Source organism: Marivita sp. (assembly GCF_051859345.1).
Taxonomy (GTDB): Bacteria; Pseudomonadota; Alphaproteobacteria; order Rhodobacterales; family Rhodobacteraceae; genus Marivita.
The window spans coordinates 1-57224 of sequence record NZ_JBHYFV010000008.1; the positions used below are offsets into that span (position 1 = coordinate 1).

Annotated in this window: 57 protein-coding genes; 29 read left to right on the top strand and 28 right to left on the bottom strand. The window is 58.9% G+C overall.

The annotated features are described in order from the left end of the window. A partial coding sequence (dnaK, locus tag ACTIEN_RS07355; protein ID WP_439522473.1) for a molecular chaperone DnaK occupies positions 1-1356 on the bottom strand: 1356 nt, incomplete at its 3' end. Between the two features lie 676 nt (positions 1357-2032). On the opposite strand from dnaK, the gene ACTIEN_RS07360 reads away from it, so the two are divergent. From ACTIEN_RS07360 to ACTIEN_RS07380, 5 genes are all read left to right on the top strand, one after another. Further along, positions 2033-3784, top strand: coding sequence for a pyrroloquinoline quinone-dependent dehydrogenase (locus ACTIEN_RS07360; protein WP_439522474.1), 1752 nt, complete (start codon positions 2033-2035; stop codon positions 3782-3784). 84 nt (positions 3785-3868) lie between these two features. Then, positions 3869-4729 carry a substrate-binding periplasmic protein gene (locus ACTIEN_RS07365; protein WP_439522475.1) on the top strand — a complete coding sequence of 287 codons (861 nt, stop codon included), beginning with the start codon at positions 3869-3871 and terminating at the stop codon, positions 4727-4729. A 35-nt stretch (positions 4730-4764) separates the two neighbouring features. Continuing rightward, positions 4765-5715, top strand: coding sequence for an ATP-binding cassette domain-containing protein (locus tag ACTIEN_RS07370; RefSeq protein WP_439522476.1), 951 nt, complete (start codon positions 4765-4767; stop codon positions 5713-5715). Further along, positions 5712-6545, top strand: a complete 834-nt coding sequence (locus ACTIEN_RS07375) for an ABC transporter permease (protein ID WP_439522477.1) — start codon at positions 5712-5714, stop codon at positions 6543-6545. Before ACTIEN_RS07370 ends, ACTIEN_RS07375 begins: the two co-directional genes overlap by 4 nt. Before the next feature lie 2 nt (positions 6546-6547). Further along, the gene (locus tag ACTIEN_RS07380; protein ID WP_439522478.1) at positions 6548-7357 is read left to right on the top strand and encodes a substrate-binding periplasmic protein; all 810 of its coding nucleotides are present in this window, start codon (positions 6548-6550) and stop codon (positions 7355-7357) included. A 6-nt stretch (positions 7358-7363) separates the two neighbouring features. Here ACTIEN_RS07380 and ACTIEN_RS07385 read toward each other — a convergent pair whose 3' ends face one another. The 7 genes from ACTIEN_RS07385 to ACTIEN_RS07415 all read right to left on the bottom strand — a co-directional run bounded on the left by ACTIEN_RS07385 (position 7364) and on the right by ACTIEN_RS07415 (position 13422). Then, the gene (locus ACTIEN_RS07385; protein ID WP_439522479.1) at positions 7364-7972 is read right to left on the bottom strand and encodes a hypothetical protein; all 609 of its coding nucleotides are present in this window, start codon (positions 7970-7972) and stop codon (positions 7364-7366) included. A 13-nt stretch (positions 7973-7985) separates the two neighbouring features. After that, complete coding sequence (locus ACTIEN_RS07390; protein WP_439522480.1) at positions 7986-8876, bottom strand: c-type cytochrome; 891 nt, start codon at positions 8874-8876, stop codon at positions 7986-7988. A 59-nt stretch (positions 8877-8935) separates the two neighbouring features. Next, entirely contained in the window at positions 8936-9760 is an 825-nt protein-coding gene (locus ACTIEN_RS07395; RefSeq protein WP_439522481.1) for an ABC transporter ATP-binding protein, read from the bottom strand. 28 nt (positions 9761-9788) lie between these two features. Further along, a complete protein-coding gene (locus ACTIEN_RS07400) occupies positions 9789-10805 on the bottom strand; it encodes an ABC transporter substrate-binding protein (RefSeq protein WP_439522482.1) in 1017 nt (338 codons plus the stop codon). A 57-nt stretch (positions 10806-10862) separates the two neighbouring features. Then, positions 10863-11603 (bottom strand): ABC transporter permease, encoded by a 741-nt coding sequence (locus ACTIEN_RS07405; RefSeq protein WP_439522483.1) that lies wholly within the window; start codon positions 11601-11603, stop codon positions 10863-10865. Positions 11604-11928: 325 nt separating this feature from the next. Next, positions 11929-12894, bottom strand: coding sequence for a LysR family transcriptional regulator (locus ACTIEN_RS07410; protein WP_439522484.1), 966 nt, complete (start codon positions 12892-12894; stop codon positions 11929-11931). A gap of 396 nt (positions 12895-13290) precedes the next feature. Beyond that, on the bottom strand, positions 13291-13422 hold the full coding sequence (locus ACTIEN_RS07415) for a hypothetical protein (RefSeq protein ID WP_439522485.1): 132 nt from the start codon (positions 13420-13422) through the stop codon (positions 13291-13293). Positions 13423-13522: 100 nt separating this feature from the next. On the opposite strand from ACTIEN_RS07415, the gene ACTIEN_RS07420 reads away from it, so the two are divergent. Beyond that, the gene (locus tag ACTIEN_RS07420; RefSeq protein WP_439522486.1) at positions 13523-14410 is read left to right on the top strand and encodes a formate/nitrite transporter family protein; all 888 of its coding nucleotides are present in this window, start codon (positions 13523-13525) and stop codon (positions 14408-14410) included. Positions 14411-14606: 196 nt separating this feature from the next. Here ACTIEN_RS07420 and ACTIEN_RS07425 read toward each other — a convergent pair whose 3' ends face one another. Continuing rightward, entirely contained in the window at positions 14607-14828 is a 222-nt protein-coding gene (locus ACTIEN_RS07425) for an SDR family NAD(P)-dependent oxidoreductase (RefSeq protein ID WP_439522487.1), read from the bottom strand. A gap of 57 nt (positions 14829-14885) precedes the next feature. Next, complete coding sequence (locus tag ACTIEN_RS07430) at positions 14886-15479, bottom strand: exopolysaccharide biosynthesis protein (protein WP_439522488.1); 594 nt, start codon at positions 15477-15479, stop codon at positions 14886-14888. 119 nt (positions 15480-15598) lie between these two features. Between ACTIEN_RS07430 and ACTIEN_RS07435 the strand changes: the two genes are divergently transcribed. The 10 genes from ACTIEN_RS07435 (at position 15599) to ACTIEN_RS07480 (ending at position 26128) form a co-directional block, all read left to right on the top strand. Further along, on the top strand, positions 15599-17050 hold the full coding sequence (locus tag ACTIEN_RS07435; protein ID WP_439522489.1) for a TrkH family potassium uptake protein: 1452 nt from the start codon (positions 15599-15601) through the stop codon (positions 17048-17050). A gap of 3 nt (positions 17051-17053) precedes the next feature. Next, positions 17054-17725, top strand: a complete 672-nt coding sequence (locus tag ACTIEN_RS07440) for a potassium channel family protein (protein ID WP_439522490.1) — start codon at positions 17054-17056, stop codon at positions 17723-17725. A gap of 100 nt (positions 17726-17825) precedes the next feature. Beyond that, the gene (locus ACTIEN_RS07445) at positions 17826-18539 is read left to right on the top strand and encodes a gluconate 2-dehydrogenase subunit 3 family protein (protein ID WP_439522491.1); all 714 of its coding nucleotides are present in this window, start codon (positions 17826-17828) and stop codon (positions 18537-18539) included. A 1-nt stretch (position 18540) separates the two neighbouring features. After that, complete coding sequence (locus ACTIEN_RS07450; protein WP_439522492.1) at positions 18541-20319, top strand: GMC family oxidoreductase; 1779 nt, start codon at positions 18541-18543, stop codon at positions 20317-20319. 12 nt (positions 20320-20331) lie between these two features. Beyond that, the gene (locus tag ACTIEN_RS07455; protein WP_439522493.1) at positions 20332-21126 is read left to right on the top strand and encodes a c-type cytochrome; all 795 of its coding nucleotides are present in this window, start codon (positions 20332-20334) and stop codon (positions 21124-21126) included. A 6-nt stretch (positions 21127-21132) separates the two neighbouring features. Continuing rightward, positions 21133-21654, top strand: a complete 522-nt coding sequence (locus tag ACTIEN_RS07460; protein WP_439522494.1) for a c-type cytochrome — start codon at positions 21133-21135, stop codon at positions 21652-21654. Further along, positions 21651-22583, top strand: a complete 933-nt coding sequence (locus ACTIEN_RS07465; RefSeq protein WP_439522495.1) for a cytochrome c oxidase subunit II — start codon at positions 21651-21653, stop codon at positions 22581-22583. Before ACTIEN_RS07460 ends, ACTIEN_RS07465 begins: the two co-directional genes overlap by 4 nt. Further along, on the top strand, positions 22580-25099 hold the full coding sequence (gene ctaD / locus ACTIEN_RS07470; protein ID WP_439522496.1) for a cytochrome c oxidase subunit I: 2520 nt from the start codon (positions 22580-22582) through the stop codon (positions 25097-25099). The genes ACTIEN_RS07465 and ctaD overlap by 4 nt, the downstream gene beginning before the upstream one ends. Next, positions 25096-25404, top strand: coding sequence for a hypothetical protein (locus tag ACTIEN_RS07475; protein ID WP_439522497.1), 309 nt, complete (start codon positions 25096-25098; stop codon positions 25402-25404). The genes ctaD and ACTIEN_RS07475 overlap by 4 nt, the downstream gene beginning before the upstream one ends. A gap of 1 nt (position 25405) precedes the next feature. Next, on the top strand, positions 25406-26128 hold the full coding sequence (locus ACTIEN_RS07480) for a cytochrome c oxidase assembly protein (protein ID WP_439522498.1): 723 nt from the start codon (positions 25406-25408) through the stop codon (positions 26126-26128). A 59-nt stretch (positions 26129-26187) separates the two neighbouring features. Here ACTIEN_RS07480 and ACTIEN_RS07485 read toward each other — a convergent pair whose 3' ends face one another. Beyond that, complete coding sequence (locus ACTIEN_RS07485; RefSeq protein ID WP_439522499.1) at positions 26188-27198, bottom strand: sodium:calcium antiporter; 1011 nt, start codon at positions 27196-27198, stop codon at positions 26188-26190. 177 nt (positions 27199-27375) lie between these two features. Between ACTIEN_RS07485 and ACTIEN_RS07490 the strand changes: the two genes are divergently transcribed. Continuing rightward, a complete protein-coding gene (locus ACTIEN_RS07490; protein WP_439522500.1) occupies positions 27376-28497 on the top strand; it encodes an AI-2E family transporter in 1122 nt (373 codons plus the stop codon). A gap of 17 nt (positions 28498-28514) precedes the next feature. Here the strand turns inward: ACTIEN_RS07490 and ACTIEN_RS07495 are convergent, their stop codons facing one another. Continuing rightward, positions 28515-29345 carry an ABC transporter permease gene (locus ACTIEN_RS07495; protein ID WP_439522501.1) on the bottom strand — a complete coding sequence of 277 codons (831 nt, stop codon included), beginning with the start codon at positions 29343-29345 and terminating at the stop codon, positions 28515-28517. Positions 29346-29470: 125 nt separating this feature from the next. Between ACTIEN_RS07495 and cysQ the strand changes: the two genes are divergently transcribed. From cysQ to ACTIEN_RS07535, 8 genes are all read left to right on the top strand, one after another. Continuing rightward, on the top strand, positions 29471-30268 hold the full coding sequence (gene cysQ, locus ACTIEN_RS07500) for a 3'(2'),5'-bisphosphate nucleotidase CysQ (protein WP_439522591.1): 798 nt from the start codon (positions 29471-29473) through the stop codon (positions 30266-30268). An 8-nt stretch (positions 30269-30276) separates the two neighbouring features. Then, positions 30277-31515 (top strand): glycosyltransferase family 2 protein, encoded by a 1239-nt coding sequence (locus tag ACTIEN_RS07505; RefSeq protein ID WP_439522502.1) that lies wholly within the window; start codon positions 30277-30279, stop codon positions 31513-31515. Between the two features lie 113 nt (positions 31516-31628). Continuing rightward, a complete protein-coding gene (galU, locus tag ACTIEN_RS07510) occupies positions 31629-32519 on the top strand; it encodes a UTP--glucose-1-phosphate uridylyltransferase GalU (protein WP_439522503.1) in 891 nt (296 codons plus the stop codon). Further along, on the top strand, positions 32520-33503 hold the full coding sequence (galE, locus tag ACTIEN_RS07515) for a UDP-glucose 4-epimerase GalE (protein WP_439522592.1): 984 nt from the start codon (positions 32520-32522) through the stop codon (positions 33501-33503). It abuts the gene before it with no gap. Next, on the top strand, positions 33484-34701 hold the full coding sequence (locus ACTIEN_RS07520) for a glycosyltransferase (protein ID WP_439522504.1): 1218 nt from the start codon (positions 33484-33486) through the stop codon (positions 34699-34701). The genes galE and ACTIEN_RS07520 overlap by 20 nt, the downstream gene beginning before the upstream one ends. Before the next feature lie 43 nt (positions 34702-34744). Next, positions 34745-35755, top strand: coding sequence for a glycosyltransferase family 2 protein (locus tag ACTIEN_RS07525; RefSeq protein WP_439522505.1), 1011 nt, complete (start codon positions 34745-34747; stop codon positions 35753-35755). Then, positions 35752-37458 carry a DUF5927 domain-containing protein gene (locus tag ACTIEN_RS07530; protein WP_439522506.1) on the top strand — a complete coding sequence of 569 codons (1707 nt, stop codon included), beginning with the start codon at positions 35752-35754 and terminating at the stop codon, positions 37456-37458. The genes ACTIEN_RS07525 and ACTIEN_RS07530 overlap by 4 nt, the downstream gene beginning before the upstream one ends. Before the next feature lie 3 nt (positions 37459-37461). After that, on the top strand, positions 37462-38901 hold the full coding sequence (locus ACTIEN_RS07535) for a sulfotransferase family 2 domain-containing protein (protein WP_439522507.1): 1440 nt from the start codon (positions 37462-37464) through the stop codon (positions 38899-38901). Positions 38902-38912: 11 nt separating this feature from the next. Here ACTIEN_RS07535 and ACTIEN_RS07540 read toward each other — a convergent pair whose 3' ends face one another. The 6 genes from ACTIEN_RS07540 to ACTIEN_RS07565 form a co-directional block, all read right to left on the bottom strand. Further along, on the bottom strand, positions 38913-39377 hold the full coding sequence (locus tag ACTIEN_RS07540) for a PTS sugar transporter subunit IIA (protein WP_439522508.1): 465 nt from the start codon (positions 39375-39377) through the stop codon (positions 38913-38915). Positions 39378-39419: 42 nt separating this feature from the next. Continuing rightward, positions 39420-39983, bottom strand: coding sequence for a ribosome hibernation-promoting factor, HPF/YfiA family (hpf, locus tag ACTIEN_RS07545; RefSeq protein WP_439522509.1), 564 nt, complete (start codon positions 39981-39983; stop codon positions 39420-39422). A 224-nt stretch (positions 39984-40207) separates the two neighbouring features. After that, positions 40208-40966 (bottom strand): LPS export ABC transporter ATP-binding protein, encoded by a 759-nt coding sequence (gene lptB, locus ACTIEN_RS07550; RefSeq protein ID WP_439522510.1) that lies wholly within the window; start codon positions 40964-40966, stop codon positions 40208-40210. Continuing rightward, positions 40966-41448 (bottom strand): LptA/OstA family protein, encoded by a 483-nt coding sequence (locus tag ACTIEN_RS07555; RefSeq protein ID WP_439522511.1) that lies wholly within the window; start codon positions 41446-41448, stop codon positions 40966-40968. Before ACTIEN_RS07555 ends, lptB begins: the two co-directional genes overlap by 1 nt. Further along, positions 41448-42041 carry an LPS export ABC transporter periplasmic protein LptC gene (lptC, locus tag ACTIEN_RS07560; protein WP_439522512.1) on the bottom strand — a complete coding sequence of 198 codons (594 nt, stop codon included), beginning with the start codon at positions 42039-42041 and terminating at the stop codon, positions 41448-41450. The genes ACTIEN_RS07555 and lptC overlap by 1 nt, the downstream gene beginning before the upstream one ends. A gap of 14 nt (positions 42042-42055) precedes the next feature. After that, a complete protein-coding gene (locus ACTIEN_RS07565; RefSeq protein ID WP_439522513.1) occupies positions 42056-42670 on the bottom strand; it encodes a ribonuclease D in 615 nt (204 codons plus the stop codon). A gap of 910 nt (positions 42671-43580) precedes the next feature. Here ACTIEN_RS07565 and ACTIEN_RS07570 point away from each other — a divergent pair. After that, on the top strand, positions 43581-44270 hold the full coding sequence (locus ACTIEN_RS07570) for a sugar transferase (RefSeq protein WP_439522514.1): 690 nt from the start codon (positions 43581-43583) through the stop codon (positions 44268-44270). Here ACTIEN_RS07570 and ACTIEN_RS07575 read toward each other — a convergent pair whose 3' ends face one another. From ACTIEN_RS07575 to ACTIEN_RS07585, 3 genes are all read right to left on the bottom strand, one after another. Further along, positions 44271-44825 carry an NADPH-dependent FMN reductase gene (locus ACTIEN_RS07575; RefSeq protein WP_439522515.1) on the bottom strand — a complete coding sequence of 185 codons (555 nt, stop codon included), beginning with the start codon at positions 44823-44825 and terminating at the stop codon, positions 44271-44273. Positions 44826-44955: 130 nt separating this feature from the next. Further along, a complete protein-coding gene (locus ACTIEN_RS07580) occupies positions 44956-45609 on the bottom strand; it encodes an OmpA family protein (RefSeq protein ID WP_439522516.1) in 654 nt (217 codons plus the stop codon). A gap of 115 nt (positions 45610-45724) precedes the next feature. After that, positions 45725-46570 carry a methylated-DNA--[protein]-cysteine S-methyltransferase gene (locus tag ACTIEN_RS07585; RefSeq protein ID WP_439522517.1) on the bottom strand — a complete coding sequence of 282 codons (846 nt, stop codon included), beginning with the start codon at positions 46568-46570 and terminating at the stop codon, positions 45725-45727. A 120-nt stretch (positions 46571-46690) separates the two neighbouring features. Here ACTIEN_RS07585 and nth point away from each other — a divergent pair, with 120 nt between their 5' ends. Together nth and ACTIEN_RS07595 are read left to right on the top strand one after the other, a co-directional pair. Then, on the top strand, positions 46691-47335 hold the full coding sequence (gene nth, locus ACTIEN_RS07590) for an endonuclease III (RefSeq protein ID WP_439522518.1): 645 nt from the start codon (positions 46691-46693) through the stop codon (positions 47333-47335). After that, positions 47332-48324 carry an adenosine kinase gene (locus tag ACTIEN_RS07595; protein ID WP_439522519.1) on the top strand — a complete coding sequence of 331 codons (993 nt, stop codon included), beginning with the start codon at positions 47332-47334 and terminating at the stop codon, positions 48322-48324. The genes nth and ACTIEN_RS07595 overlap by 4 nt, the downstream gene beginning before the upstream one ends. Before the next feature lie 71 nt (positions 48325-48395). Here the strand turns inward: ACTIEN_RS07595 and ACTIEN_RS07600 are convergent, their stop codons facing one another. The 5 genes from ACTIEN_RS07600 to ACTIEN_RS07620 form a co-directional block, all read right to left on the bottom strand. Then, positions 48396-49565, bottom strand: coding sequence for a winged helix-turn-helix domain-containing protein (locus ACTIEN_RS07600; protein ID WP_439522520.1), 1170 nt, complete (start codon positions 49563-49565; stop codon positions 48396-48398). Between the two features lie 97 nt (positions 49566-49662). Further along, on the bottom strand, positions 49663-50121 hold the full coding sequence (locus tag ACTIEN_RS07605) for a DUF305 domain-containing protein (protein WP_439522521.1): 459 nt from the start codon (positions 50119-50121) through the stop codon (positions 49663-49665). 248 nt (positions 50122-50369) lie between these two features. After that, positions 50370-53174, bottom strand: coding sequence for a DNA polymerase I (gene polA, locus ACTIEN_RS07610; protein WP_439522522.1), 2805 nt, complete (start codon positions 53172-53174; stop codon positions 50370-50372). Positions 53175-53297: 123 nt separating this feature from the next. Beyond that, a complete protein-coding gene (locus ACTIEN_RS07615) occupies positions 53298-53918 on the bottom strand; it encodes a Pr6Pr family membrane protein (protein ID WP_439522523.1) in 621 nt (206 codons plus the stop codon). After that, positions 53915-54100 (bottom strand): zinc-finger domain-containing protein, encoded by a 186-nt coding sequence (locus ACTIEN_RS07620; protein WP_439522524.1) that lies wholly within the window; start codon positions 54098-54100, stop codon positions 53915-53917. Before ACTIEN_RS07620 ends, ACTIEN_RS07615 begins: the two co-directional genes overlap by 4 nt. 76 nt (positions 54101-54176) lie before the next feature. Here ACTIEN_RS07620 and ACTIEN_RS07625 point away from each other — a divergent pair, with 76 nt between their 5' ends. Next, positions 54177-55097: an ABC transporter ATP-binding protein gene (locus tag ACTIEN_RS07625; RefSeq protein WP_439522525.1), complete on the top strand. Its 921-nt coding sequence runs from the start codon at positions 54177-54179 to the stop codon at positions 55095-55097. An 86-nt stretch (positions 55098-55183) separates the two neighbouring features. Here the strand turns inward: ACTIEN_RS07625 and ACTIEN_RS07630 are convergent, their stop codons facing one another. Together ACTIEN_RS07630 and ACTIEN_RS07635 are read right to left on the bottom strand one after the other, a co-directional pair. Next, a complete protein-coding gene (locus tag ACTIEN_RS07630) occupies positions 55184-55555 on the bottom strand; it encodes a histidine triad nucleotide-binding protein (protein WP_439522526.1) in 372 nt (123 codons plus the stop codon). An 11-nt stretch (positions 55556-55566) separates the two neighbouring features. After that, on the bottom strand, positions 55567-57144 hold the full coding sequence (locus ACTIEN_RS07635; protein WP_439522527.1) for a DUF5928 domain-containing protein: 1578 nt from the start codon (positions 57142-57144) through the stop codon (positions 55567-55569). Between the last annotated feature and the right edge of the window lie 80 nt (positions 57145-57224).

The following is a 57224-nucleotide window of genomic DNA, read 5'->3' on the forward strand; positions in this document are numbered from 1 at the left end:
CTGGCCAAGCATCTTGTTGTCGGCAGCCATCTCGCGTTCACCTTGGAACACACGGATCGTCACGGCGTTCTGGTTGTCTTCGGCGGTCGAGAAGATTTGCGACTTCTTGGTCGGGATCGTGGTGTTGCGGTCGATCAGGCGAGTGAACACACCACCCAGCGTTTCGATGCCCAGCGACAGCGGGGTCACGTCGAGAAGGACAACGTCCTTTACATCACCTTGCAGAACGCCGGCCTGAATGGCGGCGCCCAGCGCCACAACCTCGTCCGGGTTCACACCCTTGTGCGGCTCCTTGCCGAAGAACTTAGTCACTTCCTCGACGACGCGGGGCATGCGGGTCATACCACCTACGAGCACAACCTCATCGATGTCGGAGGTCGAGAGACCGGCATCTTTCAGAGCGGCCTGACACGGCTTCATCGACGCCTTGATCAGGTCGCCAACAAGGCTTTCCAGCTTGGCGCGTGTCAGCTTCATCACAAGGTGAAGCGGTTGACCGCTTTTTCCGTCCATCGAGATGAACGGCTGGTTGATTTCGGTCTGGCTGGACGAGGACAGTTCGATCTTGGCTTTCTCGGCCGCCTCTTTCAGACGCTGAAGCGCCATCTTGTCCTTGGTCAGATCGACGCCGTTCTCTTTCTTGAACTCGTCAGCAAGGTAGTTGACGATCCGCATGTCGAAATCTTCACCACCAAGGAACGTGTCGCCGTTGGTGGATTTCACTTCGAACAGGCCATCGTCGATTTCAAGGATGGTCACGTCGAACGTACCACCGCCAAGGTCATAGACCGCGATGGTGCGGGCTTCTTTCTTGTCGAGACCATAGGCCAGCGCGGCGGCTGTCGGCTCGTTGATGATGCGCAGCACTTCAAGGCCGGCGATCTTACCTGCGTCCTTGGTCGCCTGACGCTGAGCGTCGTTGAAATAGGCGGGAACGGTGATGACGGCTTGCGTCACTTCTTCGCCAAGATACGATTCGGCGGTTTCCTTCATTTTTTGCAGGATGAAGGCGGAAATCTGGGACGGGGAATACTTGTCACCCTTGGCGCGCACCCATGCGTCGCCATTGCCGCCGTCGATCACTTCGAACGGCATGTTCTTGCGGTCCTTGGCAAGATCCGGATCATCATTGCGGCGACCGATCAGACGCTTCACACCAAAGACGGTGTTTTCCGGGTTGGTCACTGCCTGACGCTTGGCCGGTTGGCCAACGAGGCGTTCGTCGTCGGTGAACGCGACGATAGACGGGGTGGTGCGTGCACCTTCGGCGTTTTCAATCACACGCGGCTGCGATCCATCCATGATCGCGACGCAGCTGTTTGTTGTACCGAGGTCAATACCAATCACTTTGGCCATGTTTTCGATCCCTTCATATCTTAAGGCGATGTCACGAGACGATGACCCATTCCGGCATCCCGCCCCGCATTTCATTCCACTGACGTTACCGTTCAGCGGGTCCGATGGGTATATAAGGAGGCATCTAGACGCCTGCAAGCGCCGCAGCTACCGGGAATTTCTGAAAATTCGGTATGTGTTTCGGGTTTGAGCGATTTATTCTTGGCGCAGGGCTGATCTGATTCCCGATGGGCCCGCCATTGCCGGGGACTCGTCAGGACGTTGATCCCGTGTCCAAGCCAACAGATCGTATTGCCGATCATTCACGCGCCCAACCATGTCGAGACCCGTCACCAACGCAAGACGCGCGATTGCCAGCGCTTGCCCCATTGCCGGATCAACGGGCAGGAAAAAGGGCGGCAACCGCACCCATCCCGATCCGAGGTGTCGAAACAGAAACTGCCTATGGGTCCAATCGTAATTATCTTGGATCGGCAGAGCGCCGGATGAAAGGTTGTCAGAGAAGCACATCCGGCTGTGATCACCTTGTGGCACTCGGATGCGCTTGACTGACCGGTACGCGCAAATCTTGTCACAAGACCCGTCGTTACCGATCAAGCAACGCTGTTTCGATTAGAAACAAGGCGGCAGATGCAGCCAGCCGCCTTGTCATTTACCAGTTTGGGAGGACACAAAAATGCAACCGAAATCAAAGCTCAAATACACTTTGATGGCATCCGTGATGGCCATCAGCACACTTGCGGGATCTGCCTTTGCCCAAGACAGCCGGATCGACAAGGTAACACCGGTCACAGACGAGATGCTTCTGAGCCCGGCCGATGGCGACTGGTTGATGTGGCGGCGGACATATGACGGCTGGGGGTACAGCCCGCTTGACCAGATCAACAAAGAGAATGTCGGCGATCTGGAGCTGGCATGGGCCTGGGGCATGTCGCCGGGAGGGCGGACACAAGAAACGCCGCTTGTTCATGACGGTGTTATTTATATCCAGAACTCAACCCATTTGATTCAGGCACTTGATGGGTCCACCGGCAATCTGATTTGGGAGTACCAGCACGAACTGCCCGACGATGTGAACCCCAATGGGGTGCGATCCAAGTCGATCTATGAAGACATGCTGATCGTCTCGACCCGTGACGGTCACCTGATCGCGCTTGACACCAAGACCGGGCAATTGATCTGGGATCAGCAGGTCGTCAACTACAACCAGGGATTTGCTTTCTCGAGCGGATCAATCATCACCAATGGCGTGATCATTCAGGGCACGACCGGGTGCAGCAATGCGCAACCGGGTGGTTGCTTCTTCACCGGGCATGATGTGCACACCGGCGCGGAAATTTGGCGCGTTCACACGATCGCGCGCGGCGACACACCCGAAGGCAACAGCTGGAACGGAATCCCGCTGGAAAGCCGCCACGGTGGCTCTGCATGGATCGCCGGATCGTATGATCCCGATCAGAATCTGTTCTTTGCTGGTGTCGGACAACCCTATCCATGGATCGCGGAAATCAACGGCCTGTTGCCTGAAAGCGCAGACCCAAGCGTGACGAACAACGCGCTTTACACCAATGCGACCCTCGCCATCGACGTCAATACCGGCGAACTGCAATGGTATCACCAGTACCTGCCAAACGATTCTCTTGATCTGGACTATGTCTATGAACGGATCCTTGTCGAATTGCCGTTCAAGGGCGAAGACCGCCAGATGGTCATTACCAGCGGCAAGATCGGGATTGTCGAGGCATTGGACCGGGTCACAGGTGAATGGCTGTGGGCACACGAGACCGTGCCGCAAAACGTGGTTCTGGAAATTGATCCAGACACCGGTGCCAAGACCATCAACCCCGATATTGTCCCGCATATCGGCGAAACCACCTATAACTGTCCGGCGGATCCGGGCGGTCGGGCCTGGCAGGCGACGTCTTATAGCCCCCGGACCCAGACACTTTATATGCCGACGGTCGAGTTCTGTTCGAACACCACGCCACAGCCTCTTGATCCGGGCGAAATCTATGTAAGCGGTGGACGGGCGACCTTTGCCCGCGTTCCCACAGCGGACAGCGATGGCAATATCGGTCAGGTTCGGGCGATCAATCTGGCCGATCAGTCGGATTCCTGGATGTACCGGCAATATGCGCCTGTCACCAGTTCCACCCTGCCAACTGGTGGCGGGTTGGTGTTTGTCGGCACGCTTGACCGCAGACTCATCGCTTTTGATGATGCAACCGGTGATGTCTTGTGGAGAAGTGGCGCGCTTAGCAATGCGCTTGAATCCTTCCCGATCAGCTATTCGGTGGATGGCAAGCAGTACATTGCGATCGTTGCGAACTGGGCGTCCGGTCTTGGCCGATTGGCCTCGCTGACACCTGACATTCAACTGCCGCCCAGCAACCCTGCAACGCTGTATGTGTTTGCGCTTCCTGACTGATCGAACAGGCGCAATTTGAAACGTGGTCCGCGCGCAGATGATGCTATCCCTACGCGCGGACACTTTGACGAATGAGGTCTGACCTTGACCATTACCAACTTGCGCCGGATGTTTTCCTTTTGGGCGCTGGCGCAAGCGGTTGTGTTTACCACGTTGCCCGCCGCGCAGGGCGCTGCACAAGAACCGGAATTCTATGACATCCCCTATGCTGACCGCCAATGGACCTTTGGCCGGCGAATGGATCTGTCGCAGTTGCGTTACTGCATCGACCCGCGAGAGTCTGACTGGGAGGTTGCCGGCGACGTGGCCGATGCCATTGCAGCGGCGCTCTTGCTTGAGCCGCAGCGATACGTTGTCGAAAGCACGATGGTCATGGAAGACATCACCATGGTCTATGGTCTTTTGCTGGAGCATTGCGACATTCACATGGGCTTCAAGCTTATCCCCGGTGGATACGGCGAATGGGCGTCTTTGACACGGGCCTACTACAGCACCGAATATGCCTTTGTCACAGCCGACCCCGATCTTGGCGCGCTGGCCGATCTGTCACCACCCCGCCCGATCGGCGCGACAATCGGAACGTCGGCCCACCTGCGGCTGGTGTCCTATCTCACTGCATCGGCCCCGCAAGACCGTTGGCCGACCTACCCGATGGGAACAAACCAACTCGCGCTCCAGTCGCTTCTGAAGGGCACTGTGGATGTCGCACTGGTCTGGGCACCTGTTTTCTGGGCCACTCAGCGCGACGACCCGGCCTATGCCGATCTGCACGCGATTGACCCCGCGCCCCTTCCCGCCACGGTTCTTGGCGTGGGCGCATTGATGCTGTCGGACGAGACCTTTCTGCGCACGTCGATTGACGAGGCGATTGCTGCCTTGACCGCAGACGGCACATTTGCGGAGATCTATGACGCGCACGGGTTTCCCGCAGTGGACGGGCCGTGATGTCTGTCCCGCCTTTCGCAATCCGCCTAGACTCCGTGTCCAAGAGGTATGGGCGCACATTGGCCCTGGACGGTGTCAGCTTTGATGTTGGCCAACAGCAGCTGTTCGCGCTGCTTGGCCCCAATGGTTCCGGCAAGACGACGCTGATGCACATCCTCTGCACACTGCTTCGATCCGACTCAGGACAAGCTCTGGTTGCCGGTTTCGATGTCATGCGCCAGCCCTTGCAGGCGCGGAGGCGTCTTGGCATCGTCTTTCAGGAGCCAAGCCTCGATGACCGGCTTTCGGTCCGCGAGAACCTTGATCTGCATGGGTTGGTCTACGGCGTACCCCGCAAACTGCGACGGCAGCGCATCGACGAGATGCTGGCACTGGTCGAACTGAGCGAATGGGCCGACAAGATCTGCCGGACCCTGTCGTCAGGGATGAAGCGGCGGCTGGAAATCGCGCGCGCGCTGATTCACGATTCCGAAATCCTGTTACTGGACGAACCAACTGTCGGATTGGATGCGCAATCGCGCGATCGGATCTGGCATTACATCCGACGTTTGCAGGGTGAACGGGCGATCACCGTTCTGGTGACCACCCATTATATCGAGGAAGTCGAGGCATGCGATCAGGTCTGTATCATTGATCGTGGCCGAGTTTTGGCCAACGATGCGCCCGCAGCCCTGAAGCGTGACCATGGGCAACAGGTGTTACGACTTGTCCCCAAAAGCGTCGCGGATCATGCCGCCATCACCGCCCGACATGTCGATCGACTTGTCCACGCGGACGGGGACGAAATATTGCTCTCGTCTGATGACGCCTTCGCCGAAAGGTTCCTGGCCGAGCATGGTGCCAATATCCGCGCCCTCTCGATCGAAGTGCCGAGCCTTGAATCGGTATTCCTGAGCCTGACAGGGCGCACCATCCGCGATGAGGCAGCAAGCGAGCGTGATCAGACCAAGGCATTCGGCAAGATCGGCGGGGAGCATACCGGATGACACCCACTCGAGAGGAACGCCCGTTTCTGCTTGTCCAGCTTGGTGGGCTTTATGGACTTTGGTTGCGCGAAGTGAAACGTGCCTTCCGCGACCGGGGCCAATTGATCGGGGGGATCAGTCGCCCGATCCTGTGGGTGCTGATCCTTGGGATCGGATTGAACCCGTATTTCCGTGGCGAGATTTACGGCAGGGTCAGCTTTGTGGTCCCCTTCACCTATCTTCAGTTCATCTTTCCCGCCGTGGTTGCGCTGAACATCCTGTTCACGTCGGTACAATCCGCGGTCTCGGTGATCTGGGATCGCGAGTTCGGATTTCTGCGCGAAGTGCAGGTATCGCCCCTGTCACGCGGCACCATCCTGCTGGGCAAAGTGCTGGGCGGGGCGACTGTTGCGGTGCTGCACGGCTGTCTGGTGTTGCTGCTGGCAAAATTCGCGGACGTCAGCATGACATGGCCCAAATTTCTTGAAACATTGGGGCTGATGGCGATGCTGGCATTCGCGCTTACCTCGCTGGGGGTGGTGATCGCCAATCACATCCGGAGCTTTCAAGGCTTTGGGGTGTTTTCAAACGCTGTGATCCTCCCTCTTTATTTCACGTCCAGTTCCGTGTTTCCTCTTGATCCGGCGCTGAGTGGTGCCCAGACCCGCGTTGTCTACCCCGAATGGTTGGTCACGATTGTTCACTGGAACCCGCTGACCTATGCAGTCGATGCCCTGCGGGGATCGCTTATCGGGTTCAACCAGTTTGACCCGCGTCTTGGCATCCTGATCATGGGTGTCTCTGGTGTCGTGCTGTTTGCCATCGCACTTTATGAATTCCGCCGGGGCTAGTCATGGCTCGGTTGCCACACCTGACAGGCGAATGGGGAACTCTGGGGCTGGCTGTTGCGCTGATGCTTCTTGTGGGGATGCTACCGCCTGACACATCGCTTTCGGAAATGCGCAAGTCGGGTGTTCTGAAGGTCTGCCTGCCCACAAGCTATCCGCCACTTGTCACTGGCGATCCGGCGCAGCCGGGGATCGATGTTGAAATCCTGCGCGCGTTGGCCGAGGAAATGGGACTTGACCTGTTGATCAGCCCCAATGATGCCATGGGCCGGGACTTCAATCCCGGCAATTGGGCCATCACCCGCGCCAATTGCCAGGTGCTGGCAGGAGGTGTGGTTGATTCCACGTTGACCCGGTCGTTTCTTGATACCGGTCCCTCCTATACACAGACCGGTTGGTCCATCGTCGCGCCGAAGCCGCTGAACGAGATTGAGGGTCTGACGATTGGCGCGCTGACCAATATCTCGGGACTTGATCGCATCAGCTTGGCCAGTTTCCTGCGTCGTCGGAACGTCGTTGTTCGGATCATGCCCGATCGGGAGACTTTGATCGCCGGAATCAACAGCGGCACACTTGATGCTGGCGTTACCGAAACGCTGCTTGCCGGAGGGATTGCAACGGACAGCGGCTGGTGGAGCGCCCCGATGCGGGATGGGCTGGCACGCTACAATCTGGTTCTGGGGATGTGGAAAGGCGATCTGACGCTCAAGCGTGAAATCACCGACGTGATGGCACAGTTTGATGCGGACGGCACCCTGACCGCTATTCTGGCGCGGTATGGTGTGGGATCACAGGGGGTTTCGCCCGACTTGTGACCCTGGTCAACCGTGCAGAATGAAGGGGGTCAAGACCGCTGCGACGGGATCAAGCATCTGGCGCATGACACCGGTCGCCATCAGCACAATCACCACCGCCGCCGAGACCCATTTGAGCCACGGTCTGTCAGACCCCGCAAACGCCCCAAGCAGCAGGCCACCCGCAAGCGGCGGGAGCGGCAGCAGGCTCAGAAAGGCACAGGACAATGCCAGACCGCTCGCTGCCCGCAGGAACGCTGCTGTTGCCAGGCCAGAAGTGAGCGGCAGTGATGTCAAAGCGGGCTGGATCAAAGCGGCAAGGGCAATTGCCGTGGCAATCAGACCGAAAAAACCTGCCAGGATCACCACGAGAAGTCCGGCGCCTCTGAAACGCAGGTTCCTGGCCTCGACGGCCACGGGTTTGGACCAGCCCAGCCCGAACAGGATCAGGCTGGCCCCGCCCAAAAGATCCACATGACTGCCGGGGTTGATGGTCAGGCGGCCGTCCTGCCTTGGTCCCTGATCCCCGAGCAGTGCCGCAGTCCAGGCGATAAGGCTCCCGTGGACCCCGACAATAATCAGCAGGGCCAGCACACGAAAGACAATCACCTGCAACGTGAGATCCGACAGTCCCATGGTCAGCGGCCGATCATTTTTCCATTATCAGATGATCCAGTGAATCGAGATCCGAAGGCAGCGCCGCCCCGGCCTGAAACCCGTTGCGACGGAGAATGAACGCCATCAGGTCAGCGTAGTTGCTTTCAGAGTACCGCCCCGGCGAACTGGGGGGCATTGCGTTGCTCATGTAATAGAACAAATCCGAGGCCGGCGCGCCCTCGGCGTATTTTTGCAGGAACGACACGCTGCGCAGGGACGCGCCGCCGTTCAGTCCGCCTTTCAGATCGTCGCCGTGGCATTCAGCGCAATCATTCATGTATCTTGTGCTTCCCCGCTCGGCCTGGTCGGGGTCATAGCTGACGGGTCGGCCCGTCACTGCCACTTTGGCTGGTTCCTCGGCGGCGGCACTTTCTTCGGTTTCAGCAACGGCGGCGAGCGAGGCAAGGAAGGCATAGATGTTCGCGGCGTCTGCGGGGTCGCGCACCTCGAAATTCATCCTGCTGCGGGCGGCGGGGTCATTCAATGTCGTGCGGAGCCATTCGGTGGGGTTGCCCACAAATGCCACAAAGGTCGCTTCGTCCCATGTTGCACCTGATTGTCCCGCACGGATGATGAAATCGGTATAGCGGTAGCCGGGTACAGCCCCCGTGGTTTGGCCGGGGATGCCGAAAAGGTTGGGGCCAATTCGGCCATTGCGCCCCGCGAGCGTCTCGCCGGCGTCGGTGACCACGACGTGGCATTTGACACATTGTTGTGCAAAACTGATTTCACCTGCGGCCATATCCCCGGTGACGTGGGTTTCGGCCACGGCGGGCGCGGCCCAGAGAGCCAGCATTGTTGTCAGGCCGGTCAGCGCCGCATTGGCCGGATTGCGCCCGTGTGCTGCAATGGCTTTCGAGTTGAATTTCAAGTTTAACCCCATTCCTTGTATCCTTACCTTGCTGTCAATTGTCATTCATTCCAAACATTCGGGCTTGGCCGTCACGCGTCCGGACGCCCGGGCAACCCAAGTTCGCGGCCATAGAATTCTGATGCCGGATCGCTGAAGACGAGCTGCCGCATTCTATCGGACAGGTATCTGCGCAGCTCTGCGTAGCGTGGTTCGGCGCGGGCGTCATACGCCCAGCGTGGCCTCTCCAGATCGACCGGAACGGTCTCGATCACCTGGCCAGGGTTTGGACTCATCAGCGCGATCCTGTCGGCCAGCAAGATCGCTTCGTCCACACTGTGAGTGACGAAGATCACGGCCGGGCTGCGCTGCGTCCAGATCCGCATCAGTTCGACCTGCAACAGTTCGCGGGTCTGGGCGTCGATGCTGGCAAAGGGTTCGTCCATCAGTAAAATCGCCGGCTCGGGTGCCAGTGCGCGGGCCAGTGCCACGCGCTGTTTCATGCCACCGGACAACGCTGCCGGATAAGCGCCGGAAAAACGGTTGAGCCCCACGAGATCAATGTATTTGCGCACGCGATCTGCCTGTTCTGGTTTGGACAGACCGGTTCCATGTAGCGAAAAACCGATGTTCTGGGCCGCGGTGGCCCATGGGATCAGGCGGAAGGACTGAAACACCATGCCGATATCCGGTCCGGGTCTTGGTGGTGCACCAAAAACCTGCACGGTGCCCGCATCTGGCTGAATCAATCCATCGACCAACCGCAACACCGTGGTCTTGCCGCAGCCCGATGGCCCCAGAAGGGCCAGAAATGTTCCGTCCTCCACGCTTAACGAGACATTGCGCAATGCAGCGACACCGCCGCCAAACGTCTTGTCCACGCTGTCCAAGGCGACAGCGGGAGGAACGGTCCTCAAGGTCTGTCTCGAACGGTGTTGCGCAAAGTCATCGCGATGGAGCATCCGCATCCGTCCAAGTTCCAATGTCTGCCAGAACCTCGTCCGCGATGGAAAAATCCACCCAATCGTCAAGCGCCACTGCGGCAGCGTCCTTGAAGTCTTCCGTCTGGAAAACCCAGTCCTGGGTGAATTGCAGTTCCTCGCGACCCATGCCGCCGTTCACGCTCCAACTTCCTTCGAAACTCCGGGCCAGTTCATTCAGCGCCTCTTGTGTCAATTGCGGCGCGTGCGGTTCCATCGCTGCGGCCCATGCGACTGGATCAGTGGCAAAATCGCGCGAGATCTGGGTCAAGGCGCGCACCACGGCGACCACATCGGCCCGACGTGTCCCTATGGCTTCGGCTGACACCACATTGACCTTGTTCACCACCGGCGCGGCGGCGTAATAGGCATCGGGCGCAACCAGCACCGACAGGCCGGTGCGGTCCGGGATCGACAACCATGTGCCGATCGACATCGTTGTGGCATCAATTTGCCCGGCGGCCAGCGCCTGTGCCCGGACGGCAGGTTGGCCAAGGGTCACGACCTCAAATGTATCCAACTGAACGTCCTGGGACACCAAGACACGGGTACTCAGGGCATGATCCAGACTGCCGATGCGTCCGACGCCAAAGCTGTGCCCCTTCAGGTCGGCGGTGCTGCTGATCGCAGCCTGCGCGGCAATCAGGAACGGCAGGGACTTGTTTGGGGATGTCACCGCTGTCAGCGTCTGATCCCCCCGCGAGTGCAATTGCAACAGGGCGTCGACACTGACATTCGCCATGTCGCCTTCTCCGGCCAGCATCGCTGCCAGCGCAAGCGGCGTTTGCTGCACGCGGATCAATTCGACCTCTACGCCTTCGCGTTCGAAATACCCAAGCTCGACCGCAAGATCCATGACGGAGTTGGGCACCAATGGCGGCTCCAGATGGGTTACGATCAAACGAAACGGATCGGCCTGTGCGACTGCTCCGAAGCCTAATGCAACCGTCAGCACGACACCGAAAAATCCTATCCTGGTCATTGTCATTTCAGTTCACCACCCATCCCATTTTCGGCAAAAATCGCGGTGTGCATGGCCCTAGCCCACATCCCGCCAACGTGACGCGCGCTCTTCCACATGGCGTAGACCTTCGGTCATGATCACACCGATCAGCGCAAGCGCCAGCACCACGACAAAATACTCTGCCATTCGGAAGGTATTTCCATAAACCGCGAGCAAACCACCGAGGCCACTGACAGCGGTATAAAGTTCGGCCACCACGGTGTTGATCAACCCGATGGTCGCCCCGATCCGCAGGCCGGTGATGACGTAGGGCACGGCGCCCGGCAGCACGATCCTGGCAAAGATGCGTCCCCGGCCAGCCCCGGTCGATTGCGCCATCTCAATCATCTCGGGATCAGCAGCCAGAACTCCGGCATAGGTATTGAGCAGGATTGGCATCAGCGAGCCGAGAAAGACGATGAAAATCTTCGCCTCGACCCCCAACCCCAGCAGAACAATAATCAACGGAATGAATGCCACTCGTGGCGTGGCGGCGAAGGCAAAGACATACACCTCGAGCGTTTTTCCCAAGACCCGAAACCCGCCCATCAGCACACCCAACGGCACCGCCAGCAGGACCGCCAAGGCAAAGCCGCTCAGATACACGCTCAGACTGTCACCGACCGCCCCTGCAAGACGTCCGTTTGCCAGCAGAGTTTGCGCGGCCTCAAGCGTCTCGAACGGGCCGGGAACGATGTTGCCTCCGAGCCGCGCCGCAGCCCAGCTCCAAACCGCCAGAATGGCGGCCAACACGCCCAACCGGTAGATCGCGATCATCCTATGACCTCGTCAGATACATTGGACAGGCTCACCGGAAAACTCCGGACAATCGAGCCGCTTGGTTGTATTTTTCAGTTCCAAATCATTTAATATCAGGCATTTGCACAGTTCCTCGGCTTGAGGATTCGCCAAACCCGGATCCCGTGGGTTTGGCATGTCTGAACTGATGCTGCCCTCTCTCCCGGATATCACTGTCAACCTGCACTGGAAACGGCACCGCCTGTGGCTGCCGCCATGACCCAATGCTAAGGTCGCACCCGGTGTCGATGAGGTCCAAGGCAATAACACTCTAGCCGCTAAGCAATTTTTCTATTGCGTTTCGCTACAGGTCCACCATCTCTGCCAACCTGGACAGACGCACCTCGATAGCCGGATCGGCATCGCAATAATCGTCGATCAGCATATCCAGAAATTCAAGGACCGGACGGTCTGCGGCAACCAGACGGTTTTGCGATCGGGTGACAAAATAAGCGGTGATATCAAGCGGTGGTTCGATGACCAGATGCTCTTCCAACAGCCCGTGGTCGATATCGTTCTGGAACACTGCCCGGCTTAAAAGACCACACACGCCTTCGCTCAGGATCAGTTGCCGGATGGTATTCAGGGAATCCACCTCGTATTTGACATTTGGCACCAGGTTGAGCGCTTGCGTGGCCTTGCCGACAACGCCGGAAATCACCCGCCTTGCACTGTCCAGAACAAGGTCACAGGCCAATGCATCCTTCAGCTTGACCGGCCCCGGTCGAAATCCCGACCCCGGTCGGCATATCAACATCAAGGAGTGGCGGATGATCGGAACTGTCCGGCAGCCCTCGACCTCATTGGCGTTGTGGACAATGGCCCAGTCGAGTTTTCCACTGCGGACTTCTTCAAGAAGATCGCTGCGTGACCCGTCCGAGATGTGCAGCGTCGCATCCGGAATCCGAACGGCCTGTTCCACAACCGTGCGCGCGCCAATCGCGTTGATCAGGTTGGGCGGCAGGCCAAGCCAGATATCGCGCGCCCGCGTCTTGGCGTCATTGGCCACTGTCGTCACCATCGCGTCGATTGCCGACAGCACCTGACAAGCGGCTTGATATATCAGCTTTCCTTCGGTTGTCGGATCGACACCTTTTGGATGGCGGACCAGCAATGTCACGCCAAGGGCTTCCTCGAGCGCACGAACCTGCAAACCCAATGCCGTCTGGGCAATGTTCAGATCCTCGGACGCGCCGGATATGCTTTTACGTTCGACAATCCGTCTGAAATAACGAAGCTGCTTAAGAGTTACTTGTGTCGAATTCGGCATTTGGTTCATTCCGCAAACGCGGCGAGTCCACATTTCTGATGCGCGGACAGAGTGATCCCAAAAAATCTTGGCTGGCAACTCCTATTGCAAACGGAGCAACTGGCGGCCCAGACACAATGCCGTGTCACTTGTGACTGAAAATGGAATTTCAGAGTCGCCTGATAGCCGAAAGCTCTGGATTGTTTGTGCCGCCGTTTCTTGGTCTTGCAGGAGGCGTTGGCGGATTTGCGGTATCCGTGTTGACGGCCTGTCGCAGCCGAAGGAACTGCCGAGGCCACGTCTTCGGCGGCCTGTCAGTCACGTGCGTCTTCGGCCATAGCGTTGGCGCAATTCTGCGGTTGCGCCGTGGCACATCACACAGGCGGTAATCGTGTCGCCCGACGGGCACATTCCGGCCTATTCCAGCGCACCGCCCTGTTCGACCAAAAGCATATTCCCATCACCCGAGGTCGTTGAACTTTTGGGTGTAGGGGTGGCGGTCAGCATGGTGCCGGGATGGAACCAAGGCCGGGCAAGCATCGTTTTCATGTTTGACCCCGCCATTGCGGGAAACCGCAGGAGCGCCACAGATGATCCACAGACCAACAAGGCTGCCAAACGTCGTCTTTCCGCTGATCGGACGGTGCGGATGACGAACGACATCCCAAAGAATAACGGCACCGAAGAGACCGGACAGGGTGACGCGGTGCGCCATGAAAAGGAAGAGGCCTTTGTCAGCGATGCGACCCGCCTGTCGGCGCGTCTCATCTACGAAGTGATCCGCCGCGACGGTGAGGAAGAGTTGCGCCGCCCGGTGCCATCGCTCGTTTGGTCGGGCATCGCTGCGGGCATTCTTATCAGCCTGTCGGTTCTGGGCGAGTCGATCCTGCGCACCCATCTGAACTCCGACCTGCCGGGCAGTTTTCTGGTCGAGAACATGGGGTACACGCTTGGTTTCATCGTGGTGATCTTCGGGCGGATGCAATTGTTCACCGAGAACACCCTCACCACAGTGCTGCCGGTCATTGCCCGCCCCGACCGTGCCAAAATCGTCGCCATGGTCCGGCTGTGGACCATTGTATTGGCCGCGAACGTGGCGGGGGCCTTTATTGCCGCGTCCTTTCTGGGCCTGACCGAGGTTCTTGGTCCGGACCTGCGCCAGTCGTTCACCGAACTGTCGCACCATGCCGTCGGATTTGGAGCCTATGAGGGGTTCATCCGCGCCATCCCTGCAGGTGTCCTGATCGCGGCGGTGGTCTGGATGATGCCCTCTGCGCAGGGCAACGCATTCTTCACCGTCTTTGCCTTTACCTGGCTGATCGCCGCCGGGGATTTCGCGCATGTGGTCGCGGGGTCGGTCGAGATGGCGTTCCTTCTGGTGCGGCTTGAACTCGGGATCGTGCCCGCACTCTTGGAGTTCTTTCTCCCGGTCCTGGCTGGCAACGTGGTTGGTGGCACGGCGATTTTCGCGTTGATGGCCTGGGGTCAGGTCAGAAACGAGGTCGAACATGGAACAGGGCAGAACGAGTCAAGTTGATCTGGCATCAGCTTCAAAGGAGCCGGACATAAGTGCCCAAAAGGATATTCCCGCCCAACATCAGGATGCGAAGCCCACCGAGATGGTCGAAGGTTTCGACAAAGACCGGTGAGACACAGTTGACCAGAAAACCCTTGGCTGCGCTAACGCGGCTTGGTCCCTTGGCGCGGTTCAGCAACCCGGCCTTGGCGGCATTCTAGATCGCTTCGTCCCAATAGGGCTGCATGGCGTTCTCGGACGCGATGATGGCAACGCGACCCCAGCCGCGCCGTTCCATCGTGGGAACAAAGGCGCGCAGAATGCGGACCACCGACATGGAATCGGTCTGCCACGCCTCGGTCCAGTCTTTCTCGCTCGACTCGAGCGGATGGCCCTTTGCCCCGGTAACACCGGCGGCGCAGACCACGATATCGGGCATGGTGCTGAAGTAAACGGTATCGCGTCAAGCGGCCTCTTTTTTCGGGTGCAACCAAGTTCAGAGTGACCCTGCCAACGTGATCAGGATGGCCACCGCCGAAGACATGGCCACCAGTCCAAACACCGCGAACAACCCGTCACGCAACAGCAATGCGGTGGAAAACAAGAGAACCGCCGCGCCAAGGACCGAGGATGAAAACGGCACGATTTCCAGAAATAGCATCGCGGCACCGCAGATCAGGCACAGCGTCTGGATCATCTTGCGTCCGGGCCAACGCAGCAGCGGGCGGAACCTGTCTCCCGAATGGTGATCAAGCCATTGCGCAACACCATGCAGTTTCTGCACCGCTTTGCGCGCCTGTTCGCCCTCAAGCGTTCGGTTCATCAGGAAATCCGGCAGCCAGAGCTTTTTGCGCCCGACCACCATCTGGATCGAAACGGCCGCGATGGCGATTCCGCAAGCGGATGAGAAAAGCGGGATGCCGCTCAGAGGTGAGAAAACCAGAAGCGCGGGCACCATGAGAATGGGCAGGAAAGACCGCGTGCCAAAGGCGGCCACGATGTCGCGCACGCAAATCCGGTCGCGGTCGGTGAGGGATTCGAGGCGGTCAACGATCTGATTGACGCTGGTGGTTTCTGCGGTGTCGGCCATCGGTCTGTTCCTTGCTGTCCTGATTGACAGGCCAACGTGCAACGCCGCTGGCCGTTCCAGTTTCGGAACGGATCAGCCGGTTGCACGTTCACCTTAGATCAAAAAGAGGACATCCCCGCATGCCCAACACCACCGGACAGGCGAGCACCAGCTGGCAGGCACGCCCGTCCGCCGTGGCAAAGGCGATCCTGTCACATGGGCATCTTCTGGCGGCTGTCATGGCGGTTCCGCTTTGTGTCGCTTTGGCGGAATGGGACATATCCCTGACGGTGGCGATGGCCTTGCCGACAATCCTGTGCCTTGCGGCGGCGGGGCTTAGCACGCGCTACGGCGTGCCGGACGATTTGCGGGAAAACGAAGCGGTCTGCACACTGGTGATGCTGTTTCTGGTCCTGTCGATCCTGCCGATTCCGGCGCTGATGGTGCTGGGCATGGAATTCAACGACGCACTGTTCGAGGCGGTCTCGGGTGTGACATCAACCGGCCTGACCGTCGCGCAAGGCACGATGGAGTGGCCCTTTGCCGGGCATGTGCTGCGCGGCTGGCTGCAATGGACGGGCGGCTTTGCCATCGCCGTGGCGGGGGTTGCGCTGTTGTTGGGGCCGGGGACGGCTGCCAGCACGATGGGCAACGTCGGCATAAACGACCGTGACATCCTCAACTCGACCCGAACGCAGGCGCGGGGTCTTCTGATCGCGTATGGTGGGATTACAGCGCTGGCAATCGCGGCATTGGTTGTCCTGATCCCTGACTGGCAGGAAGGTGTCGCCATTGCCTTGTCCGCCGTATCGACCGGCGGGTTCACGCCGCGCCCGGACAGTCTTGCCAGCTATTCGACAGCGGCGCAGGCGGTCACAATCTTCTTTTGCATGGCAACGGCGGTTTCGCTTGCGGCCTATGTGCAATTGCAATCCCGCGACTGGCGCGGAGCGCTGAGGCACAGCGAAGCGGTCAACTTTTCAGGCTTTGCGCTGGCGGGATTGATGTGCGTGGTTGTGGTGCTCATGCTGACCGTCCAACCGTCATGGTCTGCATTGGTGGATGCCGGACTTAATTTCCTGAGCGGTCTGTCCACCGCCGGGTTCTCGACCGCGCCCATCCCGACTGAACCGGGCTATCTGGCGCTGGTGCTTGGGGGCATGATCATCGGCGGCGGTGTCGGATCGACCGCCGGGGGGATCAAGTTCGACCGGGTCATCACGCTTGCGCAAATGGTGCGCCTGACGCTGCTGCGCTTGCGCATCCCGCCGCACGCAGTGACCAGTCTGCGTGACGGCGGGAGAAAGGTGTCGGTGGATCGCGTGATTTCGATTGCGGCGGTTCTCTTTTGCTATGCCGCGTCGGCGATGCTGTGCTGGATGGTGTTCCTGCTGTCCGGCGCGCCGCCCCTGTCATCCCTGTTCGAGGTCATCTCGGCGCTTTCGACGGTGGGGTTGTCATCGGGGCTGACCGGCCCGGACATGCAGACGCATCTGAAATATGTGCTGATCGCCGCGATGCTGATGGGGCGGTTGGAGTTCCTGGCGTTGCTCTTGGCGCTGTCGCCGGGAACCTGGATCAAACGGAGGTAGACCATGAGGATCGTTGTTGTGGGCGCATCGCGCTTTGGACAAGCCACCACCCGCCAATTGCTGGACAAGGGACACGAGGTCGTTCTGGTGGACAGTGATCGAAGCCGGCTTGAAAGCCTGGAAGAGGATCTGGATTGCGGGATGCTGCATGGCGACGGATCCCTGCCGTCGATCCAGCGCGACGCCTATGGCGATCACGCGGACGCACTGGTCCTGCTGACCAACAGCGATGACGTGAATATCCTTGCCGCTGCGGTCGGTAAATCCATCGGGTTTGAACGCGTGTTGCCGCAGATCGTCCGTGGCGAATTGATTTCCGTATGCGAGGAACTTGGCCTCGAAGATCTGATCGCGCCGCATTCGCGGGTCGCGCGGTCGATCGTGCGTCTGCTCGAAGACAACGACGATGCCGCGATGGAATTGCGGTTCCACAAGGGGTTGCAACTTGTCGGCTACCAGATCCCGAAGCGGCTTGACGGGGCTACGGTAAGAGACCTTGACCTGCCGGAACGCTGCCGCGCGATCGGGATCGCAAGGGGCGAGGTGGAAGACCTTGTTTCCGAGGACACAAAGCTTGATGCGGGCGACAAGCTTGTGCTGCTGGTGGATGAAAATGTGAAGTCTGATCTGGATGCGTATTTCAGCTCCGACGACAAAAGTCAGAGCGCCTCTTGACCGAAATTGGCGCGAACCGTTGACAATTTTGTGATTTTTTTGGGAACCAAGCCCCATCCCCCCCGTTTTCTGAGAGAGACAAGAAGACGGAGTTCCCCCAATGCCGCATTTTTCACGCCGCGCCATTTTGACCAAGATCGGGGCTGCGGGGATTGCCGCCGCCATGCCCGGATCGCTTGATGCTCAAAACCGATTTGCGGAATTCGACGGTGTCCCGTGGTTCTTTCTGACCGATGCCGAAGCGAAATTTCTGGCCGCCTTCTGCGACGTACTGATCCCCGAAGACGAGTTTCCCAGCGCCAGTCAGGCGGGTGTGGTGGATTTCATCGACCTGCAACTGGCCAGCGGCTATGGGCAGGGTGACGAACTCTACATGCAAGGGCCGTTTCAGGACGGCACGCCCGAACAGGGGTATCAATCAGACATGGTGCCCGCCCGGCTGATCCGCAGTTTCATCGCAGGTGCGCTTGAGGCGGGGCAGGATCTGGCGATTTTTGAAGCGGATCGGCGCGATGAGGTGGTGCGCGCGGTGTCAGAGTCCTCGGAACCGGTGAACGGAACCAAGCCGTCGATGGTGTTCGAAGAGCTTTGGGCACTGACCAAGGAGGGATATTTCGGCGATCCGCTTTACGGCGGCAATCGCGATTATGCTGGTTGGGAAATGATCGGCTTTCCCGGCGCCCATGCCTATTACACCGAATTTGTCGACAAGAACCGCCCCTTCAACGCGCCCCCCAAGGGCATCGGCCATATCCCCGGAACCAACCGCTCGGCCTCGATGGGGGCCAGCGCCATGACACGAAAGGACGGCTGAGATGGTTACCGAATTGCCGAAAACCGATGTGGTGATCGTGGGGGCCGGCTGGACCGGGCTGGCGGCGGCTTATGAACTGGCAAATGCTGGGCAGCGGTGTGTCGTTCTGGAACGCGGCGGCTGGCGGCACAGTGCCACCAGCTTTGGCGCGCCGGAGGAACATGACGAACTGAAGTACGCCCGTCGCAAGGGACACATGGTCGATACCCCGGTCAAGACGCTCAGCTTTCGCAACACCGATGCGCAAACTGCCTTGCCTATGCGTCGGCTGGGATCATTCCTTCCCGGCAAGGGGCTGGGTGGCGCAGGCATTCACTGGAACGGCCAGCTTTGGCGGCCCTTGCCCAGCGATCTGAACATGGCGACGCATTACCGTGACACATACGGAGCGGACGTTCTGGACGGTCTGACGGTACAGGACTGGGGTGTGAGTTATGACGAACTTGAGCCGCATCTGGATTTCTTCGACAAAATCTGCGGCACTGCCGGGACCACCGGCAATCTTGACGGTGAACAGGTCAGCGGCGGCAACATCTTCGAAGGACCGCGCAGCGAGGACTATCCCAACCCACCGATGAAAAGCTCTCCGCCGCAGGAACTGTTCCGCAAGGCGGCGGCGGAAATGGGGTATCATCCGTTCCAGATGCCATCGGCGAATGTCACACGGGAATACGAAAATCCCTATGGGGCCAAGCTGCATCCCTGCACCTATTGCGGTTTTTGTGAACGCTTCGGCTGTGGCTATCTGGCCAAGGCCGATCCGATCATCTGCATCTATGACGTGCTCAAGGATCACGAGAATTTCGAGTTGCGCACCGAAACCCATGTTTTGCGCGTCGAGAAATCCGCCGATGGGGCGACCGCTACCGGCGTAACCTATATCGACGGCGACGGGCGCGAAGTGTTCCAGCCCGCCGATACGGTCTGCCTCAACGCCTATGCGCTGTGGAATGTGCATCTGATGCTGGTCAGCGGCCTGGGGACACCTTACGACCCCGCGAGCGGGCAAGGCACGGTCGGGCGGAACTACTCGTATCAGACCCTCGCCTCGGCCTCGGTCTTTTTCAACAAGGATGTCTGGTCCAATCCCTTCATGGGGGCGGGCGCGATGGGCGTGTCCATCGACGATTTCAACGGCGACAATTTCGATCACACCGATCTTGGCTTTGTCGGCGGCGGCTATATCAGCGCCACCCAGACCAACGGCCGCCCGATCAATTATCAGCCAACACCACCCGGCACTCCGTCCTGGGGGCGGGAATGGAAACAGGCGGTGCGGGACAATTACCTGCACCATATCGGGCTGACCGTACACGGATCGTCGGTGTCGGTGCCGCAGAACCATCTCGACCTCGATCCGACCTATGTGGACGATTACGGCCAGCCACTTTTGCGCATGACCTTCGATTTCCCCGAAAATGATCGCCGGATGTCGAAATATGTCCTGTCCAAGGCCGAGGAAATCGCCCGCAACATGGACCATGTGACCGAGGTGAGCACCTCCAACCGCGCCGCCGAAGGGTCAAGCTATTCGGTTGTGCCCTATCAGACCACGCACAATGTCGGCGGGGCGGTCATGGGAACCGATCCGACAACCAGCGTCGTCAACCGCTATGGCCAGATGTGGGACCATCACAACGTGTTTGTCTTCGGTGCCTGCCTGTTCCCACAGAACCTTGGTTACAACCCGACGGGACCGCTGATGGGTCTGGCCTATTGGACGCTGGATCACATGAAAAACGACTATCTCGCCAATCCCCGCCCGCTGATGGATGCCTGAAGGAGACCCGACATGAGACAGACCCAGATCACAGCTTTGGTATCGCTTCCCATCCTGCTTGGCGTGTCCTGGGCCGTCAGCGCGCAGGATTTCTCGGACGGGCCGACCATCCGGATGCTGGAGGACCGGCTGGAACAGGACGATGTTGCCTTCAACGCGACGGTGGACCGGACGCCTGACGACGATCTTCTGGAGGTTGGCCGTCTTGTTGCCATGGGTGGCGCGGAAAACGGCGGGTCGGGCATGGCCTGCATCACCTGCCACGGGGTTGACGGGCATGGCGATGGCTCGGGAGCCTTTCCTCGGCTGGACGGGCAACCGGGATGGTATCTTGATAAACAGCTTGTCGATTACACCAGCGGCGCGCGGCCCAACCAGGTCATGAGCGCCATTGCGGAACGCCTGACCGAATACGAGATGGAGGCGGTGTCGGCCTATTACGGTGCGATGCCGACCGGCACTATCCCGAAACACGGCGATGTCGAGGGCACGCGCCTGCAATGGGGTGGTCAACTGGCCGCCGTGGGATCCGCTGAAAAGGGCATTCCCGCCTGCGTCAACTGTCACGGGCCAAGCGGCACCGGGCTTGCCCCCTCGGTTCCCTACCTGGCCGGGCAATATGCCAGTTACATGGCGCTTCAGCTTGAGCTTTGGAAAGAGGGCGTGCGGGACAATGATGCGATGAACGTCATGTCGTCGATTGCCCGCAAGATGGATGAAAGCGACATGGACGCGGTGGCCGAATATTACGCCCGCGTGACGCGTGACGGTGCCGCGATCGACCCGGACATGGCCGTGACGGAGTGAGGCTACATGTCCGGAGAGGACCGTCAAAAAAGCCCCTTGGCCGCCATTGTCAGCATCTTGGTCGGCATAGGGCTTTCCGTGGGTGTCGGGTTCTGGGCGCTGGGAACGCCGGGGCATGATCCGGTTGGAAATGCCATCCTGACCGCCAGAACCGCCATGAGTGACAGTTTTGATACGCTGCGCTCCGCGCCAGAGGATGGGCATCCCGATTGGGAAGCAGCCAGCATGGTCCTGCATGACGCGGATGCGGAACGCGGAGCGTCCTTGATCGCGCAACACGGCTGTGGATCCTGTCATATCGTTCCGGGCGTGTCCCGTGCACATGGCACAGTGGGGCCAAGCCTCGCAGGGTTTCGCGACCGCGCCTATGTGGCCGGCGTCCTGCCGAACAGGCCCGGCGATCTGGTGGATTGGCTCATGCGACCATCGGTGCATTCCCCTGACACCGCCATGCCCGATCTGGGCCTGACCGAGTCCGAGGGACGCGACATGGCTGCCTATCTCTATACGCTCCGGCAAGACCGATGACGTCAACGCTCGATCAGTTCGGATCTCAAACCACCTATGCCGATGCCGGTATCGGCGCGGCGAGTACGCTGTGGTTGACCAATGGCATGACCCTCGTGGGGTTGGCCATCTTTTTCATCGTCATGAGTGCCACCTTGCTGGCGTGGCGGTCCAACGGCGGCGGGCGCAACTGGTGGATCGTCGGCGGCGGGATCGTCTTCCCGCTGGTCACTCTGGCACTCCTGACCTTCTTTTCAGCCACCACGCTGCGCGCGATCACCGGCGGAACCGGGCCGGACACCCCGGTGATCGAGGTGACGGGGCATCAATACTGGTGGGATGTGGTGCAGGACGCGGACGGGCGCGCGTTGCGTGACGCCAATGAAATCGTGTTGCCAAAAAGCGTGCCGGTCACGCTGCGGCTGCTTTCGGATGACGTGATCCATTCCTTCTGGGTGCCGTCGATCGCGGGCAAGATGGACATGATCCCCGGTCGCATCAACGAACTGACCGTCACCGCAACCAAAGAGGGTCGCTTTCGTGGGCAATGCGCCGAGTTCTGCGGCTTGTCACACCCGCTGATGGCGTTCGAGGTCGTGGTTCTTCCCGCAGATGCTTATGCCACCTATCTCGATGGGCTCGAGGACGAGGCCCGAGACGCTGTCACTCCACAGGAACGGCGCGGCAAGGAGGTGTTCCTGACCTCCGGCTGCATTGCTTGCCATGCGGTGCGCGGCGTGTCGGAAACCGGACAATTGGGGCCGGATCTGTCCCGTGTCGGGGCGCGGGCCAGTCTGGGCGCGGGGATGTGGCGCATGAACCTTGGCAACCTTGCCGGCTGGATCGCCGATGTGGGTGACATGAAACCCGGCGCAGAGATGCCGTCCTACAACCACCTGAGCGGCCCTGACCTGCGCGCCGTCGCCGTCTGGCTGGAGAGCCTGAAATGACAATGATCGACCATGGCGACACCTATTCCGGCACCCGAAAAGGCGACCCCGGCAAGTCGCTGGAAGAGATCTGGGCCACGCCCACCGGGTTTCGCCGGTTCTCGTCGGTCAGTCACCGGGTCGTCGGCAAGCGGTTCATCTATACCGGCTTTGTCTTTTTCCTGATCGCGGGTTTTCTGGCGCTTCTGGTGCGCACGCAGTTGATCGTGCCGGGGAACACGTTTCTGGACAACGAGACCTACAATCAGGTTTTCACCATGCACGGGACATTGATGATGTTCCTGTTCGCGATCCCGATCCTTGAAGGGTTCGCAATCTACCTGATCCCGATGATGCTGGGCGCGCGTGACCTGATCTTCCCGCGCCTTGGGCAGTTCAGCTATTACTGCTACCTGTTCGGCGGGATCATCGTCTTGTCATCCTTCCTGTTTGACGCGGCCCCCGATGGCGGCTGGTTCATGTATGTGCCCCTGTCCACCAACGCCTTCACGTCGGGCTTGTCGGCGGATTTCTGGCTGATCGGCATCACCTTCGCCGAGATCGCCTCGGTCACGGCGGCGGTGGAACTGATCGCCGCCATCCTCTGCGCCCGCGCGCCGGGGATGAGCCTGACCAAGATGCCGATCTTCGCATGGTACATGCTTGTCACCGCCTTCATGATCGCCATCGGCTTTCCGCCACTCATCATCGGGTCGATCCTGCTTGAGGCGAACCGCTTGCTGGGGTTGCCGTTTTTCGACCCGACGCTCGGGGGTGATCCGCTTCTGTGGCAGCACCTTTTCTGGCTGTTCGGCCATCCCGAGGTCTATATCATCTTCCTGCCCGCCGCCGGAATGGTCGCCACGATCCTGCCGACCTTTGTGGGCAAGCCGCTTTTCGGCTACGGCTTTGTGGTGGCGGCGGTGGTGTCGATGGGGTTCATCAGTTTCGGCCTCTGGGCGCACCACATGTTCACGACCGGTTTGCCGATCCTGTCGCTGTCGCTTTTCTCGGCGGCCTCGACCATGGTGGCGGTGCCGACCGGAGTGCAGATCTTTGCCTTCATTGCCACGCTGGCGCAGGGCAAGGTGCGCTTGACGACGCCGATGCTTTTCGTGCTGGGGTTCCTCTTCATCTTTGTGCTGGGCGGATTGACCGGCGTGATGCTTGCCAGTGTTCCGTTCAACTGGCAGGCGCATGACAGCTATTTCGTGGTGGCCCACCTGCATTACGTCCTGATCGGCGGCATGGTGTTTCCGCTTTTCGGCGCGTTCTACTATTGGGCGCCCAGCATCACCGGGCGGATGCTGTCGGAGCGCCTTGGCAAATGGGTGTTCTGGCTGATGTTCATTGGCTTCAACACAACATTTCTCCTGATGCACGTCACCGGATTGCGCGGGATGCCGCGTCGCATCGCCACTTATCCCGAGGGGATCGGGTGGGATCGGTTGAACCTGCTGAGTTCCCTTGGATCCTACATCCTTGCCGCCGGTGTCGCGCTTTTTGTCTTCGATTTTGTCCGCCACCTGAAACGCGGTCCTCTGGCGGGGCGCGACCCGTGGGGGGCAGGCACGATGGAGTGGCTTTATCCAACCGTTGCCGTTGGCTTCAACTTCCATGCCATTCCACCGGTCTCGAGCTGCGAACCGCTTTGGGATCATCCGCATCTTCTGGACAATCACGCGCATGAGGTGGACGGGATGCTGGCCAGGCTGAACGACGGGCGGCGCGAAACCATCGGCTGTGATCCGGTCAGCGGCACTCCAATTCAGATCCTGCGCCTGCCGCATCCGAGTTTTGTGCCGATGTTCACCGCTTTCGCCCTTGCCGTGGCCTTTGCCGCAACCCTGGCCAGCGCCTATTGGGTCGCACTGGGTGGGATTGCCGTGTCGCTGTTCGGCTTTGCGATTTGGGCATGGGAGCCGTCCGACAGCGGCGTCACCCGCGATGCCGGGCTGGGTCACGTTCTTCCCGTCAACATCGTGGAGAAACGCAGCCACATGCACATCGCGGTGGTGGGGACGATGCTGGTGCTTTACGCGCTCTTTGCCTCGTTGCTGTTTGCCATCCTGTATCTCTGGAACGTCTATCCCACATTTGCCGCCCGAACAGGCGAGCCGATGATCTTTTGGACCGTGCTGGCGGGTTTGGCGGGTGTGGTCCTGATCGGATCGGGCATGGTGAACCGCCGTGTGGCCCTCGCCGACCGGATCGGGATTGCCGTGTTCTGCAATATCGCGGTGGCCCTTGTGTCGGCGGGATCAGCGCTTTGCCTGGCTTTGGCGATTGTGGACACCGACCCTTGGGGAACCGCGCTTGGTGCAACCATGTGGGCCGTTGTCGCCTTTGTCGCAGCGAACCTGTTCGTCACCCTTTTTTGGGCGCTGTTCAATTGCGCGCGCAAGGTCGCGGGATGTGTCGGCGCGGGGCAATGCCTTCCGGATTACAACCTTGCCACCTATGCCAAGGGCACCGGGGCCATGGTCACCATCACGGCGGCGCTTTTCCTTGCCGGCGCGTTGGGAGGTTTGCAATGACCGCCCTTGGCCGACAAGTCTGGGCACTCACCATTCCGGCGCTGGCCTGGACGGTGCATTTCATCGCTGTCTATGCGCTGATTTCGGCGGCCTGTGCCCCGCGTGACCTGATCGACATGCCGATGCTGGTTTTTCTTGGGGCCGGGATTACCCTGATCTGCGGGGTGATTGCCCTTTGGCCCGCGATCCGCCCGCCTTCAGAGGACGGGTTGCGATGGGCGGTCCGTCTGGGCGCGATCATCTTCCTGCTGGCCATCCTGGCCGAGGCGCTGCCCCTTTTCTATTCCTCAAGTTGCGGAGGCTGACATGAATCCCGACGCCTATATCCCCTATTGCGGTATGCCGCCCGGTCCAAACGACTGGCTGACCCGCTGGACATTGGAGCCGGGATTGCTCATCGGGCTTGCGGTGGCGCTTGCCCTGATCCTCTGGCAGTCAAACGGTGCCGCACGGAAACACGGTCTGGGCGGTTGGGCGCTGGTGGCCGTGCTGTTTGTGTCGCCGCTCTGCGCCCTGTCGATGGCGCTGTTTTCCGCGCGTGTCGGCCAGCATCTGCTTCTGACATTGGTGGCGGCACCGCTTCTGGCCCGGATGTGGCGGTCTTACATTCCACCCACACCGATTGCGGCGCTGATCTTTGCCGCCCTGTTCTGGATTTGGCATGCGCCCGAACCTTATTCCTGGACGCTGGAATCCGATCTTGCCTACTGGTCCATGCATCTGAGCCTTCTGGCCAGCGCGGTCGCGCTTTGGGCCGGGTTGCAGCATCGCACTGCCACGCAACCGTTCGAAACCGTGCTGGTCCTTGCCGGGACAGCGTCGCAGATGACGATGCTTGCCATCCTGCTGATCTTCGCGCCATCGCCCTGGCACAGATGGCACGAGGTCGCCGCGCTGTCCTGGGGCATGACAGGCAGTTCCGATCAGGCGCTGGCCGGGGCGCTGATGTGGGTTGCGGGCGGTGTGCTGATGTCCGCCACCGTGTTGTTGCTTGCGCGGGGCTTCCTGCGCGAGTCTGCCCGCACCTGAAGCGTCATGTTTGATACCGCGCCGGTCCATCAGGTCGTTCCACCAAGGCCGCCGGGACATCAGCCCAAAATCGCCTGCACCGCGATCGCCGCCAGATAGATGGTCAGGAGCAAAAGGCTTTCCCGTCCGATCCCTGCCGGTCCCTGCTTTTCGCGGTAAAGCAGGCCAAGCATCAAGACCCCGGTCATCAGCATGGCCACCGCCAGCCAGAACAGGTCAGTACGGGCGATGGCATGGTAGATCGAACCGTCGCGATAGCCGATGTCCGAGATGGTCAAGAAAAGGGTGTCAAAGGTGTTGCCCCCGATAATCCCTCCGACGGCCAGTTGCAACGCACCCCGGCGCACGGCAGCCAAAGTGGTGACAAGTTCCGGCAAGGACGTGATCACAGCCGTGATCAACGCCCCGGCAAGTGACGCGGAGAGGCCCAGTCGGTCAATCAACTGCGCACCAAGCTGTGAAACCAACCAACCCGCGCAGCCCATGATCAGCATCAGGATCAGGAACTGCGCAACCAATCCGCGGGCAGGCTTGTCGGACTCGTCCTCCTCGTCTGCTGTGTCGTCGCGGGTTTCTGCTGTGTGAACCGGTCTCCACATCGGCGATTGGCGCAGGCGTGACGTGGCCACCACGCCAAAGCCGTAGACAATCACCAATATCAATGACGCGGGATGAATACCCAAGACGGCGATCTCGGGCGCTGCATAGGCGGCGAAGGGGACTGACAAGAGAAGCAGAAGCAGACCGCATTGGAACACGTTGGCAAGCTCTGCCGCCGCATGTTCAAGGTTGGCGCGCCGGTAGAGCAGGTCTGCAATGGCCAGGAACGCCGTCTGCGCGGCGATGCCGCCGATGCCATTTGAAAACGCCAGGGAGGCCCGCCCGTCCAGTGCTGCAGTCAGCGACACGATGGTGCCTGAAAACGATGTCGCCGCTCCTAGAAGTACGCCACCGATGAGCGCCTCACCCAATCCTGTGCGGTCGGCAATGCGGTCGGCCAGTGCGGTCATCCGGAGTCCGGAGACCATGATGACCAAGGCGGTCACGCCACCGAGGGCGAAAAGAAGCACAAGAGACCACTCGGCGAACATACAGGTCAACGCTCACCACTGCGTTTGCGTTCACCGCAAGACCAAAAAAATTCCAAAGGCGCGCAGAGACGACACAGGCGTGCCAGTCCGGAACCGAGCGGCAAAGCTTCGCGTTTAGCCAGCACTGTTCCAGCCATTCCGCGAGCACCGCACAAGATGCCAGACACGCCCCAGAAAGATTGGCCTGATGCCTCAAGACTCCGGATCGCCCTTTGGTTCCTGGGGTTGCTGCTTGCGATCGTTTTGATTTTCGTGATGCGGATTGCTGGAATTGTCCTCGTGCCGATTGTGTTCGCTGTCCTGATCACCCTCTTGGTCGCGCCGCTTGATCGTTGTCTGAAAAGACTCCTGCCGGGTTGGCTGGCGTGGGGCGCACATCTGCTGGTGATGCTTGTCCTGATTGCGTCACTGACCCTGTTGTTCGGCGCACTTTATTTCGCCGCACAGCAGGCTATCGAAGCCCTGCCCGCCATTTCCGACGAAATTGACGCGCTGGTTCCGGGCCAGGGAGCTGATGACAGGGAGCAAACCAGCGAGTTGGTCCACACCCTGCGCGAGGTTTGGGGCAGTGCCGGAAGCCGGTTGGGCGAATGGCTGGTCGGCAAGGCTACGTCGATTGCAACCGGAGCCGCGACGATGACCGGAGCCTTCCTGTCGGCTTTGCTGATCGTGTTCTTCATCGTGATGCTGGCGCTGACGGAATTGCCGCGTTGGTCGGCAAAGACGGCAGACCTGTTGTCACCACGGGATTTGAAAGCCTGGGACACCATGAAAGATGTGATCGCGATGCGACTGCGGCGTTTCCTTTTGGTGCGGACCGGTATCGGCCTCATTCAGGCGGCACTGTATGCTGGGTGGCTGGCACTCTTTGGTCTTGATCTTCTGGTCGTCTGGGCGGTGCTGACCTTTGTCCTGACTTATATTCCCAATCTCGGCTCGCTGATTTCAGGCATCCTGCCGGTGCTATACGCCTTTCTCGCGCTTGACCCGGTCACCGCATTCTGGGTCGGCGTCGGCATCTTTGCCATCGAACAGGTGGTAGGCAATCTGATCGACCCGCTGTTGCAAGGGCATCAGATCGTCCTTTCGCCGACGGTCATCCTTGTGTCGTTGCTGTTCTGGGGGTGGCTTTGGGGAGTCGCCGGGGCGTTTCTGTCCACGCCAATGATGCTGTGTCTGCTGGTGGCATGTCTTCACGTCCCTGCGCTGCGCCCGGTTTCCCTGTTCCTGAGCAATCAGGACGATCTTGAAAGCCTTGATGCAGCATTGGGCCGATGAGGCGCGTTGAGCGCTGATCAGCGGCGCGCGGACCACGATGCCGAAGCGTGTTTGCGGGTATAGAATTCCCCCATCAGCCCGATCATGAGAAGCGTCAGCGACAGATACATCACATATTCCCAATTCGAATTGCGCGGCACATAGTTGACGAACGCAAAACCGCGGGCCTGATCAATCGTGTGAAACAACGGGTTCCAATCGAACAGCGACACCATGAAAGACGGCAGGGAATTTGCCACAAACATCTTGCCCGACGCGATCATGTTCGCCCGCTTGTAAAGGGTGGACACTGTGCTGGTGAAGCCCGGAAACCAGGGTTTCATAGCGAGAAACACCATGCCGACCGCTCCACCGGAGAACCAGGACAGCAAAAGCATGCCCATGACCTTGGGCGGGTCCACGATCTCTTGCAGGACATAAGGGTTCATTGCCACGTCGTAGACGAACAGGATGAAGAACATCGCGAGCACTTGGATGTAAAGCGTGGACAACATGCCGGACACGATCGAGATAAACGTGTTCATCGGTGCGTGTTGCATCATCGGGCTGGATGGCCCCTCGCTTCCCAAAACCGCGCCGACAGCCTTGTTGTGGGTCATGAACAGGAAAATGCCCGTCAAAAGGAAAATGACGAAATCACCCCGCAGGGCGAGTCCCTTGACCCCCATGATGGTGAACATGACAAAGAAAAAGAGAACGAACATCAGCGATTGAAACACGCTCATCGCGATGGACATGAACGCGTTGCCATGCGTCTTGCGGATGGCGCGAACAGTGTTGTGAAAGATGAGTTCAGCAATATTTACGGCCGAATCCATCCGGTTCGTTGGAGCCGATTTCTGGAACATCTGCTTCTGCCTTTGCCTCAGCCCGCGTTTTTACGTCAGTTGGTCTGACTGTTGTTGCGGACATGTGTTAAGCGGATGATAAGAGAGAAGCGCTTTCAAATCAATCGACGTGAGGACAGATGGCGATAGACTATGATGCACTGATGCACACGATGCGTCGTCTTGCGCTTGAGGCAGGCGACAAGATCATGGAAATCTACCATGCCGATGACTTTGACGTGCGCTCAAAATCGGACGACAGCCCGGTGACGGCCGCGGATGAAGCGGCGGATGCGCTGATCTCCAAAGGATTGCGGGCGGAATTTCCGGGCATTGCGTTGGTGACGGAAGAACAATCTGACACGCATGATCTTGACGTGCGCGATTTCCTGATCGTCGATCCGCTTGATGGAACCAAGGAATTCATTCACCGTCGCGGCGACTTTACCGTGAACATCGCATTGGTGGAAAACGGTGTTCCGACGCGTGGCGTGGTCTATGCCCCTGCCAAGGACCGGCTGTTTTATACAGACGCGTCTGGCCAGAGCATTGAGGAAACCGGCAGTTTTGCCAAAGACAGTGTCGGCGCGACCAACCCGATCCATGTCTCCAAACCGGACAGCGATGCGCTGATGGTGGTGGCGTCGAAATCGCACCGCGACCAGGCGACGGATGATTACATCAACCGCTACGCCGTCAAGGACAGCAAAAGCGCGGGCTCATCGCTCAAGTTCTGTCTGGTGGCGACCGGTGAGGCGGATTTCTATCCGCGGTTGGGACGCACGATGGAATGGGACACTGCTGCGGGCCACGCGGTTCTGAACGGTGCGGGTGGGCAGGTCTTGCGGTTGGATGATCTGCAAACGCTGAGCTACGGGAAGCCGACATTTGCCAATCCCTTCTTTGTTGCAACGGCACCGGGCATCGACCTCGCGCCTGTCTGACCTTGGCAATGGCGCATATTCCGATCAGCGTCATTGTCGTCAGCCGGAACCGACCTGTCTGGTTAAAGCGGTGCCTGCGGGCCATCGCGCAACTGGACTATCCGCGATTTGAGACAATCGTCGTGGCCTGTCCTGCCGGTGCGCGCGTTGCACGGGAATTGGGCATGGATCGGGTCTGCGACTGTGACGTCGCCAATATCTCGACTGCGCGCAATATCGGCGTGTCGGCTGCGCGCGGCGACGTGATCGCCTTTATCGACGATGATGCCGTGCCGGAACCGACATGGCTTGGACATCTTTCAGAGGTCTTCACCGATCCGCGGGTGATGCAGGCTGGTGGAACCACGCTTGGCCGCAATGGCCTGTCGCTTCAGCACGGCGCGGCGCGGGTGGATGCAACCGGGCAATCCTGTCGGGTTGCAGCGACAGGGCCAGACCCCGTCGCCATCACATCTGTGGAGGATCAGCATCCCCGCCTGCATGGAACCAATATGGCACTTCGTCGGCAGGTCATTCAGGACCATGGCGGGTTTGATGAGCGGTTTGCCTTTTACCTGGATGAGACCGACCTGACGTTTCGGATTTCGCGGCAGGGTGGCCAAACCCTTTTTGTGCCGCGCGCCGTGGTGCATCACGGATCTGGCCCAAGCGATTTCCGCGATGGTGCCCGCACGCCGCGCAGCGTGTCCGAGATTGCCGCCTCTGCCGCTGTCTTTCACGCGAAACATTGCGTGCAGCCTGCGCGAGATCAGGCACGGCAGGCGTTCCTGGCGGACCGGCGCACTTGGCTGTTGCGGCATATGCAGATCGGGTCACTGACACCGGATGACGTGACCAGATTGATCCGTGAATTGCATGAAGGCTACGCCGAAGGACTGACAAGAACGTCCCCGCCAGAACCAGAATGGGCATCGCAGAACGCCACAATCGAGGCGGTCCATTTCGGGAACCAGACAGACATCTACCTCGTCAAGCGTCACCGCACCGATACGAAGATCCTGAACAAAGCCAAAACGATGGTTGCGCAAGGACATCGCGTCACCGTGTTCGATTACAGGCCCGATGCCCGATATCATTGCGTGGCATTCACTGACGATGGGTACTGGCTCCACACTGGTGGTATCTTTGGCCGGGAAGACCGGGCCGAACCCTTGTTGCAAAAAAGCACCCGGCAGAAGCGTATTCACCGCACTCTGGAACGGCTTGCTGGAATTCGCTCAAAAAAATGGCTGCTGTGTGGAGATTAAGCAAAAGTTGGTAAAAGGCCGCAATAATTCCCCAGTTAAGTCATACCCCTGAGAGCAATACTGTGGCATATCAGATAACGCGCAGTAAGACGCGACCAAAAAGGAGCAGCCCGATGCGTAGAAAAGTCACCAAAGCCGTTTTCCCTGTTGCGGGGCTCGGCACACGCTTTTTGCCTGCAACGAAATCCGTTCCCAAAGAAATCATGACCCTCGTGGATCGCCCATTGGTGCAATACGCCATTGATGAGGCGCGCGCGGCGGGAATAAAGGAATTCATCTTTGTCACCTCGCGCGGGAAAAGCGCGCTTGAGGATTACTTTGATGAATCTCCCATCCTGGAACAGGAATTACGCAAGAAGGGTAAGACCGACATCCTCGAGGATCTGAAATCCACAAATATGGAAAGCGGCGCAATTGCGTATATGCGCCAGCACAAGGCGCTTGGCCTGGGGCATGCGGTCTGGTGTGCGCGTCGTCTGATCGGGAACGAACCCTTTGCTGTCATGCTGCCCGACGATGTGATCGCGGCCGAAAAACCGTGCCTGCAGCAGATGGTCGAAGCCTATGAGGAAACCGGCGGCAACATGGTTGCGGCCATGGAAGTCCCGCGAGAGAAAACGTCGAGCTATGGTATCCTGGACATCAAGGAAGACATGCAGTCGATGGTTTCCGTCAAGGGCATGGTGGAAAAGCCAAAGGTCGAAGATGCGCCTTCGAACCTTGCCGTGATCGGACGGTACATCCTTGATCCGAAGGTTCTCAAGAACCTCAACAAGCTCAAGACAGGGGCCGGGGGCGAAATCCAGCTGACGGATGCCATTGCACAGGAAATCGACGGAACCGGTGTCTACGGCTACCGTTTCCGTGGACAGCGGTTTGATTGTGGTTCCAAAGCCGGGTTCCTGCAGGCCACCGTGGCCTTCGGGTTGGCACGCGACGATCTGAAAGATGATCTGCGCGCATTCCTGAATTCGGTCATGCAAATCGACAACGCGGCAGAGTAACTGATGGACATACTTGTCACGGGCGGTGCCGGTTACATCGGCTCGCATGCCTGCAAGGCGCTGGCACAGGCCGGGTTTACACCGATCACCTTTGACAATTTCTCGACCGGGTGGCGCGATGCCGTCCGGTTCGGGCCGTTTGTCGAAGGCGATCTGACGGACCGCGCGTCGATTGACCGGGTGTTCGAAAAGCACAATCCCAAGGCCATACTCCATTTTGCCGCGCTAAGCCGTGTGGACGAGGCGATGAACAATCCCGGCCTTTACTGGCGCAACAATGTCCTTGGGTCACTGAACCTTGTCGAAGCGGCGGTGGCGCATGGGTGCCTTGATCTCGTGTTCTCATCGACCTGCGCGACCTATGGCGATCAGGACAACGTGGTCCTGAACGAAACCACACCACAAGAACCGCTGAACGCATACGGTGCGTCCAAACAGGCGGTTGAGCGGATTCTTCATGATTTCGGTGTCACGCACGGGATGCGCCATGTGATCTTTCGCTACTTCAACGTGGCCGGGGCCGATCCCGAGGCACAGGTCGGCGAATTCCACCGCCCCGAGACACACCTGATCCCCATCGTTCTGGATGCGGTGGCGGGTGTGCGGGATGGTGTGACGATTTACGGGACGGATTACCCGACCGAGGATGGCACCTGTATCCGCGATTATGTGCATGTGTCCGATCTTGTGGATGCGCATATCCTTGGGCTGCGTTGGTTGCTGGATGGCAAGGGCAGCCGGGATTTCAACCTTGGCACTGGGTCGGGATTTTCGGTGCGCGACGTGATCGATTCCGCGCGGCGTGTGACAAACCGGGACGTGCCAACCACGCTGGGCGACCGGCGCGGGGGCGACGCGATCAAGCTGGTGTCGGGGTCAAGCCGGGCCGAGGAAGAACTGAACTGGCAGCCACGCAAGTCGACCATGCCACAGATGATCGAAGACGCATGGCGGTGGCATCAAGTTGCAGACTACCGCGAATAGTCCAGCCTCTGCGCATCTTCTGGACGTGACCCGAACGGTCAGTCGGGCGGGACTGCGCCCAACCGGGATCGACCGGATCGAACGGGCCTATATCGAACATCTGGCAATGGACTCCGCGCCGCTCTTCGGGCTGGTGCGCACACGGCTGGGGTATCTGCTGCTGGACAAAGGCGGCTGCACGGCACTTCTGACCCATTGCGATGAACCGATCTGGAAGACGGCGGATCTGATCTCGCGCCTGTCGCGCAAAGGGGACGCGGCGCGTGCCAGGACGGAAAGCGGCTTGCGCAGGACTGCGCTGGATCGCGCAACCCCATCACGGCTTGGCAAGATGCTCGGGCGGCATCTTCCGCGCGGAACCGTGTACCTGAACTCGGGCCAGACCAATTTCAACGACCGGACCATTCACGCGCTGCGGGGCTGTGACGGGCTTCGGATCGGGATCTATCTGCATGACACGATCCCTCTGGACTGGCCGGACACGCAGACACAGAAATCCCGACTGGCCTTCAAACAGGCCTTCGCGCGGGTGGATCGCCATGCCGACCTTGTGATCTGCAATTCACACGACACCAAAGCGCGCATTCTGGGCCATACACAGCATCTGGAGGCCGACCGCGTCCATGTGATCTGGCCCGGATTGCCTATGATGAAGATTGGAACAGCGCCGCAGGGTCCGTGGTCGGGACACCCCTATTTCATGGCCATTGGCACAATCGAGCCGCGCAAGAACATCGGATTCCTGCTGGATCTGTGGACCGAGTTTGCAGGACCGGACGATCCGCATTTGATCCTCTGTGGGCGCAGGGGATGGATGAACGAAGAGGTGTTCGCCCGATTGGACCGGCACCCAGCGAATGTTCACGAGGTCTTTGACCTTGCCGATGACGCGATGTGGGCGCTCTTGCAGAACAGCAACGGCCTCTTGTTTCCAAGCTTTGCGGAAGGGTTCGGATACCCGGCAATCGAAGCCGCGCATCTGAAAGTGCCGCTGATCTGCAACCCTTTGCCCGTCTTCAAAGAGGTCTTGGGTGAATACCCTATTTACGCAGGCGAATCAGAACGCTACGCTTGGCGCAACAATATTGAGCAACTGGCGCAAAGACGTTGGGGCGAAAGCGGTGAGCAGAAAAAAACGGGGTTTCTGGCGGCCCTGACGTGGCAGACACATTTCAAGAAGCTGTTTACCGTTCTTTGATACCTTTGCGTGGCTTGCGACCTAACGAACAGGCAGCTGACTCTTGGGAGTGGTGCAAAGATATGGGTTACGACTCCAGCGCAAACGCTGGAGGCTTCGCGCGTTTCGAAAACGCCGCGAACTGAAACCTGTCGCAAATCGCACTGACCTTATCCGAAAAACCGACATTCTTCTGTTCTGTACCTTGCGGAACGAAGGCGTTCGCCTGCCGTATTTTCTTAAGTATTACCGCGAGATGGGTGTGTCCCATTTCTTTTTCGTCGATAATGACAGCACCGATGGCACGGCCGAAATGCTGGCGAAACAGCCGGATGTTTCCGTCTGGCACACGCGCAAAAGTTATAAGCGGTCGCGCTTTGGCATGGACTGGATGAATTGGCTGCTGCGCAGATACGGGCATGATCACTGGTGCCTGACCGTCGATCCGGACGAATTCTTTGTCTACCCGTTCTGCGATTCCCGCCCCCTGCCCGCGCTGACGGACTGGCTTGAGGCGTCTTCGATCCGGTCGTTCAGCGCGATGTTGCTGGACATGTATCCCAAGGGCCGGATTGACGCGGTGCCGTATCAGGCGGGCCAGAACCCGCTTGAGATCGCGTCGTGGTTCGATTCTGGCAACTACACGCTGAAACGCAATCACATGTTGGGCAATCTCTGGATTCAGGGGGGGCCGCGTGCGCGGGTCTTTTTCCCCGATCGTCCCGAGGCTGCGCCGGCGCTGAACAAGATCCCGCTGGTCAAGTGGGACAGCCGCTATGTCTATGTCAGTTCGACCCACATGCTTTTGCCCCGTGGCTTGAACTATGTGTATGACGAATGGGGTGGCGAAAAGGCATCCGGCGCCTTGCTGCACACCAAGTTCATCAGCACGTTCAACGAAAAGGCGATGGAAGAGCTGAAACGCCGCGAACATTATGCGGGCAGTCAGGAATATGTCGCCTATGCCAGTGCGCTACAGGACAATCCCGAACTGTGGTGCAAGTGGTCCGAGAAATACATCAACTGGCGACAGCTTGAGATCCTGGGTCTGATGTCGATGGGCAACTGGGCATGAGCATCGGAATCATCATGCTGGCTCACACCGCGCTGCATCGCGCGGAACAGGTGGCCCGGCATTGGACCAAGGCGGGTTGCCCGGTTGTGATCCATGTCGATCAGATTGTGTCCAACAAGCGCTACAAGATCTTCGTGGAACGGCTGAGCGATGATCCGTTGGTGCGCTTTTCGCGTCGGCATCGCTGTGACTGGGGCACATGGGGATTGGTCGCCGCAAGTCAGGATGCCGGAGAAAAGATGCTGGCCGAATTCGAAGATGTCAGCCATGTCTACCTGACCTCCGGATCATGCCTGCCGCTGCGCCCGGTTCAGGAACTGATTGATTACCTCACGGCGCGACCCCGCACCGATCACATCGAAAGCGCCACAACGGCGGATGTGCCGTGGACAGTTGGCGGCCTTGATGAAGAGCGTTTTACCATGCGGTTCCCGTTCTCGTGGCGGCGCAACCGGTATCTGTTCGACCGCTTTGTCGAAGTGCAGCGCAAGATCGGATACAAGCGCCAGATCCCAAATGGTCTGACCCCGCACATGGGAAGCCAGTGGTGGTGCCTGACCCGACAGACACTGACGTCGATCCTGCATGACCCCAGGCGCAAGTCATATGACCGCTACTTCCGGCATGTCTGGATTCCGGATGAAAGCTATTTTCAGACATTGACCCGGCTTTATTCCACCAATGTGGTCAGCCGGTCCCTGACCCTGTCGAAGTTCGATTTTCAGGGCAAGCCGCATATTTTCTATGATGACCATCTGCAATTGCTGCGCCGGTCGGATTGCTTTGTTGCACGCAAGATCTGGCACAACGCCGATCGGCTTTATGAAACCTTCCTGAGCCCAAAACCCGGAGAGTTGAATCTGCAGGAACCCAATCCCGGCAAGATCGACCGTATCTTTGCCAAGGCCGTGGATCGCAGAACGCGGGGGCGTCCGGGGCTTTACATGCAAAGCCGCCATCCCAACGAGGATTGGGAAAATGGCGTGACGGCAGCCAAATATTCGGTGTTCCAGGGCTTCACAGAGCTCTTTACCGATTTTGAGCCGTGGTTGGCACAAGTGACGGGCGCGCGGGTACACGGCCATCTGTTCGCGCCAGATCGGGCACATTTTGCCGAAATGCAAACCGTGATGAACGGGGCACTGTCGGACAATGCGACCTTGCGCGACTATGACACCAAGATGTTCCTGACGAACCTCTTGTGGAACACGCGCGGTGAACGCCAGTGTTTTCAGCTTGGACCAGGCAGCACACGTCATGTGATCTGGGACATTGCAAAAGACCCGAACGCGCAGGTGTCGGTGATCAGCGGGGCGTGGGCGATCCCGCTGTTTCAATCGAATCGCAGCTTTGCCGATCTGCGCCGCGAGGCGGCCCAGTTGCAGAAGATCGAGACCGAAATGCTTGATGCGCTCCGGTCCCCCTATTCCAAATGCCGCAAGCGTATCTGGACTATGGCGGAATTCATCGAAAGCCCGATGGAGGCGATACAGGTCATTGTGGACGAGATTGGGTTCCAGCCCAACCGCCGCCTGACCGAAGCGCCTTTGATGGTCGATCTGACGGGCTTTGGGCAATTTCTGCAAAACCTCAAGAACCAGGGGATGCACCCCTATCTGATGGGCGATTTCCCGGCCGATCCGATCGCGCATGGACCCGGCCGCACTGCACCGCGTCCACGACCCTATCTTGTGAAGAAATAAATCGTGGCCCAAGACTTTGATCTTTTTGTCGTTTTCGCGGAAATGCGAACCGGATCGAATTTGCTTGAGGACTATCTCAACCAGATCAGTGGCATCACCTGCCATGGCGAGGCGTTCAATCCGAACTTCGTCGGCTACCCGAACAGCACTGATATACTGGGTGTCTCGCAGCGGCAGCGCGAAGACAACCCGGACACGCTTTTGCGGACCATCCGGACCGGCACTATCGGGCTTGGCGGGTTTCGGTATTTTCATGACCATGACCCACGGATTCTGCCCACCCTCCTGTCGGATCGGCGTTGCGCAAAGATCATTCTGACGCGCAATCCGCTGGACAGCTATATCAGCCTCAAGATCGCGCGGGCGACGGATCAATGGAAGCTGACCAACGTCAAGAACCGCAAGATTGCGCAGGCGCATTTCGATCTGCATGAATTCGAACGCCATATCGGGCGCAACCAAAGCTTTCAGATTGAGATCATGCGCGCGCTACAGGTCACCGGGCAAAGCGCGTATTACATCGGCTACGACGACCTGCACGACACCGAAGTGTTAAGTGGACTGGCGCATTGGCTGGGTGCGCAGGCCGATCCAGATGCGTTTCAGACCAATCTCAAACCGCAGAATCCGCAGCCTTTGTCCGACAAGGTGGCGAATTTTGATCAGATGGAAACGGCGCTGCGCGGCCTTGACCGGTTCGACCTCACCCGCACCCCGAATTTTGAACCACGGCGCGGGCCGGTTGTGCCCTCCTATGTCGCCTGCAACCATCATCCGCTGCTTTACATGCCGATCCGCTCGGGGCCCGAGGACCAAGTTACGGAGTGGATGTTCTCTCTGGATGGCGATGGTTCGGACCTGATCACCAAGTTCAACCAGAAGACGCTGCGTGGCTGGATGCAGGAACATCCCGGTCATCAGCGCTTCACCGTGCTGCGTCATCCTCTGGCCCGCGCGCACACCGCATTCTGCGACAAGATTCTGGACACCGGGCCGGGAACCTTTTCCAAGATTCGCCAGCAGTTGATCCGCTATCACGATCTCCAGCTTCCCGAAAATCCGAACGACCCGGCTTATGATCTGCGTTCCCACAGGGCGGCTTTCGACGGATTTTTGCAGTTTCTGCGGTCCAACCTGAACGGACAAACCAGCGTCCGGGTCGATGCGCATTGGGCCAGTCAGGTCACCTGTCTGCAAGGTTTGTCGGATTTCTGTCTGCCCGATCACGTTCTACGCGAAGACGACCTGCCCGAGGCGCTGCCCCGTATGGCTGGAAAATTTGGATTGGCAACAGTACCAGAGATGCCGCGACGGGACCACCCGCATCATCATCGCCTTGTCCAGATCTACGATTCACAGTTGGAAAAACTGTGTCGTGACGCCTATCCGCGCGACTACATGATGTTCGGATTTTCGGATTTCGACATGACAAAGCCCACCTGAGCGGGCTTTGGTCACGCAGCCTGAACTGCCGCCGCTTCGGTGATGATCGTGTGCAACGTTGCCGGATCGGGGTTGGCCCGCAATTTTGAGCAGAAACTCTGATCGCGCAGGGTGCGGGACACCAAAGCCAGCGCCTTGAGGTGTTCGACACCGGCATCTTCCGGCGCAAAAAGCGCAAAGATCACATCCACCGGCTGACGATCGACCGCATGGAAATCAAGCGGCTTTTCCAGCAGGATAAAGACCCCGACCACCGACTCGACCCCGTCAAGCCGCGCATGTGGCAGGGCGACGCCATGGCCCACACCGGTGGGGCCAAGGCTTTCGCGTTCCAGCAGCGCCTCAACAGCTTGTTGCGCCGAGATGCCATAGGCCGACTCCGCGACATCGGCGATGTCATGCATCAAGCGCTTCTTGCTGGATGCCGATGTCACGGCCTTGACGGCCTTTGAATTCAACAGGTCTGCAAATTTCATGTGCTGCTCGTTTTTTGGACGAACGTCGCCCGTATCCTGAATTTACGGATCAATCCAGCCGATGTTTCCATCGTCCCGGCGATATACGACGTTTACACCGTCCTTTTTGTCATTTCGAAACACCAGAACCGGCAGTCCCGCTATTTCCATTTGCATCACCGCTTCGCCGACCGTCAGCGACGGAATCTGAGTTTCCATCTCTGCGACGATGATCGGCTGCAGAGACTCTGGCTCGTCGGCCTGCGTGTCCACGTCGCTGGCGAGGATATATGAGGATGCCCCAAAAAGTTCAACAGGTTCTGTCCGGTCCTTGTGATGGTCCTTCAGACGCCGTTTATAGCGGCGCAACTGTTTGTCCATTTTTTCGCAACAGGCGTCAAAAGCGGCATAGATCTCTGTCGCATGCGCCTTGGCCGTTGCGTTCAAACCGGTCGACAGGTGTACAACTGTCTCACAAACAAATTCGTGGGCGCTTTTGGAGAAGACGACGGTCGCATCCGTCGGACGACCGGCATATTTGCCAAGCATCGCTTCCAGTTCAGTCTGCACATGAGTCTGAAGCGCTTCACCAACGTCTATCTGCTTGCCGGTTATCTGGTAACGCATAGGATATCCTTTTTATTGTTCTAGTTTTGCAGCCGACCGGCGCCGGCATTGCCGGATCGCGGATCGAAAACAAAAGAAATCTGGCGTGCCGACCGTTGTGTTTCCTTGTCCAGCCGGGATGGCAGGCAGTGCAGAACGTGACGGTCTGTATCATCAATCGCCATGCCACCATTTCAATCCCGAGATGGCTGCCTGTCAATCATTTCTGTCAAATGCAGCGGGAATTATCCGATCCGGAAACTGTCACCCAGATAGACGCGGCGCACGTTCTCATTGCGCACAACTTCGTCCGGAGAGCCGGACATGAGAACCTTGCCATCGTGCAGGATATAGGCGCGATCCACGATTTCGAGCGTCTCGCGCACATTGTGGTCGGTGATGAGCACACCGATGCCGCGCTTCTTGAGATCAGCCACAAGGTGACGGATGTCCCCCACGCTGATCGGATCGACACCGGCAAAAGGTTCGTCAAGCAGGAGGTACTTGGGATCGGCCGCCAAACAGCGCGCAATCTCGACCCGGCGACGCTCGCCCCCGGAAAGGGCCAGGGCCGGAGCACGGCGCAGATGTTCTATCGAAAATTCGCCCAACAATTCCTCTAGCCGTTCGCGCCGTTTGTGGCGGTCCGATTGGCTGATGTCGAGAATCGCGCTGATGTTGTCTTCGACGCTCATGCCGCGAAAGATCGACATTTCCTGCGGCAAATATCCGATGCCCATGCGCGCACGGCGGTACATCGGCAGGTAGGTCACGTCTTGTCCGTCGATAAGAACCTGACCACCTTCGGGGTTCACCAGACCGGCGATGGCATAAAAGGACGTTGTCTTGCCGCTCCCATTCGGGCCCAGCAGCGCCACCACCTCGCCGCGCCGCACTTCAAGCGACACATCGCGGATAACGACCCGCTTTTTGTAGCTCTTGCGCAGGTGGCGGACGACCAGTCCACTTTGACCTTCGGTCACGGACAGGCTTGGCGTCGACATCAATTGTCGCCCGATTGGAACACGGTGCGGACACGGCCGGCCATCTGCGCGGTTCCGTTTTCCAGGTCAACATCCATACTGTCGGACACCAGCGTATTGGCACCCTGAGTCAAAAGCACATTGCCCAGCATCCGAATGGTGCCGCGATTGACCTCGTATTCTGCCGTGTCGGATTCGGCCGCCTGATCGCCATTGACGAGCGTCACACCACCCGTTGCCTCGAGCCGTTCCACCCCGCTCTGGTTTTCCGTGTAAAACACAAGCACCCGTGGCGCAGTGAGGCGCATCTCGCCCTGACCGATGATGACATTCCCGGTAAAAAGCGCCGATCCGTCATTCTGCGAAACAGAAAGCGCATCCGCACTGACCTCAACCGGAAGTGACGTATCCTGTTGCACGGTGCCGAACGCAACTTCGGTGCCTTGGGCATTTGCCGCCGTTGCAAGACCAAGCATCACAACGGTCATCACTGTTCGGATCATCACTCAGCCTCGTCTTGTTGCGGCGTGTATATCAGCTTTACCCCATCCGTGAACAGCAACTGAATATCTGCGGTCTCGCCTGTCTCTTCAACTCGGAGCTTTCCCGCCGAAAGGGTAAGGCCGGGTCCATCCGCCTGGACGGGGGCGGTGCTTTCGATGGCCACGCGGTCTATTGCGGAATTCAATCCGTCCGTTCGAACCGTATAGCCAGACGTGCTTTCCAGCGTGACGCCGTCGCGCAACAGCAGGCGGTCCCCCTCTTCCATCTGGCCGACGGTGGCATTGATGACAATGCGATTGCCGTTCTCGATGTCAATGACGGCACGCAGATCGTCTGCGGTCATGTTCGAACTGTTGGCATCTGTGATCCGCGCCTGACGGGCAGCCAGCGTCAGACCCTGACCACCTTCTGTTGTCCCGGCGTAGAACGGGCCACCAACCTGCTCACTGGTGGTCGGGTCCGCACCGCCGGTCAGGACGGGCAGCGTCGCAATCGGGTCCGGCCCGCGCGAATAGAGAAAGATGGTCGACAGAAGGATAAGCGCACCAAGCGGCAGCAGAATCTTGAGCCAGGCTATGAGGCGCGAATACATCTTCGGGTCCGCAATCAGGAATGTGCGAAGATATCTGTCTCCGGCCAGCCAACAAGGTCAAGTTGCGCCCGCACTGGCAGAAAATCAAAACACGCCTGCGCGAGCTCTGCGCGGTCTTCACGTTCAAGCATGGCCTGCAACGCATCCCGCAGCTTGTGGAGATACAGAACGTCTGACGCCGCATATTCGACCTGCGCCTGGCTTAGCGTCTCGGACCCCCAGTCGCTGGATTGCTGCTGCTTTGATACGTCGACACCCACAAGTTCCTGCAACAGCACCTTGAGCCCGTGACGATCCGTGTAGGTGCGCACAAGCCGGCTTGCGATCTTGGTACAATAGACCGGCGCGGTGACAACGCCGAATGCGTTTTGCAGGGCGGCGATATCAAAGCGGCCAAAGTGAAACAGCTTGAGCACCGATGGATCGGTCAAAAGCTTTTCGAGATTTGGCGCAGAGGTCTGGCCTTTTTCGATCTGCACCAGATGGGCCGTCCCGTCCCCACCGGACAGCTGGACGACACACAGCCTGTCGCGGTGCGGATGCAGACCCATCGTTTCGCAGTCGATGGCAACCTCCGGCCCCAGATCAAGATCATCGGGAAGATCGCGCGCGTAGACTTTGTGGGACATGGGACACCATTCTGGTTTAAAGGCAACGACCCGCAGATAGACATTCGCAGAAGCTCGCGCAACCTGTGCAACCTTGCCCCAGTTTTACCCGATTCTCTGAATTCGGGCACGATTTGATCCAAATTGTGGCAGATGTCATCGCTGCCGCGTCCCAATTCCGCCAAATATATTTCAATTTGTTTCACCTCGTGATCATGCCCATTTCCACCTGCCCAGCGTGAATACCGACCCTGTTGTTGCATCAGTTTGAAACATTGCGTTCTTGGATTGTCCACTAATCAGGAACAGTCACCGCACCGCAGCGACCGCGGCGTTTTTCGAATACTGTTTCCATAAGAGAGACAGTATTCGGATTCACGTCATAATTGATGCGGTGTTGCAGCAAATTTTCGGCACAATTCTGCATCCGCAGCATGATTGAACACGAAAGCCACGAATTCCGTTTGGAATCTCTATGGTCAGAAAAAGACGCCAGACGCGCAACTTAGAGAGCATCTCAACCCCGAGCGGAAGATTGCTCACGAATTGTAAAAAGTGATTTTACCGCGCCCAGTTCGAAAATGGGCTGGAAAAACAATCGGCCCAAGGTTGATTACCTCTTGGGAATACACGGGAAAGTTTCCCCCCATTCTGAAAGTTGACCTAAATAAGGCATAGGGTCATAAACACGACATCGACAGGCAGGACACATTCCTGCCACGTTTTAGATTGGCACTTGGGGGTTGGTGCTTCCACTTGGGAGTTGCGTTAGGTTCGTCTGCTGAAGTCTGCCACTTAGTCTGAAAATCTGAATTTCGGCTTGCGTTGCCGAAACTGATGTTTGTCGCCGCGTGCGCCAAACAACCAGATCTTGCATGCCAAAGGTAGCTCCGCGGTCGGCCCCAGCACATAGGGTCAAAAGGGTGTTCTCATGACACTGCACATTCGCCAACCGCTGCCTGGCACCGATATCGAAACACTGGTCAACGCGGCCTTTTCGAAGACCGAACCAAAAAGCATCTACCGCGATCACTTCAAGCGCGGTGTCGATATTTTTCTGGTCCTGATGGCGGCTTTGCCGGTTGCGATCATTCTTGGCGTGTGCGCTTTTCTTGTCGCCAAGGATGGTGGATCGCCGTTCTATCATCAGACCCGTATCGGCCGGTTCGGCAAAACCTTCAAAATGTGGAAACTCCGCAGCATGGTGGCGAACGCCGATGAGGCTCTTGAGGCGCATCTCGTTAACAACCCGTCGGCGCGGGGCGAATGGAACCGCAATCAAAAGCTTCGCAACGACCCGCGGATCACAAAGATCGGTCACATCCTGCGCAAGACGTCACTTGATGAACTGCCCCAGCTTTGGAACGTGCTCAAAGGCGACATGTCGCTGGTAGGCCCCCGCCCGATGATGGTGGATCAGCAGGCGTTGTATCCCGGTTCGGCCTATTATGCGCTGCGCCCCGGTCTGACCGGCTTCTGGCAGGTGTCCGTGCGCCACGAAAGCAGCTTTGCAGAGCGCGCGCAGTATGATGCGGAATACCTGAGCAAAGTCACCCTCGCTCAGGACATCTCGGTGATGTGGAAGACAATCAGCGTTGTGACCAAAGGGACCGGCTGCTGATCAGGGCGTCCGGTTGGCTTCGGCAAGCCGGCGCAGGGTCTGCATCAAGTCATCAAGCGCTTTTGCGTTGATCTCATTGGTCAAATGCCCGTCGTCGCCCCATTGCGTCGACGTCGCGGCGACCATGACTTCCGGGCCAGTGATCAGCAAAGGGCGAAACGGCGTCAGGCAAAGCCGCGCCATGTTCTGGGTCCGCTCACCACCCGCCCGACCGGCAGCGGCGGACATGATCGCAACAGGCGTATTGGACCAGGGCGTGCCCTTGGTCCGACTGACCCAGTCCAAAGCGTTCTTCAGCACGCCCGAGATGCCCTTGTTGTACTCTGGGCAGGCAACGATCACCGCATCGGCAGAAGCGATCTGGTCCGATAGCGTCTGCACGGCTTCGGGAATGCCAGAACTTTCTTCAAGATCACCATCATAAAGCGGCAGACGCAGATCACCCTCGATAAAATCCGCAGCACCAAAACGGCGCGACGCCTCGTGCATCAGCAGCCGATTGGTCGACGCCTTGCGCAATGAGCCGCACAGGCCCACCAATTTCAAATCCGCCATCATCTGTCTCCTGAACTGTCGCAGTGCAAACTGTATCGCGCAAGGGAGGAGGCAACCCAACGCCCCGTAGATAGACACAAAAAAGCCCGCACCAAATGGCGCGGGCTTTGATTGTGTAACAGATCGCGGATCAGGCGTTCGGCAGGATCACGATCTCAACGCGACGGTTCTGTGCCCGGCCGTCAGGTGTCAGGTTGCTTGCGATCGGCTGATCTTCACCGCGACCAATGCTCTGGACACGGAACGACGGAACGCCTTCGTTCATCAGGATATTCGCAACGGCCTGCGCGCGCTGGCGCGACAGGTTCTGGTTGTAGTTGGCATCACCGGTGTTGTCGGTGTGACCCACAACCTGAACCGTTGTGTCAGGATAGGCCAACAGGTTCTGACCCACCGTGCGCAAATCACGCTGGAGATCGGGACGCAGGTTGGCGCTGTCTGTTGCGAACAGGATGTCCTGCGGCAGTGTCACGATAAGACGGTCACCGGTGTTGCGGATGGTGACGTTGTCATTGCCCATCTGCGCGCGCAGGTCTGCTTCCTGTTTGTCGAGACGATTTCCGATGATGGCACCGCCGCCGCCGCCGATCGCTGCGCCAAGCACAGCGTTGCGCCGACGCTCTTCTGGGTCGTTCCCCATCAGGGCACCGATCGTCGCGCCCGCGCCCGCACCGATCAACGCGCCGGACTTGGTCTGGCGGTTGGGGTCGTTCGGGTCGGTACAGGCCGACAGCAAGATCGCGCCGCAAAGGGCCGTGGAAAGGGAAAGTTTGGAAAGTGTCATTGGATTGCCTCTATTACCTGTGCCCGATTGTAGGGGTCTCGTGGTTGCTATGCGATAGCATACCCCGGCAGAACCCCTTTGTCGTGGGGAAATCGGCACATTTCCGCGCATGCCCTCACGCTTCGGCGCGCGCGGATTCCCATGCAAGGATGCTGCGTTTGACCGGCAATCCCCAGTGATAGCCCCCCAACCCACCGGATTTCCGCATCGCCCGATGGCATGGGATCAGGTAGCTGATGGGGTTGCGACCAACGGCTGTGCCAACCGCACGCACAGCTTTGGGATGGCCGATGAATTCGGCGATCTCGGAATAGGTGGTAACGTGGCCTGACGGAATCTGCATCAGCGCTTCCCAGACCTTGATCTGAAACGGGGCGCCGATCATGAAAAGGGGCACGTCGCACTTTGCCTGTCCAAACGCACCGCGCACCCAAGGGGCAAGACGGTCGGGCGCTTCCTGATATGTGGCATTGGGCCAACGGCTGCGCAAATCCTCCATGGCCTCATTCTCGGTGCATTCCGACGCAAACCCGATCCCGCACAGGCCTTTGTCAGTGCCCATGACAAGGGCGGGGCCAAACGGGCTTTCAAACCATCCCCAGAAGATCGTCAGCCCATCGCCACGGCGGGCAAAGTCACCGGGACTCATCGCTTCCCAGCGCAGGAACAGGTCGTGCAACCGTCCGCCCCCCGACAAGCCAGAGGCATGGGCCGTTTCCAGCGTCGTGAATCGTTCCGACAAAAGCGCCTTCGCGTGGCCCAGCGTCAGATATTGCTGATAGCGCTTCGGGCTGACCCCGACCCAACGCGAAAACACACGCTGAAAATGCGCGGGACTCATGTTCATTTCGGAGGCCAGTTCATCCAGCGATACAGACGGCCCGCGCCCGTCGATGATATCAAGCGCGCGGCGCATGACATTGAAGTGATATCCTTGGCTATCTTCAGCAAGGTTTTGCATCCGACCCTCCTTTGCGACCCTTGCACCAAGATGTATCCGAATGGGCACGCCCCATGCGACCCGAAACCTGCGCAAGTTGAGTGCTTGCCCCTCCGGCATCCGCGCGGCATATGAAGCGTCATGGCCAAGCAACTTGACTATCACTCCATTCGCGAGATTTTCACGCGATTTCAGGCCGCCGAGGCTGAGCCCAAAGGCGAATTGGATCATGTGAATGCCTACACGCTTGTGGTGGCTGTCGCCCTGTCGGCACAGGCAACCGATGCGGGCGTGAACAAGGCAACCCGCGGGCTGTTCAAGATCGCCGACACGCCGGAGAAGATGCTGGCTCTGGGTGAAGAGGGTGTGACCGAGCACATCAAGACCATCGGCCTTTACCGCAACAAGGCCAAGAACGTCATCAAGCTTAGTCGCATTCTGGTGGATGACTACGGCGGCGAAGTTCCCAATTCCCGCGCCGCGCTGGAAAGCCTGCCGGGAGTCGGGCGCAAGACCGCCAACGTGGTGCTGAACATGTGGTGGCATTATCCGGCCCAGGCCGTGGACACTCATATTTTCCGCCTCGGCAATCGCAGCGGCATCTGCCCCGGCAAAGATGTGGTCGCAGTCGAGCGTGCCATCGAAGACCACATCCCGGTCGATTTTCAGCAGCACGCGCATCACTGGATGATCCTGCACGGGCGCTACACCTGCGTCGCGCGAAAACCCAAATGCGGAGCATGTCTGATCCGCGATCTCTGTCAATTCGAGGACAAAACCGAATGAGCAAGAAGTACCAGGTTGTCGGCATCGGCAACGCCGTTGTCGACGTGATTGCACGGGCCGAGGATACGTTTCTGGACCTGATGGGTATTCAGAAGGGCATCATGCAACTGGTCGAACGCGACCGCGGCGAAACGCTTTATGCCGCGATGAAGGAACGGACCCAGACACCTGGCGGATCGGTCGCGAACACGCTGGCCGGTCTGGGGAACCTTGGGCTTCGAACCGGGTTTATCGGACGTGTCCACAACGACGCCTTGGGGCGCTTTTATGCGGACGCGATGGAAAAAGACGGCACCAGCTTTGTGAACGCGCCGGTTTCGGGTGGTGAATTGCCCACATCGCGGTCGATGATCTTTGTCTCCCCGGACGGAGAGCGGTCGATGAACACCTACCTGGGCATCTCGGCGGAACTCGGCCCCGAGGACGTGTCCGAAGACGTGGCGGCCGAAGCCGAAATCGTGTTTCTGGAAGGCTATCTTTTCGACAAGGACAAGGGCAAGGACGCCTTCATCCGCACCGCTCGCACCTGCCGGGCGGCGGAGGGAAAGACCGGCATCGCGATCTCGGATCCGTTCTGCGTGGAACGCCACCGGGCCGATTTCCTGAACCTGATCGAGAACGAGATGGATTATGTGATCGGCAACGAGGCCGAAATCATGTCGCTTTATCAGAACAACGACCTTGAGTCCGATCTCGCGGCTGTGGCTGCGATTTGTCCGCTGGTTGTCTGCACCCGCTCGGGCGATGGCGTCACCATCATCCGCGAAGGAGAGCGCACGAACATTCCGGTGAACAAGGTTGTTCCCGTAGACGCGACCGGCGCGGGGGATCAGTTCGCAGCCGGGTTCCTCTATGGTCTGGCCACAGGCCGGGACATGCAGACAAGCGGCCGAATGGGATGCGTCGCAGCCGAGGAAGTGATCTCGCATATCGGGCCGCGCCCGGAAACGGATTTGGCCGCTCTGTTCCGCAATGCCGGGTTGATGTGAGGCCGGAATTTCGGGCAGTGATCGGGCGGTGACCGCCACCAAATCGTATCGGTCGACCGAAAGCCCCCGTGTTATGGCGTGTGCCACACCAAGGTGTTCACCTTTGCAAGGCGGGCGAGTCGCGTCAGTTCACCATCCAGTTTCTGCATCCGCTGTTTTGATGGTCTGACGCCGGGTTCCCACCACAGGTTTTGAACGGTCAGCTTGTCTGATGCACGGTCTGCCTTGGCCTCGATCCGGCCAACAAACCGGTCGCCTTCAAGCAGCGGATAAACGTAATAGCCCCATTGGCGTTTGGCGGCGGGAACGAACATTTCGACGGTATAGTCGAACCCGAACAGCCGCTTGAGGCGGGTTCGGTCACGGATGGCGGGATCGAACGGGTTGAGGATGCGCAATCGCGACGTGGGCTGTGTCAGTGTGGCCAGTCGGGATTCAATTGCGGGGCAGGCAAGGGACTTGGTCCAAGCGCCATCCGCTGACTGAATCTCGACCGGAACCAACGTTGGCGCATGGCGCACCGCCCAGTCCGACACCTCACGAACGTCGGTGGCGTCCCAGAATTTGCGAATTTCGCCCAGGGTGCCAAAGCCGATGCGCTCGAGCGCAGAATGGCACAACCAATCAATCTGATCCCGGTCCGGAACCTCTTGCTGATGCAGATGCGCGGGAAAGACACGTTCGGCAAGATCGTAATACTTGGTAAAACCGTCGCGGTGACAGGTGGCCAGTTCGCCCGCATACCAAAGATAATCCAACCCGATCTTGTGCGGCGGCCGCTTCCACATCTCGCGTTTGCCTTCGACCCTCGTGTCGAAATCATGGGTGGACAGCGGGCCTTCGTCAGCGATGCGCTTTTTGATCTGGCTCAGATCGCGCGGATCAAGATGTTTGCCATACCACGAGGATCGACTGACCTTGTCTTTCATGCGACGGAACTGGCGCTGCCACATTGGCAGCATCTCCATCGGCAGAACCGACGCGTCATGGGTAAAATGTTCGAACACCGCACGATCCCGCGCGAGCAGGTGGTCCAGCATCGGCTCCCGATAATTCTGGTTGCGACTCCAGAGAATGTGATGATGCGCGCGGGATACGACCTGGATCGTATCCAGCTGAACAAAGCCAAGACTGTGGATAAGCGCTGCCGTGTCCAGCAGGCCTGTCGGTGTGTCGCCAAGACCATGGGCCGAAAGCCAAAGGTGCCGGGCGGTGCGGTTCGGGATCTTGAGAGGGGTCACACAGGCTCCGGATCAAGTGGATACAGAGCGAATGCTAGGACAGCCCGTGTCAAAGGCCCATCCCATCCGGCGGAAATTCCGCGTGTGCGCGCGCAACTCACTCGGTCGATCGGGGCGTCCCCGGCGCGGCATCGCCATTGGCTTCGATGTCCGCGATATAACGTTTCATCTCGGCGATCTCGTTGCGCTGGGTTTCGACGATGGCAGCCGCCAGCGCCACAACACGCGGGTCCGAAAGGTTGGCCCGTTCGCTGGTCAGCACGGCGATGGAGTGGTGTGGAATCATCGCCTTCATCCAGGCCAGATCGCCGATGGTCGCCTGGGACCGGACCAGGCCGACACCGAGGGCAAAGGCAAGGATACCGCCTGCGAAGATCGCGATATTGGCAGCGCGGTTGGCATACATGCCCAACATGAACGCCAACATGATCACAGCCATGGTGCCGCCCATATACAGCGCCATCCACATCCGGGTCTGTGAAAAGAAGACGTGATCCAACGCGTAGGTGTTCAGATACATCAGCCCGAACATCACAACGGTAGAGGTTCCGATCATCGCGAAGAAGCGCAGGTAACTGCTGGATCCATGATTCGAGTGGGATGGTTTGGAGTGCGGGGTCGGTGTGGTTTCTCGTGTCACGGCGATGTGCTTCCGGTCTGTCCTTTGCAGGTAAACGCGGACAGGAAGCAATGTGTTCCGTTGCTCACGCGGCGCAAATGGGGCACGACGGTTGCTGCTTGGTGGGCAAGGCTCTTGAAAGAGCCTTTATAAGAGATTTCGAAATCTCTTCGCCCGTGGCACGTTCAGTGCGCTTCAGCCCAGTTCTTGCCCTGTCCGGCGTCCGCCACCAAAGGCACGGTGAGTTTGATCACCGGATCAGCGGCCCCTTCCATGATCTCGCGGGCAACCTTGATCAGCTCGTCTTCAGCCCCCTCTTCCACCTCGAACAATAGTTCATCATGCACCTGAAGCAGCATCTTTGCTGGCAGATCCCTGATCGCATCTGGCATGCGCACCATGGCGCGGCGGATGATGTCGGCGGCTGTGCCCTGAATCGGCGCATTGATCGCGGCGCGCTTGGCAAACCCGGCGCGCGGACCCTTGGCGCTGATCTCGGGTGTGTGGATCACCCGTCCGAACAGGGTTTCCACCCGGTTGTGTGTCTTGGCAAAGTCGGTCGTTGCGTCCATGTAGGCCCGGATTCCCGGAAACCGTTCGAAATATCGGTCGATAAAGCCCTGCGCCTCGGCGCGCGGAATGCGCAGGTTGCGGGCAAGACCAAAGCCGGAAATGCCGTAGATCACGCCGAAATTGATGGCCTTGGCCTGACGGCGCACATCGGGTGTCATGTCCTCCAGCGGCACATTGAACATCTCGGACGCGGTGGCGGCGTGAATGTCCTGTCCATCGCGAAACGCCTGCTTGAGCGCTTCGATATCAGCGATATGCGCCAGGATGCGCAGTTCGATCTGCGAATAGTCCAGTGCCACAAGGGTCTTGCCCTGTTCCGCCACAAACGCCTCGCGGATACGGCGACCTTCCTCTGACCGGATCGGGATGTTTTGCAGGTTCGGGTCGGTGGACGCGAGACGCCCCGTGTTCGCCCCGGCGATGGAGTAGGACGTGTGAACGCGGCCCGTATCCTTGTTGATGTGATCCTGCAAAGCGTCCGTATAGGTCGATTTCAGCTTGGAAAGCTGCCGCCAGTCCAGCACCCGGCGCGGCAGTTCATGTTCCGTGGCAAGGTCTTCAAGCACATCCGCGCCAGTGGCATAGGCTCCGGTCTTGCCGCGTTTGCCACCTTCCAGCGCCATTTCGTCAAACAGGATTTCGCCCAGCTGCTTGGGCGAACCGACATTGAACTTGCGGCCCACCAATTCGTAAATCTCGTCTTCCAAACCGGCCATCTTCTGGCTGAAGGCATTCGACATGCGCGACAGCGTATCGCGGTCAACCTTGATGCCGTTGCGCTCCATCTGGGCAAGGACCGGGACCAGCGGACGCTCCATCGTCTCGTAGACGCGAGTGACCTTGACCTGATGAAGCTGCGGTTTGAACATGAGCCAAAGGCGCAGCGTGATCTCGGCATCCTCGGCGGCGTATTTCACCGCTTGGTCAATCGGCACACGGTCAAAGGTGATCTGGCTTTTGCCGCTGCCCAGCAAATCCTTGATCGGGATTGGCGTGTGACCGAGATAGCGTTCGGACAGCGTGTCCATGCCGTGGCTGTGCAGACCTGCGTTCATGGCATAGGACATCAGCATCGTGTCGTCGATCGGATCAATATCGACGCCGTATCGGGACATGATCTTGGTGTCGTATTTCATGTTCTGGCCGATTTTCATCACAGCCGGATCTTCAAGTAGCGGTTTCAGCGCCTTTAGCGCGTCATCCATCGGGATTTGACCCTCGGCAAGCGCGTCAGAGCCAAAAAGCCCTTCACCACCTTCCGCTTTGTGGGTCAATGGAATGTAGCACGCCTTGCCCGGAGTAACGCTAAGCGAGATACCAACCAGATCGGCGGTCATGTCGTTGAGACCGGTGGTTTCGGTATCAAACGCCACGCGACCCATTTCATGCGCCTCAGCGATCCACGCGTTCAAGGCGTCGAGATCGCGAACACATTCATAGCTGTCGGGGTCCATTGCGGGAAGGTCGGGCGCGTCACCGGCAGGCGGGTTCGCGCCTTCGGGGGTGGTGTCTTCGATCACCGGGGGGGTCACATCCAGTGCTTCGGCAATCCGCTTTGTCAGCGTGCGGAATTCCATTTCGGCCAGGAACGCCAAAAGCGTTTCGGGATCGGGGTCGCGGACCTCAAGATCGTCGAGGGTGAAATCAAGCGGGGTGTCACAGTCAAGTTGAACAAGCTTCTTGCTCAGTTCGATCTGTTCGCGCTTTTCAATCAGGGTTTCGCGGCGTTTGTTCTGCTTGATCTCGCCCGCGCGGTCGAGCAGGTCTTCCAGAGATCCGAATTCGTTGATCAAAAGCGCGGCGGTCTTGATCCCGATACCGGGCGCGCCGGGGACATTGTCCACACTGTCACCGGCCAGCGCCTGCACATCGACAACCCGCTCGGGAAACACCCCGAATTTCTCGAATACGCCTTCGCGGTCGATGCGACGGTTCTTCATCGCGTCGAGCATTTCGACACCGTCGCCTACAAGCTGCATCAGGTCCTTGTCGGAAGAGATGATTGTCACACGCCCCCCAGCCTCGCGCGCCTGACAGGCCAGAGTGGCGATGATGTCATCCGCTTCGTATCCCTCTTTTTCCTCGCAGGCGATGTTGAAGGCAATCGTGGCGCGACGGGTCAGGGGAATTTGCGGGCGCAGATCTTCGGGCATCGCCTCGCGGTTGGCCTTGTACAAATCGTACATGTCATTGCGGAACGTGTGGCTGCCCTTGTCAAAGATCACCGCAACATGTGTGGGCGCGTCAGAGCCGTTATTCCCCTCGACATATTTCTGCAGCATGTTGCAAAAGCCGCTGACCGCACCGATGGGCAGCCCGTCGGATTTGCGCGTCAGCGGCGGCAGCGCGTGATAGGCGCGGAAGATGAAGGCCGATCCGTCGATCAGGTGAAGGTGGTGTCCTTTGCCGAATGCCATGTCGCGCGCCCCTGTTTTCGTGCTGGGCCAAGGTGTGCCACGGACCGCGCGGCGGTGCCAGCAGGAACGTTGGGACTGCCCGCTTGATCGCCACCGATTCCGATCCGCCGACGCGGACGTGCTTCACTCTGCGCCAGCGAACTGCTCAGAGCGCCCAAGCCGTTGGCCTGCCCAGACGATCACGGCACCGACGGCGGAAAAGACCAACAGCAGACCAAGGATGTTAAGCGACGTTTTGAACAGACCCAGATCGGACAGGTTCAGGAAATGGTAGGGATAGCGGCCATCAAACCCCGCACGCACCATGGCAGTGATGCAATAGAGCAGGGGCAGGATCAGCCAAGGCAGGACATCTTTGTAGACCAGTGCGCCCTTGTCCACGAAGACCAGCCAGTAGGCGGCAAACCCAAGTGGCACAAACGTGTGCAACATGTTGTCGATAACCATGTCGATGCCGTTGTAGGTACGCAGGTGTGCCAAAAGGACGTGATAGACAAGCGCGACCATCGAGATCGACAAAAGCAACCCGCTTTGTATCTTGGCCGAGACGCGCCCACCCAACGCCACACGGGCGCAGGCCAACCCGACCAGTGTGTTCGTCCAGAGGGTGAAGAAGCGGTAGTTCAGCCAGAGCGTATCAAGCAAACCCGCCCCTCGGCGTTCCATTCTCAATCCGATGCGCATCGTGATCGTGACAAGAACGGCCAAAGCGAGGATCGCGGCGCAAATCCGTTTGGCTGTCACGACTCCAGAGAGTCAGCAAAATCCCTGTGGACGAATTTCGCGTCGCAATAGCCACACTCGACCCAGCCGGTGTCATGCGGGATCTGCAACCAGACGCGCGGATGGCCCAAAGCCCCTTCGCCGCCGTCACAGGCGATACGATAGCTGTCCACGATCTTGGTTTCGGGCGCTTGCGTCGTCATCAGGTGCGTTCCCTTCACTGGCGTTTTCCACTAGGTGCGGTTTAAGGCGACAGGACGACGGGAGCAAGAGACAGCAATGACACAACAGGACGCCATTGAGATTACTGGTCTGCGCAAGACATATGATGGTGGCAAGGAAGCCCTGAAAGGGATCGACCTGAATGTGCCGCAGGGGTCGGTCTTCGGACTGCTGGGCCCAAACGGTGCGGGCAAGTCGACCCTGATCAACATTCTGGCAGGTCTGGTCACAAAAACGGCAGGCAACGTCACGATCTGGGGCTGGGATCAGGATGTGAACCCACGCCAGTCGCGCGCTTCGATCGGGGTGATGCCGCAGGAATTGAACCTTGATCCGTTCTTTACGCCACGCAGTGCATTGGAGGTGCAGGCCGGGCTTTACGGCGTGCCGAAATCCGAGCGCCGGTCGGATGAGATCCTCGAGATGATCGGCCTGACCGACAAGGCCGAAGCGTATGCGCGCACGCTCTCGGGCGGGATGCGGCGACGGCTGTTGCTCGGCAAGGCGCTGGTCCACAGACCGCATGTTCTGGTGCTGGACGAGCCGACCGCAGGCGTCGACATCGAACTGCGGCAGATGCTGTGGAGCAATGTGCGCAAGCTGAACAAGGAAAGCGGGATGACGATCATCCTCACGACGCATTACCTCGAAGAAGCCGAGGAAATGTGTGACGAAATCGCGATCATCAACCACGGCGAAGTGGTCGCGCGAGACAGCACGCGCAACCTTCTGGGCGCATTGGACGCCAAGACAATGGTGATTCAGGCCGAGAAAGAGGTGGGCGCCTTGCCCGAAGTGGAGGGCATCGGGGTCACGCGACGGGACGATGGCACCCTGGCCGTGACCTATCGGGCGCGACAGACCTCGGCCGAGGATGTTCTGTCGATGCTGCGCGACAATGGCGTGCGGATTCGCGATGTGCGGACCGAGCAAGCCGACCTTGAGGATGTGTTTCTGTCCCTGACCCGGTCGGCCTGATCCGGGCGCGGCCAAGCGTTTTCGAAAACGCTTGAGACCGCAAATTCGAAATTGCGTGCCCTAGGCCTTTGCAAATGCCTTTCACCTCACCGCGCGGGTTGCAGCATCCGCCCAAGCCCGCGTCCGCCGAGGACATGAATGTGCAGATGCGGCACTTCCTGCACCCCGGCCTCTCCGGCGTTCGAGATGATGCGGTAGCCCCCATCCTCCAGGCCTTCCATCTTGCAGACCATTCCCACAGCGCGGTTGAAATCAATGATTTCGGCATCGCTCGCTTCGCGCGCAAAATGGTCATAGCAGACATAGGGTCCCCTCGGGATCACCAGCACATGCACCGGTGCCTGCGGTTGAATGTCCCGAAACGCCAGCGTGTGATCGGTTTCCAGAACGGTGTCGTTTGGAATTTCGCCACGCAGGATTTTGGCAAAAATGTTCTGGTCATCATAGACATAGGCCATGAGGCGGTTCCTTAATCTGCAAAAAGGTGATCGGTGCGCGCGATATCCAGCGCCTGTTCCGGCGCGATCGACAGAAAACTGGCAAGCGCGGTTGCATTGACCTCGATGCTGTCTTCCTCGCGGATGCGGATGTGGTTCTCGAATTCGGCATCGCGGATGCGGTCGCTCTCGTGCAGGATGTCATTGCGGATCGTCGGCAAAAGCCGTTCCAGCGTTTCCGGCGGCGTGCGTTCTCCGGCAAGGCCGACGCGCATCGCGTGACCCGTGAGATAATCGTCGGTGAAGGTGCAATTGACCTCCAGCAGTCGCGTGGTGGCGCGATCCCGGCAGAAATCTTCGAGCAGGTCAAGATTTCCCGGGTCCATGCAGACCACCATGCGGTCGGAATCGTAGTAGTCGAACAGCATCCGCATCAGCGACCGCCGGTGTCGATGCCGTTTGCCCAGTGTCGTCTGAATGCCGCCCATATCCGGCAGGTCTGTGTCCTCTTCGTTGAAAAGATATTCGATGCAGGGGATGTTGGTCAGCTGCCGGATGCGCGAAACAAGGCGCTTGGCAACGTGCCATTTCTTGCACACCACAATGAGCAATTCACGTTCACGGCCCAGGGTACTTTCGGTTTCCCAGAAACGTGGCGCGAACCGGCGACCGATGCGGCCCTTTCCGGTCAGGAACTTGTACAGCGACCGACCCTCGTTCGAGATTTCGAAATTCACATCTTTGGCAGAGTAAAGCGTTCCCAGCCGCTCCTTGAGGACAAGCGCTTCCGGGCTGATCTTGCGGGCAAACAGAAAATCCTGGCTCAGCAACAGATCGAAGTGATCGTTGTAGAACGTGACCGGCATTCCGTAATCCGAAAACATCAGGAAGGTCAGCGTGCGGCATTCGATTTCCTGCTCGGGAACCAGGTGCCGGACCAGCGTCTGAAAGAAGGTTTCGTCGGGAATCCAGGTGGTGCTGAAAAAGCGCTTCACGTCCGGGCGGTTCTTCACGAAGTCGAGAATTGCCTCGACCGTGCGACGGCGCAGGCACCACCATTGGCTGCCGATCTGAATTTCGAGGTCATCGGGGATCTTGCGGGTCAGCCCGAACCGTTGCTGCAGATGATAGCTCTTGTAGAAAATCCACTTGTTCTGTCGTTCGTTGAAGAAATGCCGGTATATCAGCCGCTCTTCCTTCATGCCGGTCTTGATCCAGTCAGACGCGAAGAAATCAAAGCTTTCGATAAAGTCCGCATCCAGCCGGTCAAGATAGCCGTGGGCATATTCAGCCGTCTTGATCGCCTGACAATCCCCGGACAGCATGTAGAAATGCGTCGCCCTTGGAAACGCGTCAACCGCCGCCTCGACTGCATGAAGCGTGGCCTGCACAAGCGACCATTCCCCCCACCCGCATTTGACACGTTTCTTGGCAAAAGCCACGTTGGGATTGTCGGACAGCGCCGTTTGAATGGTCCTGTACGCAGTTGCATCGGCCCGCGCATCAAAGTGGATGGCGATATTGTCCCCGACCGCTGTCAGGCTCAAAGCCTGTCGGATGATTGCGTCCGGGTCCTTGTGACACAGCAATATAAAGGCAATATTTGCCATTCAGGTCTTCATCTGCACATTTTTAACCTCGTTCTTTTAGTGATAAGCGTGTTCAGTGATTGAATAAACCGACTTTCTTT

Bases quoted from the DNA above. Each gene is read 5' to 3' on its own strand.
- ACTIEN_RS07475 (WP_439522497.1), top strand. From the start codon at position 25,096: ATGACCGCCCTTGGCCGACAAGTCTGGGCACTCACCATTCCGGCGCTG.
- galU (WP_439522503.1), top strand. From the start codon at position 31,629: ATGCGTAGAAAAGTCACCAAAGCCGTTTTCCCTGTTGCGGGGCTCGGC.
- ACTIEN_RS07415 (WP_439522485.1), bottom strand. From the start codon at position 13,422: ATGAAAACGATGCTTGCCCGGCCTTGGTTCCATCCCGGCACCATGCTG.
- ACTIEN_RS07565 (WP_439522513.1), bottom strand. From the start codon at position 42,670: ATGTCCCACAAAGTCTACGCGCGCGATCTTCCCGATGATCTTGATCTG.
- ACTIEN_RS07430 (WP_439522488.1), bottom strand. From the start codon at position 15,479: ATGGCCGACACCGCAGAAACCACCAGCGTCAATCAGATCGTTGACCGC.
- ACTIEN_RS07480 (WP_439522498.1), top strand. From the start codon at position 25,406: ATGAATCCCGACGCCTATATCCCCTATTGCGGTATGCCGCCCGGTCCA.
- ACTIEN_RS07620 (WP_439522524.1), bottom strand. From the start codon at position 54,100: ATGACGACGCAAGCGCCCGAAACCAAGATCGTGGACAGCTATCGTATC.
- ACTIEN_RS07630 (WP_439522526.1), bottom strand. From the start codon at position 55,555: ATGGCCTATGTCTATGATGACCAGAACATTTTTGCCAAAATCCTGCGT.
- ACTIEN_RS07410 (WP_439522484.1), bottom strand. From the start codon at position 12,894: ATGCCGAATTCGACACAAGTAACTCTTAAGCAGCTTCGTTATTTCAGA.
- ACTIEN_RS07530 (WP_439522506.1), top strand. From the start codon at position 35,752: ATGAGCATCGGAATCATCATGCTGGCTCACACCGCGCTGCATCGCGCG.
- ACTIEN_RS07435 (WP_439522489.1), top strand. From the start codon at position 15,599: ATGCCCAACACCACCGGACAGGCGAGCACCAGCTGGCAGGCACGCCCG.
- ACTIEN_RS07635 (WP_439522527.1), bottom strand. From the start codon at position 57,144: ATGGCAAATATTGCCTTTATATTGCTGTGTCACAAGGACCCGGACGCA.
- ACTIEN_RS07585 (WP_439522517.1), bottom strand. From the start codon at position 46,570: ATGCAAAACCTTGCTGAAGATAGCCAAGGATATCACTTCAATGTCATG.
- ACTIEN_RS07490 (WP_439522500.1), top strand. From the start codon at position 27,376: ATGCCAGACACGCCCCAGAAAGATTGGCCTGATGCCTCAAGACTCCGG.
- nth (WP_439522518.1), top strand. From the start codon at position 46,691: ATGGCCAAGCAACTTGACTATCACTCCATTCGCGAGATTTTCACGCGA.
- ACTIEN_RS07405 (WP_439522483.1), bottom strand. From the start codon at position 11,603: ATGATCGCGATCTACCGGTTGGGCGTGTTGGCCGCCATTCTGGCGGTT.
- ACTIEN_RS07445 (WP_439522491.1), top strand. From the start codon at position 17,826: ATGCCGCATTTTTCACGCCGCGCCATTTTGACCAAGATCGGGGCTGCG.
- lptB (WP_439522510.1), bottom strand. From the start codon at position 40,966: ATGTCGACGCCAAGCCTGTCCGTGACCGAAGGTCAAAGTGGACTGGTC.
- ACTIEN_RS07595 (WP_439522519.1), top strand. From the start codon at position 47,332: ATGAGCAAGAAGTACCAGGTTGTCGGCATCGGCAACGCCGTTGTCGAC.
- polA (WP_439522522.1), bottom strand. From the start codon at position 53,174: ATGGCATTCGGCAAAGGACACCACCTTCACCTGATCGACGGATCGGCC.
- ACTIEN_RS07540 (WP_439522508.1), bottom strand. From the start codon at position 39,377: ATGAAATTTGCAGACCTGTTGAATTCAAAGGCCGTCAAGGCCGTGACA.
- ACTIEN_RS07420 (WP_439522486.1), top strand. From the start codon at position 13,523: ATGACGAACGACATCCCAAAGAATAACGGCACCGAAGAGACCGGACAG.
- ACTIEN_RS07460 (WP_439522494.1), top strand. From the start codon at position 21,133: ATGTCCGGAGAGGACCGTCAAAAAAGCCCCTTGGCCGCCATTGTCAGC.
- ACTIEN_RS07450 (WP_439522492.1), top strand. From the start codon at position 18,541: ATGGTTACCGAATTGCCGAAAACCGATGTGGTGATCGTGGGGGCCGGC.
- ACTIEN_RS07360 (WP_439522474.1), top strand. From the start codon at position 2,033: ATGCAACCGAAATCAAAGCTCAAATACACTTTGATGGCATCCGTGATG.
- ACTIEN_RS07385 (WP_439522479.1), bottom strand. From the start codon at position 7,972: ATGGGACTGTCGGATCTCACGTTGCAGGTGATTGTCTTTCGTGTGCTG.
- ctaD (WP_439522496.1), top strand. From the start codon at position 22,580: ATGACAATGATCGACCATGGCGACACCTATTCCGGCACCCGAAAAGGC.
- ACTIEN_RS07465 (WP_439522495.1), top strand. From the start codon at position 21,651: ATGACGTCAACGCTCGATCAGTTCGGATCTCAAACCACCTATGCCGAT.
- ACTIEN_RS07580 (WP_439522516.1), bottom strand. From the start codon at position 45,609: ATGACACTTTCCAAACTTTCCCTTTCCACGGCCCTTTGCGGCGCGATC.
- hpf (WP_439522509.1), bottom strand. From the start codon at position 39,983: ATGCGTTACCAGATAACCGGCAAGCAGATAGACGTTGGTGAAGCGCTT.
- ACTIEN_RS07375 (WP_439522477.1), top strand. From the start codon at position 5,712: ATGACACCCACTCGAGAGGAACGCCCGTTTCTGCTTGTCCAGCTTGGT.
- ACTIEN_RS07505 (WP_439522502.1), top strand. From the start codon at position 30,277: ATGGCGCATATTCCGATCAGCGTCATTGTCGTCAGCCGGAACCGACCT.
- ACTIEN_RS07575 (WP_439522515.1), bottom strand. From the start codon at position 44,825: ATGGCGGATTTGAAATTGGTGGGCCTGTGCGGCTCATTGCGCAAGGCG.
- ACTIEN_RS07605 (WP_439522521.1), bottom strand. From the start codon at position 50,121: ATGATCGGAACCTCTACCGTTGTGATGTTCGGGCTGATGTATCTGAAC.
- ACTIEN_RS07400 (WP_439522482.1), bottom strand. From the start codon at position 10,805: ATGACCAGGATAGGATTTTTCGGTGTCGTGCTGACGGTTGCATTAGGC.
- ACTIEN_RS07440 (WP_439522490.1), top strand. From the start codon at position 17,054: ATGAGGATCGTTGTTGTGGGCGCATCGCGCTTTGGACAAGCCACCACC.
- ACTIEN_RS07425 (WP_439522487.1), bottom strand. From the start codon at position 14,828: ATGCCCGATATCGTGGTCTGCGCCGCCGGTGTTACCGGGGCAAAGGGC.
- ACTIEN_RS07555 (WP_439522511.1), bottom strand. From the start codon at position 41,448: ATGATCCGAACAGTGATGACCGTTGTGATGCTTGGTCTTGCAACGGCG.
- lptC (WP_439522512.1), bottom strand. From the start codon at position 42,041: ATGTATTCGCGCCTCATAGCCTGGCTCAAGATTCTGCTGCCGCTTGGT.
- ACTIEN_RS07390 (WP_439522480.1), bottom strand. From the start codon at position 8,876: ATGGGGTTAAACTTGAAATTCAACTCGAAAGCCATTGCAGCACACGGG.
- ACTIEN_RS07570 (WP_439522514.1), top strand. From the start codon at position 43,581: ATGACACTGCACATTCGCCAACCGCTGCCTGGCACCGATATCGAAACA.
- ACTIEN_RS07380 (WP_439522478.1), top strand. From the start codon at position 6,548: ATGGCTCGGTTGCCACACCTGACAGGCGAATGGGGAACTCTGGGGCTG.
- ACTIEN_RS07495 (WP_439522501.1), bottom strand. From the start codon at position 29,345: ATGTTCCAGAAATCGGCTCCAACGAACCGGATGGATTCGGCCGTAAAT.
- ACTIEN_RS07455 (WP_439522493.1), top strand. From the start codon at position 20,332: ATGAGACAGACCCAGATCACAGCTTTGGTATCGCTTCCCATCCTGCTT.
- ACTIEN_RS07625 (WP_439522525.1), top strand. From the start codon at position 54,177: ATGACACAACAGGACGCCATTGAGATTACTGGTCTGCGCAAGACATAT.